This window comes from Streptomyces sp. M41 (assembly GCF_043673425.1).
Lineage (GTDB): Bacteria > Actinomycetota > Actinomycetes > Streptomycetales > Streptomycetaceae > Streptomyces.
This window is the reverse complement of record NZ_JBIMKE010000008.1, coordinates 173015-228813: the sequence shown is the minus strand read 5'-3', so window position 1 is coordinate 228813 and position 55799 is coordinate 173015. Positions and strand designations below refer to the sequence as shown.

The window sequence follows — 55799 nt, the reverse complement described above, 5'->3', positions numbered from 1 at the left end:
CGCGCCGGGCTATGTCGACGTACATGGCGGCGTCCCAGGCGAGCGGGGCGACACCGGTGAGCTGATGCGCCCGCGCCCGGTAACCGCTGCCGGCCAGCGCGTCCAGGCGGCCGACCAGCTGCTCGCGGGAGGTGATGTCCCACTGGTCGGCCAGCCGGTGCCGGGCGCCGTCGTCGTCGATCCGGACATACGGGTACAGCGTGGTCCGTGAGGCGCCCTTGTGCCGGTTCACCGGCGCGCTCAGCGACACCATCCACAGCTGGTGCGCGGTGAGCGGCACGGGGTAGCGGCGGGCCGCCTTCACACCCCGCTTTCTCCATCTCCACAAAGCCATGCCGCCGCACCCTATGCGCCCGCCCCTACGTCAAGGAACCTCACCCCTGCTACGTGCGTTGGCGTAGGCCGTCGCCGCGCGCAGCCGCTCGGCCGGCGTCGCGTTGCGTACGGCCGACGGGTCCGCGTCCCACTCCTTGCCGCCCCCGTACGGCCGCAGCTGCACATACGGTCCCTCGTGGCCCATCACGACACCGATCCGACCCGAACGAGTGTCGACGACATAGGCCCCGATCGGTGGCCTCATCGCAGCACCGCCGCGAGGCGCTGCGCGGTGGCGACGGAACAACGGCCCAATTCGACGAGCGGGCACGGGGCTTCACGCGCAAGACTCCCCGGGTCGATCCGGAGTGTCGGAAGCGTAATTCCTGCCTTCTCGAGCGCCGCCCGCAATTCCTTCACCGCATCCTCCGCTTCTTCGACGCACTGCGCCGAGTGTCGTGCCGACACGTCACTCCCCTCCCATTTGGGTTTCACTCATTCCATCTCCATCCTGACCTGCGACGCCTACACTCGGCAGGAGTCTGTGCCACGAACGGGCGCTACAAGTGCAGGGCAGGACAAGGGGGTTGGCCATGGCCAATGGTTCGCGTCAGGCGGCGTGGGAGTTCTTCGGGGCGGAGTTGAAGAGGCGCCGGGAGGATGCGGGGATCAGCCAGGTGGAACTGGGGGCGCGGGTCTTCGTTTCCGGCGCTTATATCGGTCAGTTCGAGCAGGCAATTCGAAAGCCGCAGCTGGATATCGCCCAGAGGATTGACGAGGCGCTACAGACCGACGGTATTTTCGAGCGCCTGTGGAGGCGGCTCATCAACGACCGCCGGTACGCCGACTATTTTGCGCACGCTGCGGATCTGGAGCGGCTGGCAACGAAGATCTGTGACTGGGAGCCCTCGGTCATCCCAGGGCTTCTCCAAACGCCCTCCTACACAACGGCGCTCGTGGTCGCGACGCACCCGTTCGCTCCTGACGAGCTGGTCCAGGAGCGGGTCACGGCTCGCACCGAGCGGTCCCAGATCCTCAGGGACGCAACAAGGCCGGAGTATTGGGCGATCGTCCATGAGACGGTGCTCCGCGTGCCGGTCGGCGGGCCGAAGGCGGCGGCCGAGGCGCTGGAGCACGTTGCGACCATGGCCCGCGAGCGCAAGGTGCTGTTGCAGGTGTTGCCGTTCTCGGCAGGGGCGCCTGCGAACAACGGCTCGCTCCGACTCATGGAGTTCGATGACGCGCCACCAGCGGCCTATACAGAGACGTCGTTTTCGGGAAGCCTTCTGGACGACCCGGCGGTGGTGAAGCGAGCGAGCCGAGCCTACGATCTGCTCAGGGGTGCCGCGTTGTCGCCGGAGGCGTCCCTCGCCCTGATCCAGTCGGCGGCTGAGGACTTCAGACGATGCACGAGTACGACGTGAGCAACGCACGCTGGCGCAAGAGCACATACAGCAACGGCGATGGCGGCAACTGCGTCGAGGTGGCCGACGGAGTCCCCGGCGCGGTCCCTGTCCGAGACACCAAGCTCGCCTCGGACAGCCCCGTACTCCTCGTCTCCGCGCCCGCCTGGGACAGGTTCCTCACGTCTCTGAGGTGACCCGCGGAGTCGTCTGGCGTTCCGCCTCTGCCCACAGTTCGGTGAACTGGGTGATGTGGTCCTCGATGTGGTCCGGATCGGTGCTCAGCAGCGTGCTGTCCGGGTTGTTCTCCTGGTCCGGCTTGGTCTCGTGGCAGAGTTCGCCGTCGAAGACGATGAAGTCGCTGACCCGGGGGTTGGACTCCATCAGCGCCCGCACCGCGATACGCGCGTCGATACCCCGCCTGCGATGGTCGTCGCACAGCGCCCTGAGCTCCGGTGTGACCTCGTCCTCGGTCCGTACGATGAACAGGCGCCGGATCTCCACGCCCCGCCGCTTGATCGCCTTCTCCTGCGCGGCGAGGTACCGGTCGGCGGGCCCGCTGGTCCAGAACTCCCGGTCCACCGAGGTGCTGGTGGCGTCGAGGGTCATCTTGACGCAGTCGGTGATGTCGATCAGCCACTCGTGGTTCTCGCCGGGGCAGTCCGCGCTGCCGCTGCCGAGCCCTTCCATCATCTTGGCGAGGCGGCCGAGCTCCTTCTCCGCGAAGGACTGCACGATGTCGCCGCCCTGCTCACGGACCTTGGTGTAGCCGAGGACCAGCCGGGTCACCTCCTCGGACCGCAGCACCGAACCGTCGACCTGGCTGAAGAGCTCCGTCGCGGAGAGGATCTCGGCGAAGCCCTGGTCGACCTTCTCGAACCGCTCCCCGAAGTCGACCAGGTACTGCACGATCAGCACCGCGCACCCGAGGACGATGGACATCGTCCACTCCCACAGGTTGTCGTCCTCCTGGTTCAGAAGACCGCTCAGGAGGAAGGTCACGGCGCCGGCCACGCCCGCGACCAGCACTCTGAGCAACACCTTCGACCTGCGCGGTTGCTGAACCTGCGGGGCCGCCCTCCCGTTGTTGCCTAATGACGCTCCGCTCATGTCTCATCCCCCGTCGGGTGTCTTGTCCCGGTGCCTCTCCTCAGCGCGGGCTGAGCGCCTGATGCGGCGTCGCCACGGCCTGGAGGGCCAGTCGGTCTCTGATGCGCCGGCTCAGGTTCGCCCATTGGCGGGAGAACCCCGGCTTCTCTTCCAGCACGTCCCACAGGTGGCCCAGCGCGGGGTCCACGTGCGCGCGTGGCATCCACAGATGCAGCAGGTGCACCACGACCGGATGGAGCGCCTCGACGACCGTGGGCCCGTCGGTGGCACCGAGACGGCTGTTGTCCAGCATGTGCTGAACAGTCGTCAAAAGCCAGTCGTGCAGGGCGAGATCCTCGCACAGACCGGCCGTCGCCGCAGCCGGAACGTCCATGGGGAGCCGTAGCTCCATCGTCCGCAGCCCGCCCTCGGCCACGGTGAAGTTCACCAGCGCGGCCCGCGCCGAGGCCGGATCCCGCCGGGCCACCCAACGCAGCCGGGTGGGGCTGGACTTGAAGGGCACCCGGCGATCGAGGAAGGCGTGCCGGCGCAGTTGGGCCAGCAGGCCCTCGGCGATCATTCCGAGGTGGAGCTCGCCCTTGTCCGCGCCGCGCAGGACACCCTCCGCCGCCGCCTGCTGGGGCAGCTTGCCGAACGGTTCGACCAGGCCCGGCCGTACCAGATACTGACCCCAGGGGCGCCGGGTGTCGGGGCCGGACGCGGGGGCGCTGAAGTACGCGGTCGACTGCAACAGACGGCCCTCGGTCAGCGCGGCGCGGCCGGTGACCGTGCCGACGGCCCGGACCTTGCTGCCGTTGGAGGTCGGCAGCCGGCAGTCCACGCCGGTCAGCACCTCGGGTGACAGGGCGTACATGACGGGCCGTTCGGAGACCCGGACGGGTTCGTCGGCGCGCAGCCTGAGCAACTGGGCGGCGGCCCGGCGGTCCAGCGCCTGGGACGACGGCAGCAGGCAGGTGCGCACCTCGCCGCAGGCGAGGACCGAAGCGCCGGGCTGTCCCGGGGCCGCCGTCATCTCAGGACCCCTCGGTCGCGCAGGAGTCGGCGGGCTCCTCGTAGAAGACGTAGGTGGCGCGCTGCGCTACGGCCGCCGGTACGGGCATCCCCTCGTCGCGGGAGCGCTTGTCGACCTGTTTCAGCGCGCCGGCGTCGACGTCCGTCTGGTCGAGGATGAGCCGTACGGCGTCCTCGACGGCGAGGAAGCGGTTCGGCATGAGGGTGCAGGTGCGGTAGGCGCTGAAGGGCGCCTTGGTGTCGGTGAGCCGGATCAGCGGGGGCAGCCGGTCCCAGTCGTGCGGGAAGTCCTCGCCGTCCCACTGCTGCGGCACCAGCACGGGCTCCCCGAGGTGCCGTAACAGCCCCAGCCGGGCCAGTTGCCAGACGGCGGCCAGGAACGGGCAGGACCACAGGCGCCTGCCCTCCTTCTCCGACCACAGCTCGACGTCCATGAACACCGAGTGGTTGCGGGCGGCGGTCTCCTGCGGCGGCTCCCAGCCCTTGACCGCGCCCAGGGCGCTGCGGGACGTCGAGGGGGTGCGCTGGCCGTTGGCGAGCCAGCCGGTCCGGCTGACGGGCGGGCGGGAGCCGTAGCTGCCGGGCGGCGGTGACTCCACGAGGCGCTGCATGACGGATTCCGCGAGGTCGATCTGGCCGGCGACCGCGCAGCCCGACTCGCGGGCGAGGTAGTCGATGACCAGCCCGGCCTTCTCGGCCTCCTTCTGCACCATCGGGATCAGCTCGGCCGGGGTGGAGAAGCGGGTGAAGTAGTCGTCGACGAGGAAGCAGGTGCTGATGCGCGGACGCTTGCTGCGACGGCCCAGCGACGCGTGCACGGCGTCCACCCAGACCCGCACCTCGGCGAAGTGCTCGGCGAGGCGCTTGGGTCCCGCCTGGAAGTCCTCCATGTAGAGGTGGCCCAGCTCCAGGGAGAGATGGGACAGCGGCAGGGACTGGGTGCGCACCTCGGCGGTGGTCTCCTGGAACACGGCTTCGCTCACGCCTGCTCCCAGTACTTGTCGTCGGTGAGCCGGGCGGCGAGCCGGCTGAGCGCCTGCCAGGTCTCCTGGTTGGCGATCTGGCTGTCCAGCACGTCCTCGTCGGTGATGAGCTGCTCACGCCACTGCAGGACCGGTTCGAGGGGCACGGAGCCGAGGACCTGGCTGTAGCCGATGCCATGGGTGGAGGCGAGCTGCTTGAGGTCGCCGTCGGTCTTGCGCATCCACGCCGACTGGGTGGGCGAGACCTGCGACCACAGCGGCGACTCGGGATCGGGTACGGCGGCCCGGACGAAGCGGATGGCGGAGCGCAGCGTCTCCTCGTCGTGCCCGCGGTCGACGCCGCCGGCGACGATGCCGCGCTTGCCGAAGACCAGGCTCGCGGCGGCCCCCACGTGCTGGCGGGTCCAGCGGTGGAAGACCAGCCAGCGGGCGGTGACCTCGCTCATCTCGGCCTGTGCGGTGGCCTCCAGGACCATGTCGACGGCGTAGGAGCGGCCGGCGCTGAGGTCGACGATGACCAGGTCGAACTCGTAGTAGAGGTTCATCAGCAGGTCGACGCAGCGGCGCAGGTTGTCGTCGCTGGTGGCGAACTCGCCGCCGCTGACGTCACCCGGCATCAGCACCAGCCGTCCGCTGCCGGGCGGCGGGAACCGCAGCACCTGGTGCTCCGTCTCGGCCCACACGTCGATCCGGGCCGGTTCGCTGACCTCCCCTATGAGGTAGGCGTGCAGTCCGCGGTCCTCGGTGGCCTGGCGGGCGTCGCCCACGTCGAAGACGGCCGCCGCGGTGGGCGAGCCGAAGTCGAAGTCCAGGTAGCAGACGTCGTCCCCGGCCATCGCACGGTGGTAGGCGAGGTTGGCGCTGGTGACGGAGCGGCCCGTGCCTCCTTTGTCGGAGGCGGCGAAGATCAGCACGGTTCACACTCCCCGGTCCGCGGCTTCGCGGGCCCGGGCGAGCGAGTCGAGCTGTCCCAGCACGTCCAGCGTCAACGCGTAGGCCGTGCCCGGCTGTTCGTCCACGAGGCTGCGGGCGCGGCGCAACTTGACCTCGATGTTGCGCAGTTGCATGCCGTGCCGGCCGTCGTCCTTGGGCGCGGGTTCCATCTGTTCGTTGCCCAGGAGGTGGGCGGACTCGCTGAGCAACGCCCGGGCCAGCTCGGTGAGTTCGAGGCTGCGGATCGGGGGCTGCCGGTACATGTCGTGGGCCTGCACCATGACCTCGGTGACCCGCTCGGTGATGGACCACGACACCGGCACGCGCCGCTTGCGGATCTCGGCCTCGGGGTAGGCCGCGTGGACGTTGTCCCACAGGCCCACGCCCTCGCCGTCGCGGATGCGGCGCTGCCACATGTGGTCGAAGATGTCCTCGGCCAGTCTGAGCAGCCGGTCGTGCGAGGCGAGGCTGCGCGAGAGGGTGCACAGCTGGACGGTCCGCTTCAGCAGCTGTGCCGAGAAGTCGGTCATGGCCCAGGTCATGGGCGGTCCGATGCGCTCACTGCCCTGGAGCGGCAGGGCGACACCGATGTTGTGCAGCGCCTGCACCATGGGGTCGTCGCGGGTCATGCGGCTGGTGATGCGACCGCGCTCGGCGAGCCGCTCCATGACGCCGACGGTGCGGGTCAGGTCGTCGTCCGTGGCCCGGCGGCGCATCAGGTCGTGCACGAGGATGGCGGCGACGGAGAGGGAGAAGTACTCGGACTCCAGCTTCTGTCCCGTCGTACGCCAGGGGATGTCCTCCAGGGGCCAGCGGTCGTCGTCGAAGCGGGCGATGCGCGACCAGTACTGCTGGGTCAGCTCCCAGCGCAGCCGGAGCGCCTCGGCGAGCTTCTGCTGCTCGGCGTTGAGCAGGCCGAGGGTGAGGGTGCGGTCGGAGAACAGGTCCTGGATACCGTCGAGGGCGACCACGGTGAAGTACAGGTACGGCACCGCGTTGGCGACGCCCTTGGGCTGCGGCCCGATGGGTTCGCTGGTCTCGATCTCGGGGGCGTCCTGCACCATGGTCCAGGCCCAGCCGCATTCGAACAGCTGGTTCTCGTCCTTGAGGCCCTCCTCGACGTCGATACCGAGGGACACGCTCTCGACGATCGCCGCGCGCAGGGGGCGGAAACGGTTCTGGAACTTGTTCAGGACCTGCCGCTGCGACAGCCGTCCCTGGCCCAGGAGTTCACACAGGGTACGGCCCTGGGAGGCGTCGGTGTCGAAGACGTTGACGGTGAAGGAGCGCAGCAGGCTGACCATGGCCGCGGTGAGCCGGTTGCTGGTGGCCTGGCGCAGCTCGGCGATGGTGTCCCGGATGTCACCGCGCCGGGTTCTGGTCTCGTAGACCTTGAGGAAGCCGAGCGTGGCCAGGCACAGGGTGATCGACATGGAGAAGGAGTCGACCACGCCGGTCCGGCGCTGTTCCTCGGTGAGTTCCTTGCTCTTGTCCGCGGCCCCGAAGTAGTAACCCCCGGCGAACGTGGGCCTCTTGTCCTCGGTGTGCGTCCGCATGAACTCGGCCGCGGCCGTGACGAGGTTGGCCGGGATCTCCAGCCGCCCGCCGGCCTTCTTCAGGACCTGCTGGACGTCGTCCTGTGTGGTGTCCGGGTCGTCCAGCCGGAACGCGGGGATCTCGGTGGCGGGGTAGAGCAGACAGAGCAGCCGCTCGGCGTCCGCGACGCTGCTCTCCTTGCCCCATTCGCCCCACTCCCACTGTCCCCCGTCGAATGAGTGGCGGGCGACCGCCTGCCAGATGTCCAGCAGATGCTGGCGTGGCTTGATCTGCATCCCATGCCCCTCACACAGGCCGCACTGCCATCAATTGAGGAAAAGCTGTCTTCTGTTGTGAAGATTCACCGGCCAGCCGTTCAGTTGAGCGGAATGACCTCGTCCGAATTCCTTCGCCAGCCGTGGGCGACGATCATTCCCGAATATCCGTCGCGCACCTCGGCCTTGGCCGCGAGACGCTGGACCTTGAAGTCCATGGCGAATGCATCGAGGCTCGCACGCACCTCGGATTCTCCCACGTCACATGCCGGGAAGAAATGCTCGCCCGCGTGATATCCCGTCGAATGTTCCATGAAGGCGGCGGCGAACGGGGCACCGGGGGCGAGCGCGCGCATGAAGCGCTCGACACCGAGGGCGAACTCGCTGCGGGAGGTGGTCATCGATTCGGCGACGAAGAACATCGTCCCCACCGACCACCGGCCCTCGTGCCTGCGGAGGTCGAAGATGTCGCCCTGCTCGACCCGGACGACCTTGCGGAAGCGCTCACGCGGGTCCATGTCGAGGGAGCCGTAGGCCCTCTTGCGGCACAGGGCCGCCCAGAACTTGTCCCAGTTCTCCTCGTAGGAGTCGACCTGGCTCGCCAGGTACTCCACGTTCGACGACGAACGCTCGAAGAGGGTGATCTCGTCGCACCACGGCAGCATGGCCAGTGCGGGATACAGGTTCACACCCGCGCCCACATCGATCCCGGAAACCGGTCCGACGCCCTGCTTCCGGAAATGGTCACCGAAATGATCCCGGATGATGTGCAGGATCTCCGCGTCCTCCGCCTGTAAGTCGCGGTAGTTGTGATCAAGGTAGGCGATCGAGTCGAATGCCGCGTCCCATGGCACATCGGCATTCCTCACCTGGACGCCCCCCGACGATCTCTGGGTCATTCCACCAACGGTACCAAAAGGAGGCGCATCGGGAGCGCGTTGGGGCATAGGCAGGAGGCGGGCTTGAACAGCCGGAACCCCGCTGCTCAAGATGGGCGGACCTCACTTGAGCACCTGAAACGGCGGGCAATGGGTGCTCACCCGCACGAGTGACTCCATTCCATCACACAGGGGGCGGCTGATGGCGCTACCGGAGGAACGTTTCCCTTTCCCGGGTCACCACACCGACCAGGCGCTGTTCGCGGACCGCGCCGACCGGCCGCTGACCATGCGAGGAGTCACCGAGACCGACCTGAACGAACTGCTGCGGGTGGACCGGGAGGTGTTCCCCGACGACCCCTACCCCTACTTCGTCCTGCGCCAGCACCTCGATGCGCACGGCGACCGCATCCTCGTCCTCGACGACGGGGAGTGCCTGCACGGCTACGTCCTCTTCGTGACCACCTCGGACGGCTATGTGTGCTGGGTCCTCAGCCTGGCGGTGAGCGCCGACCAGCGGGGCCGCGGGCTCGGCAGGCGGCTGATGCTGGAGGTGCTGCGCCAGTTGCGCCGCGAGCGGGTCCATGAGGTGCGGCTGACCGTGGAGCCCACCAACGCGGCGGCGATCATGCTGTACCGGTCCCTGGGGTTCGCGGCGGAGGGCGGGGTGCGCCGGGACTATCTGGGGCCCGGGGAGGACCGGCTCATCATGGTGCTGGGGCTGACCTAATGGTTCGTGTGGGGGTAATCCCCAACGCACATCCGGGAGTTGCCCGGATATGACGCCCCGTCATGGTCCGTCAGGCTGCTGTGCATGAAGCAGATCACGAAGAACGCCACCCTGATCGCCGCCGCCTGCGGAGTCGTCTTCGGGGTCGTCACCCCGCTGACCGCGTCCGCCACCTCCTCCTCTGACACCTCCTCCTCCGCCAGCTCCTCCTCTGCCGCCGCCACGCAGTCGCCGCTGAAGTGGACCGAGTGCGAGGGCGAGGGGCTCGATCCGCGCCAGCAATGCGCGACCCTCGCCGTCCCGATGGACTACGCCGACCCCGGCGGCCGGAAGATCGACATCGCCGTCTCCCGGATCCCCAGCGAGAAGCCGTCCGCCCGTCGGGGCGCGCTGCTGATGATCCCCGGCGGGCCGGGCGGAGACAGCCTGGGCGACCCCTCGGACAAGGGGCAGCGGCTGCCGCAGAAGGTGCGCGACACCTACGACCTGATCGGGTTCGCCCCGCGCGGCAACGCCCCCTCGACGCCGGTGAGCTGCGAGGTCGAGCATCGTGACCTCGCGCGCACGGCGCTGCGCCCCTGGCCGGCCCCGGACGGGTCCGTCACCGAGAACATGGCCACCGCACGGCGCATCTCGGACGCCTGCGCCCGCAACGGCGGCGAGCTGATGAGGCACATCAGCACCAAGAACAACGCCCGCGACGTCGACAGCATCCGAGCCGCGTTCGGCGAACGCAAGCTGTCCGCCTGGGGCGACTCGTACGGCACCTACATCGGCGCCACCTTCGCCACGCTGTTCCCGCACCGCACCGACCGCATCGTGCTGGACAGCAACGACAACCCCGACCCCGTGCGGGCGGAGCGCGCCTTTCTCGAGGCGTTCGAGGCGGGCGTCGAGGACAACTTCCCCGTGTTCGCCAAGTGGGCGTCCCGGCCGGGCAACCCCGACCGCGTCGCCCGCACACCGGCCGAGGTGCGCTCGCGCTTCCTCGCCCTCGCCGCCCGCCTGGACCGCGAGCCCCTCCCCTGGCCCGGCGCAAACCCGGCCGAGCTGGACGGCAACGGCCTGCGCCAGACGATGCTGGACAGCCTGTACGACCCGGACGACTACCCGGTGCTCGCGAAGCTGATGCGGGCCGCCGGGAAGGGCACGCTGCCGCCCGCGCCACCGAACCCGCCTCAGGCGCTGCTGCAGAACTACACCGCCGTCGGCGCCGCGACCATCTGCAACGACGCCGCCTGGCCGCGGTCGGCCGCGGTGTACGAGAAGGGTGTCGCCGAGAGCCGCGCGAAGTATCCGCTCACCGCCGGTATGCCGAGGAACGCGATGGTCTGCGCCGCGTGGTCGTGGCTGCCGAAGGAGGCGCCGCCGCGGGTGACCGACCGCGGGCCGTCCAACGTCCTGCTGGTCCAGAACGAGCGGGACGTGGCCACACCGCTGAGCGGCGCCCGGAAGATGCGCGAGGCTCTCGGCCGGCGGGCCGTCATGGTCACCGTGAACTCCACCGGCCACGGCGCCTACCTGGACAACGGCAACGCCTGCGGCGACGCGACCGTCTCCCGGTTCCTGGCGACGGGCGAGCGCCCAGCCCGGGACACGTACTGCGAGTAGGTCAGCGTTCGGTCAGGGGCGCCGGGGCCTCCTGGACGACCCAGCCGTTGCCGTCGGGGTCGTTGAAGAAGAGGAAAGAGTTCCAGTCGTCCTCGCCCCGGCCCTCCTCCCAGCCGGCCGCCCCCACATGCAGCACCGGGGTCACCTCGACCCCCCGTCCCACCAGCTCCGCCCTGGCCGCCTCGATGTCCGTGACACAGAGCTGGAGGCCCTGCAGCGAACCGGGGGCCATCCGGGACTGGCCCGGCGACTCGGGCATGCCCGACTCCAGCACGACGGAACAGCGGGAGCCGGGCGGGGTGAGCTGGACGAAGCGGCCGACGCCCTCGAAGAACGACGCGTCGATCTCGGCGCGGAAACCGCACTGGTCCTCGTAGAAGGCCTTGGCCCGGTCCAGGTCGGTGACCGGTACGACGATCACCTCCAGGGTCCAATCCATACACGCACCTCCTCAGCGCTCCTCAGCCATGGTCCCCCCGCGGGGCGGGCCGTGCCCGTCGGCCGTACTGGCGGGCCACCGCGTGGAAGGCTTCCTTCGGCTCCCAGTGCCAGTCGGAGGCCGGGTCGTCGGGGTGGTCCTTGATCGCCTTGGTGATGCTGTAACTCGCCAGGTCGAGGTCGTGGCGGGGACTGTCGGGGCGATGAGGGGCGTCGGCGGTGACGAACTCGAAGGCCATCGCCGCGTACAGGTCCATCGACTCGAAGACCTCCAGCAGATCGACCAGGTAGGCGGCCTGAGTGCGCTCGCTGCGCACCGGGTCGCCCTTGATCTCTTCCGGTTCCTTGTCGTGGTCCACGATGTTCCAGCCCATGCCGCCCGACTCCGGGGCGCCGAGGTACGTGCACGTGCCGAACTCGGTGATCGCCAGTGGCTTGCCCCAACGCAGGTAGCGGCGCAACTCTCTTACATAGTCGGCCGGTTGACGGAAGTACGAGTAGTAGTCGATCCCCACCACGTCGAAGAGGTTCCAGTCGACCGGTTCGAACTCCTCGTCCTGGGCTGCGGCGTAGCTGAGGCGGCCGTGGAAGACGGAGCGCCCCACGGCGGCGGCCTTCCTGGTGAAGCGGGCCAGGCGGCGCTGCATCTGCGCCATGTCGACATTGCCCTTCTGGAGGTTGCCGACGCGCTCCAAGACCGTCGCTCCGGGCACGATCCCCGGCACGAACAGCCAGAACTCGCAGCCCACACTGAAGTCGACGCTCGCGCCCTGCCGGCGCAGCCGCTCGGCGAACCGCCCGCACTCGGCGATGCTGTCCAGGATCTCCCGCTCGGGCACGTCCCCGAGGGTCGGCTGGAGCCAGACGTGCAGCCCGCGCTCGGCGGCCTCGGCGGCGGTGGCGGTGAGGCGGTCGACGCCGTCGCCGGTGACGTCGAGGGTGTCGGCGTGCAGTTCGTCGCGGATGACCCGGACGTCCTCGCGCATCCGGGCGGCACTCCAGGCGGTCCCCGGCGTCTCACCCGCCCCGACGGTGTAGACGACGCCCCGGTGCTGGAGCCCGCCGCGCCCCCGCTCTCCTCCGGTCGCCGAGGCCTGCCCCGCGGGCAGCATCGCCCCCGCCAGTCCGACGGCCGCCGATCCGGCCAGGAACTGTGCCCTGCTGATCCCCTTGGTCTTGTCCATACGGCCACTGTGCCGAGCGGGCGCCCGGAGCACCGTCGGCCGATGGTCTACGGCGTCGCAACCATGGAATGACACCTGACGTCGGTCAATGCAGAGATCGTCGACGACCCCACGAGCGAAGGAGAGCGAGATCTTGGTTCCCGCCCGTCCCCCGATCGCCCGACGCACCCTGCTCACGGCCGGCACCGCCGGCACCGCGGCCACCCTGCTGTCCGGCACCCCGGCCCACGCCCGTCCCGGCGGTGACGTCACCGCCCGCCTGCGCGCGCTGGAGCGACGGCACGGCGCCCGCCTGGGTGTCTTCGCGCACAACCTCGCCACGAAACGCACGGTCGGCCATCGCGCCGACGAACGGTTCCCGGTCTGCTCCCTGTTCAAGACCCTGGCCGCCGCGGCCGTACTGCGCGACCTGGACCGGGACGGCGAGGTGCTCGGCAAGCGGATCCACTACACGCGTGCCGACCTGGTGGACGGCTCCGACCAGACCAGGAAGCACCTGGCGACCGGCATGACCGTCGCCGAACTCGCCGACGTGGCCGTCCGGTTCAGCGACAACACGGCCGGCAACCTGCTGCTGCGCGAGCTCGGCGGACCCACCGCCGTCACCCGTTTCGCCCGCTCGCTGGGCGATCCGGTGACCCGCCTGGACCGCTGGGAGACGGACCTGAACTCGGCGGAGCCGTGGCGCGTCACGGACACCACGAGCCCGCGCGCGATCGGCCGGACATACGCCCGGCTGGTCCTCGGCGACGCCCTGAACCTCCCCGACCGCGAACTGCTCACCCATTGGCTGCTGAACAACACCACCAGCTTCAACCGCCTGCGCGCCGGGCTGCCCCAGACATGGACGATCGCCGACAAGACCGGTGGTGGTTCCTACGGCGCCAACAACAATGTGGGGATCGCCTGGACCGAGGACGGCACCCCGCTGGTCCTGGCGGTCCAGACGACGCGGCCCGAGCAGGACGCGGCCTGGGACCACGAACTGATCGTCGAGGCAGCCGAGTTGCTGGCGCGGACGCTCATCTGAAGCGCCGCACGTACCTGCGCTGCCACGGCGTCTCCACGGCGTGCCGGTCGTAGCCGCGCCGTACGAAGGCCACGGCCTGATCGGCCGGTACGCCGTCCAGCACGGCCAGACACGCGAGGGCCGTACCCGTACGGCCCTTGCCCCCGCCGCAGGCGAGCTCGACGCGCTCGTCCGCGGCCCGCTCCCATGCTTCGGCGAAGGCGGCGCGGGCGGTGGCGGGGTCGGCCGGGAGACGGAAGTCGGGCCAGCGCAGCCAGCGGGACTCCCAGGGCGTCTCGGGCGGCTGTTTGCCCAGGAGGTAGAGGGCGTAGGTGGGGGCCGGGGCCGCCGGGTCCAGAGGGTGGCGCAGGCCCCGGCCACGCACCAGGCGGCCGGACGGCAGCCTGAGCACCCCGGGGTCGCTCTCGTTCCACTGCTGCTTCTCGCTCTCCACGGGTCCCATTCGAACGGAGGCGGCCCCCGCGGGCAACCGAATCCGTTACATCCGTGGCCCGTGGGGCGGGGGAGGTCGATCCAGGCCGAACACGTGGCCCGGTTGCAGGAGTTGGTCAGGGCCACGGTGCCGGGCCGGGGGCGCCGCACAGGGGAGGCGCCCCGGCCCGTCACGACCGCTGTGCTGCGTCCGGCCGGTTGCGGAGCGGCCGGGTGACCTGCTTCTCCAGGCAGGACGGGATACCGCCGGTGCCGTCCAGCTCCCGCGCCTGACGCCGGTAGGCGCTCGGCGACATGCCGACAAGCTCGGTGAAGCGGGTGCTGAAGGTGCCCAGCGACGAACACCCGACCTCGAAGCACACCTCGGTCACGCCGAGATCGCCCCGGCGCAGCAGTGCCATCGCGCGCTCGATGCGCCGCGTCATGAGATAGCCGTACGGCGACTCGCCGTAGGCGGCCCGGAACTCGCGGCTGAGGTGCCCGGCCGACATGTGCACGCCACGGGCGAGCGCCTCGACATCCAGCGGCTGCGCGTACTCCCGGTCCATCCGGTCACGGACGCGGCGCAGCGCGGCCAGGGTCCGCAGGCGCTGCTCCTCGGGCGTCGAACGGCTGGAACTCACCCTCGCATCTTCCCGGGCGGCCTCCCCCCTCGTCCACTCCCGGGTGGCTCGGGAGCGGGACGAGAGGAAGGACCTCACCGGTGAGGAGGTGAAGCACATCGGGGTCAGCCGCCGACGTAGGCCGCGAGGTGCTCGCCGGTGAGGGTCGAGCGCTGGGCGACCAGGTCGGCCGGGGTGCCCTCGAAGACGATCCGGCCGCCGTCGTGGCCGGCGCCGGGGCCGAGGTCGATGATCCAGTCGGCGTGCGCCATGACCGCCTGGTGGTGCTCGATCACGATGACCGACTTGCCGGAGTCCACGAGCCGGTCCAGCAGACCGAGCAGCTGCTCGACGTCGGCGAGGTGCAGGCCGGTGGTGGGCTCGTCGAGGACGTAGACACCGCCCTTGTCCCCCATGTGCGTGGCCAGTTTCAGCCGCTGCCGCTCGCCGCCGGAGAGCGTGGTGAGCGGCTGGCCGAGGGTGAGGTAGCCGAGTCCGACGTCGGCCATCCGCTCGACGATCTTGTGCGCGGCCGGGATGCGTGCCTCGCCCTCGCGGAAGAACTCCTCGGCCTCGGTCACCGACATCGCGAGGACCTCGCTGATGTCCCGGCCGCCGAGGTGGTACTCCAGCACGGAGGGCTGGAACCGCTTGCCCTCGCAGTCCTCGCAGGGGGTGTCGATCCCGGCCATCATGCCGAGGTCGACATAGATGACACCGGCTCCGTTGCAGGTGGGGCAGGCGCCCTCGGAGTTGGCGCTGAACAGGGCCGGCTTGACCCCGTTGGCCTTGGCGAACGCCTTGCGGATCGGGTCGGCCAGCCCGGTGTACGTCGCCGGGTTGCTGCGGCGCGAGCCGCGGATCGGCGTCTGGTCGACCGAGATCACCCCTTCCGGCGCCGGGATCGAGCCGTGGATCAGCGAGCTCTTGCCGGAGCCGGCGACGCCGGTGACGACGCAGAGCACGCCGAGCGGGATGTCGACGTCGACGCCCTGGAGGTTGTTGGCCGTCGCGCCGCGGATCTCCAGCGCTCCGGTGGGCTCGCGGACCGTCTCCCGGAGCTTGGCGCGGTCGTCGAGGTGGCGGCCGGTGACGGTGTCGCTCGCCCGCAGCCCCTCGACGGTGCCCTCGAAGCAGACGGTGCCGCCGGCGGTGCCGGCGCCGGGGCCGAGGTCCACGACATGGTCGGCGACCGCGATGGTCTCCGGCTTGTGCTCCACCACGAGCACGGTGTTGCCCTTGTCCCGCAGCCGCAGCAGCAGGTCGTTCATGCGCTGGATGTCGTGCGGGTGCAGTCCGATGGTGGGCTCGTCGAAGACGTAGGTGACGTCGGTGAGGGAGGAGCCGAGGTGGCGGATCATCTTGACGCGCTGCGCCTCGCCGCCGGACAGGGTGCCCGCGGACCGGTCGAGCGAGAGATAGCCGAGGCCGATCTCGGTGAACGAGTCGAGGGTGTGCTGGAGCGCGGTGAGCAGCGGCGCGACGGAGGGCTCGTCGAGCCCGCGGACCCATTCGGCGAGGTCGCGGATCTCCATGGCACAGGCGTCGGCGATGGAGATCTTGCCGATCTTCGAGGCCCGGGCGCCCTCGCTGAGCCGGGTGCCGTCGCACTCGGGGCAGGTGGTGAAGGTGACCGCCCGCTCCACGAAGGCCCGGATGTGGGGCTGCATCGCTTCCTTGTCCTTGGACAGGAACGACTTCTGGATCTTGGGGATCAGGCCCTCGTAGGTGAGGTTGACGCCGTTGACCTTGACCTTGGTCGGCTCCCGGTAGAGGAAGTCGTGCATCTCCTTCTTGGTGAACCGGCGGATCGGCTTGTTCGGGTCGAGGAAGCCGGACTCGGCGTAGAGCCCGACCGTCCAGACGTTGTCCGACTTCCAGCCGGGGATGGTGAACGCGCCCTCGGCGATCGACTTGGAGTCGTCGTAGAGCTGGGTCAGGTCGATGTCGGAGACCTTGCCGCGGCCCTCGCAGCGGGTGCACATGCCGCCGGTGCGCTCGAACGTCGCCTTCTGCGCCTTGGTCTTGTCGCCGCGCTGCACGGTGATCGCGCCGCTCGCCTTCACCGACGCGGTGTTGAAGGAGTACGCGCTGGGCGGGCCGATGTGCGGCTCGCCGAGTCTGCTGAAGAGGATGCGCAGCATCGCGTTGGCGTCGGTGGCGGTGCCGACCGTGGAGCGGGGGTCGCCGCCCATGCGCTGCTGGTCGACGGTGATCGCGGTGGTCAGGCCGTCGAGTACGTCGACCTCGGGCCGGGCGAGGTTGGGCATGAACCCTTGCAGGAAGGCGCTGTAGGTCTCGTTGATCAGCCGCTGCGACTCGGCGGCGATGGTGTCGAACACCAGGGAGCTCTTGCCCGAGCCGGAGACACCGGTGAACACGGTCAGCCGGCGCTTGGGGATCTCGATGCTGACGTCCTTGAGGTTGTTCTCGCGTGCGCCGTGCACACGGATCAGCTCATGGCTGTCGGCGGCGTGCGGTGCGGGCGCCTGCGTGTCCGTCCTCGTGGCCCTGCTCATCTCGTGCTCTCCCTCTGCGGCTCTGGGTGGTTCGGGTCGGTTCCGGGGGGACTGCGGTGGGTCTGCGGGGGGGGCTGCCGTGGGTCTGCGGGGGGCTGCCGTGGGGGGCTGCTGGAGTTGCGGTGGCTCGGGCGGGGCCGATGCCTCAGCTCCGCTGCTGGATGCGGATGAGGTTGCCGGCGGGGTCGCGGAAGGCGCAGTCGCGGATGCCGTACGGCTGGTCGATAGGTTCCTGGACGACCTCGGCGCCGCTCGCCTGCACCTTCTCGAAGGTGTCGTCGACGTCCGGGGTGGCCAGCAGGATCCAGCCGTAGGTGCCCTTGGCCATCATCTCGGCGATGGTACGGCGCTCGTCGTCGGTGATCCCGGGGTCGGCGGCGGGCGGCGCCAGCAGGATGGAGGTGCTGGGCTGCCCGGCCGGGCCGACCGTGATCCAGCGCATCTTGCCCTGCCCGACGTCGGTACGGACCTCGAAGCCGAGGGCGTCGCGGTAGAAGGCCAGGGAGGCGTCCGGGTCGTCGTGCGGAAGGAAACTGGCGTGAATCGAGATGTCCATGCCCGTCACGCTAGCGGCGGGCGGAGGGCGGCGCTTCTCGATTCCTGATCGGGTCAGCCGACCCCCTGCGCGGCCCGCCCCGCCCGCTCCTCGATCCCCCGGAAATGCACGGCCATCGCCCGCTGCGCGCCCTCGGCGTCGCGGGCCCGCAGAGCGGTGAGGATGTCACGGTGCCATCGGGCCGTGAGGCCGGGCGACGGGTCGTCCGGCCGGCCGCGGGCGCCGGAGACCCGGTGGAACACCGTCCAGAAGGCGGCGAGCAGCTGCGGAACGAGGTCGTTGCCGAGGGACACATAGAGGAGTTCGTGGAACTCGCGGTCCAGTTCGGCGAACGCCCGCCCGGCCCGGCCCGCCGCCTCCATCCCCACCACCACCCCCTCCAGCCGGTCCAGCTCCGCCTCCGTGACCGTCGCCGCCACCCGCCGGATCAGCCCCTCCTCCAGCACCTCCCGCACCTGGAGGATCTCGGCGAGGGCACCGCAGTCGTCGTGGTCGGGCCGGGCGAGGGTGCGGAAGGTCAGCCCGGCGACGAGCGGGGTGAGGGACGCCTGGCCGACGTAGGTGCCGTAGCCGTGCCGGATCTCCACGATGTCCAGGGCCTGGAGCGCCTTGAGCGCCTCGCGGACGCTGTTGCGGCTGACGCCGAGGTCCTCCATGAGCTCGGCCTCGGTGGGCAGCAGGGCGCCGGCGCCGAGCCCGCGGTCGATGATCAGCTCCATGACCTGGCGCTGGATCCGGCTGGTCCTGGACTCCTCGGCCGTACGGCTGTTCCTGGTCTGCCCGGGCATGCGGCGCATCGTACGCCCACCGGAGGTCCCACATCCCATGTCCGCCGCATACCAGGCTGACGAGGGGTCAACTCACGCCATTTCACTGTGCCATTGGTCCGACCTGTGGCAGATGCGCCATTCGTGTGAGATCCCTTGACCGTCCCCTTCGTCCCACCTATGGTCGCGCTGACCGGGAGGACGTAGGACGTCGGATGTCCAGGAGCCCGGGGCACGCATCCATCGCCGGAGCACCCACCCATCCGCTGGAGGAACCGTGCGCGACGTGACCCACGACGTGCCGGCACTGCACCGCCGGTCGTTCCTGAAGCACACCGGCGCGCTGGGCGCGGCCGCCGCCGTCTCCGCGTCGCTGTCGGCCTGTTCGTCGGGCCCCGAGTCCACGAACGAGACCGGCGGGGGCGCCGGCCGCGACCGCACGCTGACGGCGGTCATCGGCTACGGCAACGACGGCAGCTGGGACCCCACCCAGACGGCGTCCGCCTTCTGCATGGCCGCCAACAACCACATCTACGAGGGGCTCCTGGACACCGACCCGATCTCCCGGGAGCCGTACGCCGCGCTCGCGACGCAGGTGCCGGCCGACCCGAACGCCACGTCCTGGAAGTTCACGCTGCGCGCGGGCGCCAGGTTCCACGACGGCGAGCCGGTCACGGCCGACGACGTGGTCTTCGTCTTCGACCGGATCCTCGACCCGAAGACCCAGACCCTCGCCAAGGGCTTCTTCGCGAGCTGGCTGAAGGACGTCCGCAAGATCGACGCGCAGAACGTCGAACTGGTCCTCAAGTTCCCCTTTCCGGACGGGCTTTCCCGGCTCACCCTGGCCAAGATCATGCCGAAGCACGTCTTCTCCCGGCCGGGCGCGTGGGAGGAGGCCATCAAGGGCAAGGCGATCGGCTCGGGCCCGTACCGGCAGACCGCGCACCACCCGAAGTCCAACACCACGTTCGAGGCGTATCCCGACTACAACGGCCCGCGCAAGGCCGCCTTCAAGAAGATGAACTGGCTGACCATCGTGGACGCGGCGCCGCGCGTGGCCAGGATCTCGGGCGCCGGAGCGGGTGCGCAGATCGCCGACAACATCCCGTACGCCAACATCGGGCAGTTGGAGAGCGGCGGGCTGACGGTGGCGGGCGGCGCCGGGATGAACAACCTCTTCCTGATGTTCAACACCGAGCGCAAGCCCTTCGACGACGTACGCGTCCGCCAGGCGCTGCACTACGCCATCGACACCGGGAAGATGATCGAGGTCGCCCTCAAGGGGCACGGGAAGCCGGCGTCCTCGTTCCTCAACGAGGCCAACCCCAGCCACCGGCGCGCGAAGACGGTCTACGACCACGACCCCGACAAGGCGAAGGCGCTGCTGAAGGAGGCCGGGGTCAGCGGACTGAGGATCGAGATCCTGGCTGTCAACGTGAGCTGGATCGTCGACTGTCTGCCGACCGTCAAGGCGTCCTGGGACGCGATCGGCGTCAAGACCACCCTCGCCCCTCAGGAGACCACGGCCGTCTTCACCAAGATGGACCAGAAACAGGACTACCAAGTGGTCGCCGCCGCCTCCAACCCCAACCAGTTCGGCCTCGACGCCGACCTGATCATGCGCTACAACTACGGCCCCGAGAACCTGTGGATGCAGTACACGCGATGGGCCGACGCCTCCGTGGCCAAGGCGCTCTTCCGGGACATGGACCGGGCCACCCGGGAGCCGGATCCCGCGAAGAAGAAGACGATGATCCAGGACTACATCGACGTCGTCGCCGAGCAGGCCGTGCTCTACCCGGTCGTGCACAACGAGCTGATGACGGCCTGGAACGCCGAGCAGCTCACCGGGATAAGGGCACAGCCCTACCCCGGCATCAACCTCCTCCAGGCCAAGTGGGCCTAGGAGCCCTTGAGTGATCACCGTCGTGAGGATCCTGGCCCGCCGCGTCGCGCTGCTCGTGCCGCTGATGCTGGGCATCGTGCTGTTCGTGTTCCTGGTCATGCGCTTCTCGGACGTCGACCCGGCGTCCGCGTTCTTCCAGGGCGCGAACCCCACCGCCCAGCAGCTGCACGACTTCCGCGAGGAGAACGGCCTGCTGGACCCCCTCCCCGTCCGCTACGTCGCCTTCATCGGCGACCTGCTCCACGGCGACATGGGCATCAGCGCCCTGACCCGGGCGCCGGTCGTCGACCAGGTCATGACCGCGCTGCCGCTGACCCTCCAGCTCACCTTCCTCGGCCTCGGCATCGCGGTCGTCCTGTCCCTGGTCGGCGGCGTGACGGCCGCCATCTACCGCGACCGGCTGCCCGACCAGATCATCCGGGTCGTCTCCCTCACCGGTGTGGCCGCCCCCGGCTTCTGGCTGGCGCTGCTGATGATCCAGTACCTGGCCGTGGACCTCGGCTGGTTCCCGACCGGCGGCTACATCAACCCGGCGGACTCCTTCACGGGCTGGCTCGAGACCATGACCCTCCCGGCGCTCGCCCTCTCGCTGCCGGTGGCGGCGCAGCTGACGCGGATCGTGCGGACGTCGGTGGTGGAGGAGCTGGACAAGGACTACGTCCGCACGGCGATCGGCAGCGGGCTGCCGCCGCGGGTGGTCGTGGGCCGGAACGTGCTCCGCAACGCGCTCATCAACCCGCTGACCGTCCTCGGTCTGCGCGTCGGCTATCTACTCGGGGGCGCGGTGGTCATCGAGACCATCTTCTCCCTCCCCGGCATGGGGAAGCTGATGATCGACGCGGTGAAGAACGGTGACCCGGCGGTCGTCCAGGGCGTCGTCCTGACCACGGCGACCGGTTTCGTGGTCGTCAACCTCGTCATCGACATCCTGTATCTGCTGGTCAACCCCCGCCTGCGGGAGGCGACATGACGTTCGACCGGGGGCGTCTGGCCGAGGCGCTGTCCCGGCCCGGCATCCGGCTGCGCGGCGGGCGCAGGCTGCCGCCGCTGTCGAAGGTCGCCGTCTGCTTCCTGGCGGTCGTGGTCCTGACGGCGCTGCTCGCCCCGGTGCTCGCCCCGCACGACCCGCTCGACCAGCAGCCGCCGGTCGACGGCACCGGGCATCCGTCCACCGAGCACTGGATGGGCCAGGACAGCCTCGGCCGGGACATCCTCAGCCGGCTGATGTACGGCGCCCGCTGGTCCCTCGCGATCGGGCTCGGCGCGACCGGGCTTGCGCTCGTCGTGGGTGCCCTGATCGGCGCGATCGCGGCGACCTCCCGCAAGGCGGTCGACGAGACGCTGATGCGCTGCCTGGACGTGGTGATGGCGTTCCCGGGCATCGCGCTGGCCGCCGTGCTCGTCGCGGTCTTCGGCGGCGGGATCACCGTCCTGATCTGCGCGATCGCGTTCCTGTTCACGCCGCCGGTGGCCCGGGTGGTCCGGGCGAACGTCCTCGACCAGTACGGCGAGGACTATGTGACGGCGGAACGCGTCATCGGCGCCCGCACCCCGCACATCGTCATCAAGCACGTGGCGATCAACTGCGCCGCCCCGGTGCTGGTGTTCTGCACGGTCCAGGTCGCGGAGGCGATCGTCTTCGAGGCGTCGCTGTCCTTCATCGGCGCCGGCGTCCGCCCTCCCGACCCCTCCTGGGGCAGCGTCATCGCCGACGGCAAGAACATGGTGCTGACCGGCGGCTGGTGGGCGACCGTCTTCCCGGGCCTGCTGATGCTGGTGACGGTGCTGTCCCTGAACATCCTCTCCGAGGGTGTCTCGGACGCGTGGGCTGCGCCCTCGGCCCGCGAGGTCGACGTACGCACCCACGACGACCGCCTGGAGGCGCCGGAGCCGGGCAGCGGTGAGGTGCTGCGGCTGCCGGGGCTGACCCAGGCGGCGGCGCGGCTGCGGGCACGGGCGCGGCCGTTGCCCCAGGGGCAGCTGCCGGTGCTCGCGGTGGAGCATCTGGCGATCGGGTTCGAGGGTCGGCACGGCGGCGTGGACATCGTCGACGGCATCAGCTTCGAGGTGCAGCCGGGTGAGGTGCTGGGGCTGGTCGGCGAGTCGGGCTGCGGGAAGTCGCTGACCGCCCTCGCGGTGATGGGCCTGGAGCCGAAGGGCGCCCGGGTGCGCGGGCATGTCCGGTTCAACCAGCGGCAGTTGGTGGGCGAGCCGATGCGGGTGCGCCGCAAGCTGCTGGGCCACGAGATGGCGATGATCTACCAGGACGCCCTGTCCTCCCTGAACCCGGCGATGACGATCCGCGCCCAGCTGGGGCAGGTCGTACGCCGCGGAGGCCGCCGTACCCCGCACGAACTGCTGACGATGGTCGGCCTCGACCCGGAACGCACCCTGCGCAGCTACCCGCACGAGCTCTCCGGCGGCCAGCGTCAGCGCGTGCTGATCGCCATGGCCCTGTCCCGGGACCCCAAACTGATCGTCGCCGACGAGCCGACGACCGCGCTGGACGTCACCGTGCAGGCGCAGATCATGGAGTTGCTGCTGAGGCTGCGGGCGGAGCTGGGCTTCGCCCTGATCCTGGTCTCGCACGACCTCGCGCTGATCGCGGACGTCACCGACCGGGTGGTGGTGATGTACGGCGGGCAGATCGTGGAGACCGGCGTGACCGCCGACCTGGTGGAGGCACCGGCCCATCACTACACGCGCGGCCTGCTGGGCAGTGTGCTGTCGCTGGAGTCGGCGCAGGAGCGGATGACGCAGATCAAGGGCGTGGTCCCGTCCCCCGCGGACTTCCCGGCGGGCTGCCGTTTCGCGGACCGCTGCCCGCTGGCGAGCGAGGTGTGCCGGACGACACCGCCCGACCTGGTGGGAACACCGGCTCATGCGGCGGCCTGCCATCACCCGGCGATCGCGCCGGCGCAGACGGACCCTTCCGAGAGCGGGGTCGTGCAGTGAACGCGCTGGTGGAGGTCTCGGACGCGCACGTCGTGCACAAGGCGCGCAGCGGTGGGCTGTTCACCCGGGACAGGGTGTACGCCCTGACCGGCGCCGATCTCGTCATCGCTCCCGGCGAGACGGTGGGCGTGGTCGGTGAGTCCGGGTGCGGCAAGTCGACGCTGGCGAAGGTGCTGGTCGGGGTCGAGCGGCCGACGTCCGGGACGGTGACTCTGCGGGGGCGGGACCTGTGGACCATGAGCCCGGCCGAGCGCAGGACCGCGGTGGGGGCCGGTACCGGGATGATCTTCCAGGATCCGTCGACGGCCCTGAACCGGCGGCTGACGGTCCGACAGATCCTGCGGGACCCGCTGGATGTGCACGAGCGCGGGACCAGACGTGAACGCGAGGACCGGGTCCGGGAGTTGATGTCCCTCGTAGGGCTCCCCCGCGCGCTCGCCGACGCCCTGCCCGGCCGGCTCTCCGGTGGCCAGCGCCAACGCGTCGCCATCGCCCGGGCGTTGGCCCTCGACCCCGGCCTGGTGGTGGCCGACGAGCCGACCAGCGCGCTGGACGTGTCGGTGCGCGCCCAGATCCTGAACCTCCTCCTCGATCTGAAGGAGCGGCTGGGCCTCGCCCTGGTCTTCGTCTCGCACGACATCCAGACGGTGCGCCGGATGAGCGACCGTGTGATCACGATGTACCTGGGCCGGATCGTCGAGGAGGCCCCGGCCGGCGGCGTCAGCGACGGCTCCCGGCACCCGTACACCCGCGCCCTGTTCTCCGCGACCCCCGGGCTGCTGGACCCCATCGACCCGATCCCGCTGACCGGTCCGGTCCCCTCGGCGACCCGGCCGCCCAGCGGCTGTCCCTTCCGGACCCGCTGCTGGAAGGCGGACGCGGTGTGCGCGCAGGCGATGCCGGACTTCTCGGCCGCGTCGGAGCCCGGGCATCGTTACAGGTGTCACCATCCGGTGCGGGAGGACGAGGCCACCCGGGACCTCGTACGCCGCAGCCGGCCGTCGAAGGAGCCTTGATGACGTTTCCCGCCCCGCTCACCGGTGTCGTCCCGCCCGTCTGCACGCCCCTGACACCCGACCGCGAGGTGGACGTCCCCGCACTGCTCAGGCTGGTCGACCATCTGGTGGACGGCGGGGTGCACGGTCTGTTCGTGCTGGGCTCGACGTCGGAGGCGGCCTTTCTGACGGACCGGCAGCGCCGGGTGGTGGTGGAGGCGGTGGCGGGGCACGTGGGCGGGCGGCTCCCCGTCCTCGCGGGCGTGATCGACATGACGACGCCCAGGGTCCTGGACCGGGTGCGGGAGGTCACGGCGGCGGGCGCGGACGCGGTGGTGGCGACGGCGCCCTTCTACGCCCGGACCCACCCCGCCGAGATCGCCCGCCACTACCGACTGATCGCGGCGGCCTCCCCGGTCCCGGTCATCGCCTACGACATCCCGGCCGCCGTGCACAGCAAGCTGCCGGCCGACGTGGTCCTGGACCTCGCCGCCGAGGGCGCGCTGGCGGGCCTGAAGGACTCCAGCGGCGACCTGGCGGGCTTCCGCGAGGTCGTGGTCGGCGCCCGCACCCGTCCCGACGTCCACGGCTTCAGCGTGCTGACCGGCTCGGAGCTCTTCGTCGACGCCGCCCTCGAGATCGGGGCGGACGGGGCGGTGCCGGGTCTGGCCAACGTCGATCCGCACGGCTACGTCCGCCTCGACCGCCTGCACCGCGCCGGCGACCGTGCCGCCGCCCGTGCCGAACAGGAACGCCTGTGCGCCCTGTTCGGCATGGTGAGGGTCGGCGACCCAGGCCGGATGGGCGGGAGTTCGTCGGCCCTGGGCGCGTTCAAGGCGGCGCTGCGGCTGAGGGGCGTCATCGACTGCGCGGCCACGGCGGAGCCCCAGGTGCCGCTGTCGCCGCGGGAGGTGGAGCGCGTGGGGAAGTTTCTGGCGGAGGCGGGGTTGCTGTAGGCCGGTTCCTGCCGGTTTCTTCGTTCGCGCCACCCCTACCCGTCCCATCCTTCTGGGGCTCCGCCCCAGACCCCGCTCCTCGGACGCCGGAGGGGCTGAATTTCCTGACGCCGCTACGACGGCGTCCGGGCGGCGGCGGCCAGCAGCCGGGTCACGTCCTCGGTCGCGATGGTGAGCGCGGCGCCGACCGTCGCCAGCACATCCCGCTCGGCGGGTGTGTACGGGCCGTCGGCCAGGGCGATCCGGGCGCCCTGGAGCAGGATGGACTCCCGGCCGGCCGGTGCGAGGTGGGGGGCGAGCGGGTCTAGGGCCTCATGGAGCTCTATGGCCAGCCCGGCCCCGCAGGGCTCGGAGAAGACCCGCCCGGTGTCCGCGGCCAGGGCCTCGACCAGGGCGTTGAGCTGGTCCTCCGTGCAGTCCTCGAAGCCGGCGGCCCGCACGGTGGCCGCCGCGGACTCCAGGGACGGCCGGGCACAGGTCCCGCCCGCGGCGAGCACCGCGAGCGCGACCGTGTGGACGGCGTCGCGGAGCATCGCGGAGAACCGGGTGGTCGTCGGATGGTCGAGGACATCGGTGCCGAAGTGACGCCGGCAGGCCGCGCACTCCACCACCGGGGCGGTCTCGCCGCGCGGCAGGAGGGGCACGCCGAGGAGGGTGAAGCGGCGGTGCCCGCTCAGCCGCTGGTAGTTGCGGTCGCCCCCGCATCCGGGGCAGAAGAACTCGCCGTCGCCGATGGGCGACCACGCGGTGCGCGTGCCCAGGATGCGCACAGCCCTGGCGGCACGGCCGTCTCGTCCCCGTCCTGGCAGCACGTCGCACCTCCATAACCACGCGGCCACATCGTCGCGCTTGCGTGATGTTAGCCACATCCAGGAGGTCCAGTCATTACCCCGGACGAGACCTTTCCGTGACCTGCACAGGCCAATGGCCGAAAACGGCCGGCCCCCGCCCACCGAGAACGGCGGACGGGGCCTCATGAACACCGGTTGCGACAGCACCGGCAGGGGCGCGGGGAACTGCGCGACCAGCCACGACGGCCCCGCGCTCCCCCACTCACCGACGGACCCACGGCGAACGGAAACACCCCATCCCGCGGAGCGAACCGTCAACGAGCCGTTCAACGAGGCACACGCCGTGCCACGTCGATACCGGGTGCGACAACGCCCCCGAGGGGCGCGGGGAACTGCGCGACCAGCCACGACGGCCCCGCACTCACCCACTCACCGACGGACCCACGGCGAACAGAGCCGATCCACCCGCGGAGCGAACCGTCAACGAGCAGACCGGTTGACCGCGGACACGACCGCCTTCAGCGAGGCACGCGTCGTGTTCGCGTCGATGCCGATGCCCCACAGCACCTTGCCGTCGATCGCGCACTCGATGTACGAGGCGGCCTGCGCGGAGGCGCCCTCGCTCATCGTGTGCTCCTGGTAGTCCAGCAGCCGGGCGTCGATGCCGATCTTCGTCAGCGCGTCGAAGAAGGCCGAGATCGGACCGTTGCCGGTGCCCTCCAGGACGGTGTCGACGCCGTCGACGGTGGCCTCCACCTTCAGGGTGTCCACGCCGTCGGTGTCGGTGGTCGACTGACCGTTCTTCACCTGGACCCGCCCCCAGGGGTTCTCCGGGTTCGGCAGGTACTCGTCCTGGAACGTCGCCCAGATGTCGCCGCCGGTGACCTCGCCGCCCTCGGCGTCCGTCTTGGCCTGGATGAGCTTGGAGAACTCGATCTGCATCCGGCGCGGCAGGTCCAGCTTGTGGTCGTTCTTCAGGACGTACGCGATACCGCCCTTGCCGGACTGCGAGTTGACCCGGATGACCGCCTCGTAGGAGCGGCCGACGTCCTTCGGGTCGATCGGCAGGTACGGCACGGCCCACTCGATGTCGTCGACCGTGACCCCCTTCGCCGCGGCGTCGGCCTCCATCGCGTCGAAGCCCTTCTTGATGGCGTCCTGGTGGGAGCCGGAGAAGGACGTGTAGACCAGGTCGCCCACGTACGGGTGGCGCGGGTGGACCTCCATCTGGTTGCAGTACTCCCACGTACGACGGATCTCGTCGATGTCGGAGAAGTCGATCTGCGGGTCGACGCCCTGGGAGAAGAGGTTCATGCCCAGCGTGACCAGGTCGACGTTGCCGGTGCGCTCGCCCTGCCCGAACAGACAGCCTTCGACCCGGTCGGCACCCGCCATCAGCGCCAGCTCGGCCGCCGCGACGGCCGTACCGCGGTCGTTGTGCGGGTGGACGGAGACGCAGACGTACTCACGGCGGGAGAGGTTGCGGCTCATCCACTCGAAGCGGTCCGCGTGCGTCGACGGCGTCGAACGCTCCACCGTGGCGGGCAGGTTGAGGATGATCTCGCGGCCCGGACCCGGCTGGTAGACGTCCATCACCGCCTCGCAGACCTCCAGCGCGAAGTCCAGCTCGGTGTCGGTGAAGATCTCGGGGCTGTACTGGTAGCCGAACTCGGTCTCGGGCCCCAGCAGCTTCTCGGCGTACTCCATGACCAGCCGTGTGCCGTCGACGGCGATCTGCTTGATGTCGTCCTTGGAGCCGCGGAACACCACCCGGCGGAAGACCGGCGCGGTGGCGTTGTACAGGTGGACGGTGGCCCGCTTGGCGCCCTTCAGGGACTCCACGGTCCGCTCGATCAGGTCCTCGCGGGCCTGGGTCAGTACGGAGATGGTGACGTCGTCGGGGATGGCCCCGGGCTCTTCGATGATCGACCGTACGAAGTCGAAGTCCGTCTGTCCCGACGCCGGGAAGCCGACCTCGATCTCCTTGTAGCCCATCTTGACCAGCTGGTCGAACATCCGCCGCTTGCGCTCGGGCGACATCGGGTCGATCAGGGCCTGGTTGCCGTCACGCAGGTCGGTGGAGAGCCAGCGGGGAGCGACGGTGATCCGGTTGTCCGGCCAGGTGCGGTCCGGGATGTCGACCTGCTCGTAGCGGCCGTACTTGTGGATCGGCATGGGGCTGGGCTGCTGGCGGTTCGCCATGATGCTTCGGGCTCCTCAGGGTGTCCGGAAAGGACGGCCGACGACGCAACGCCAAGCTCCGCGGGGAGGGAGTCGACCTGGACTACAGGCCCTCGCCGCGGCAGCTAAGAAGAAGCAGCCCGAAACGCATGATGCGAAGCATGCTAGCCGAGCCGCTCCCCGTGCGGGGCGTCGTATCAGTATGCGGGACCCGAAGGACGAATAGGACAAAAAGTGCGCCATACCACTTCGTCACGGAGCGTGCGGCTCACTGTCGGCATATTTCACCAATCATGGTTGCGACTAGTGACACACCCATGACTCAGTGCAATGGTGCCGGACATGACGACCAACGGGGGCTTCGAGCCCGTCTTCTGCACCGTCGTACCGCCGCACGTCCTGGACAAACTGGCCCGCAACGACGACCCCGCACTCTCCGGCCCGGCCCGCCGGACCCTGATGCGCGACAGCGAGCTGCGCGGCAAACGCCGGGTGACCACGGAGTTCGCCCTCGCCCAGGCGCCGCAGGCGAAGGCACCGTCGGACCAGCCGCTGCGCACCATCCACGACGCCGAGCACGGCACCGCCCTGCCCGGCACCAAGGTCCGCGGCGAGGGCGACGAGCCCGGCCAGGACGCCACGGTCAACCGCGCCTACGCCGGCCTCGGCGCCACCTTCGACCTCTTCCTCAAGGCGTACGCCCGCCACTCGATCGACGGCGACGGCCTGCCCCTGGACGCCACCGTCCACTACGACGAGAACTACAACAACGCCTTCTGGAACGGCGAGCAGATGGTGTTCGGCGACGGTGACGGCGAGATCTTCCTCGACTTCACCATCCCGATCGACGTGATCGGCCACGAGCTCGCCCACGGCGTCACCCAGTACACGGCCAACCTCACCTACTACGGCCAGCCGGGCGCCCTGAACGAGTCCATGTCCGACGTCTTCGGCGCGCTGATCAAGCAGTACACGCTCGGCCAGACCGCCACCGAGGCCGACTGGCTCATCGGCGCCGGTCTCCTCGCCCCCGGCGTCTCCGGCAAGGCCCTGCGCTCCATGAAGGAGCCGGGTACCGCGTACGACGACGACGTCCTCGGCAAGGACCCGCAGCCCGCGACCATGGACGACTATGTCCGCACCGGCCGCGACAACGGCGGTGTCCACATCAACTCCGGCATCCCCAACCACGCCTTCTATCTGGCCGCCACCGCCCTCGGCGGCCACGCCTGGGAGAAGGCGGGACAGGTCTGGTACGACGTCCTGACCGGCGGCGAGCTGTCCGACCGCGCCATGTTCACCGACTTCGCCGCCCTGACGGTGAAGGCCGCACGCGAGCGCTTCGGCGACGGCGGTGACGAGTTCCAGGCGGTGTCCAAGGCTTGGGAGCAGGTCGGGGTGCGGATCTCGTAAGTCCGTACTAGACAAGGACCCATGCGTATTCAGGTACGGCGCACGGGCGGATTCGCGGGCATCGAGCGGCACGCGGAGGTGGACACCTCGGGGCGCCCCGACGCGGCGGAGTGGCACGCCCTGGCCGAGAGCGCGGTCGCGTCCGGCCGGGGCACGCCCCCCGTCGGGGTTCCGGACGGCTTCAGCTACCAGATCACCGTGGACGGCAGGACGGTGTACTGCTCCGATCCCCGGCTCACCGACGAGCAGCGCAAGCTCATCTCCCGGGTGCTGAAGGAAGGGGCGTAACACAGCGGTAACGGGCAGTTGACGCCTGGGCGTTGACTTCCGTTACCGCCGGTACGGATGATCCGGCGCATGGCGATCGATGAGCGCGGTGCGACCAATCCGATACCCCGGTTCCCGGCGGACTTCCTGTGGGGCGTCTCGACCTCGGCCCACCAGATCGAGGGAGCCGCACACGAGCGCGAGACGTCCGTGTGGGACGCCTTCACGGCCGAGCCGGGGAACGTGAAGGACGGCTCCACGGCCGAGGTGGCCTGCGACCACTACCACCGCTACCCCGAGGACGTGGCCCTGCTGGCCGACCTGGGCGTGGACGCGTACCGCTTCTCGATCTCCTGGCCGCGGGTGAACTCCCCCGGCGGCCTCGACTTCTACGACCGTCTGGTCGACGAGCTGTGCGCGGCGGGCGTGCGCCCGGTCCCGACCCTCTTCCACTGGGACCTGCCCGTCGCGCTGGACTGGCTGGAGCGGGACACGGCCACCCGTTTCGCCGAGTACGTGTCCGTGGTCGCCGAGCGCCTGGGCGACCGCGTCAGGAAGTGGATCACCCTCAACGAACCCGCCGAACACACCCTTCTGGGCCACGCCCTCGGCACCCACGCCCCGGGCCGCCGGCTGCTCTTCGACGCCCTCCCGGTCGCCCACCACCAGCTGCTGGCCCACGGTCTGGCCGTACGGGCCCTGCGCGCGGCCGGCGCCACGGACATCGGGATCGCCAACTCGCACGGCCCGGCCTGGCCGGCGTCACAGGAACAGGCCGATGTGGAGGCGGCGGACTTCTACGACGTACTCCTCAACCGGCTCTTCGCCGACCCGGTGCTGCTGGGCCGGTACCCCGAGGGCATCGGCGAGTTGATGCCGGGCGATGCCGCGGCGGACCTGGAGATCATCGCGGAGCCGCTCGACTTCTACGGCATCAACTACTACGCGCCGACCCGCGTGGGCGCCCCGCAGGGCACCGAGATCGAGTTCGGCGGGGTGCGCATGCCCGCCGAACTACCCTTCTCGATACGGGAGATCGAGGGCGTACCGACGACCGACTTCGGCTGGCCGGTGGTACCCGAGGCCCTCACGGAACTGCTCACCGGCTTCCACAAGCGCTACGGCGACCGGCTCCCGCCCATCGTCATCACCGAGAACGGCTGCTCCTACGAGGGCATCGACGACCAGGAGCGGATCGCCTACCTGGACGGCCACATCCGCGCGCTGCACCTGGCGGCGGAGGCGGGCGTGGACGTACGCGGGTACTTCGTCTGGTCGCTGCTGGACAACTTCGAATGGGCCGAGGGCTACGCGCGCCGGTTCGGGCTGGTCCATGTGGACTACGAGACCCTCGCCCGGACCCCGAAGGCGTCGTACGGCTGGCTGCGGGACGTGCTCAGGGCCCAGGGATGACAGCCGACGCCCTGGCCGAACCCACCGAGCGGGTCGGCCGGGGCTGGACGGCGGCCCTGGGCCTTGCCAACGTGGCGATCTGGGTGGGCTGGTACGGCCCGCTGCAGATCCTGCTGGCCCGGCAGGCGGAGGACTTCGCCCCGGGCACGGGGATGTCGAAGGAGACGCTGCTGGCCTGGGTGACCGGCGTCGGCGCGGTGGTGTCCCTGGCGGCGAACCCGTTCTTCGGCGCCCTGTCGGACCGGACGACGGCGCGCCGGGGCCGCCGTACGCCGTACATCGTGGCCGGGGCCGCGGGCGGCGCGCTGTCACTGCTGCTGCTCGCGGGCACGGACGGGCTGTGGCTGATGATGCTCGGCTGGTGCCTGGTCCAGCTGACCCTCAACGCCGCCTTCGCGGCGGTCACGGCCGCCGTGCCGGACCGGGTGCCCCGGCTCCAGCGGGGCACGGTGGGCGGCTGGCTGGGCGCGGCGCAGATCCTCGGGGCGGTCGCCGGCACGGGGCTGGCGACGGCGGGGGGCGGGATCGCGGCGGGGTACGCGGCGTGCGCGGTGTTCACGCTGGCGGGGGTGCTGCCGTACGTACTGCGGCACCGCGATCTCCGGCTTGCGGCCACGGACCGGCCGGCGTGGTCCTGGCGCTCGTTCGCGCGCGGCTTCTGGCTGAGCCCGCGCCGCCATCCCGACTTCGGCTGGGCCTGGCTGACCCGCTTCCTGATCAACCTCAGCAACGCGCTGGTGATCCTCTACCTGCTCTACTACCTCCGGGACGGCCTCCGCCACGAGGATCCCGAGCAGGGGGTGCTGATCCTGACCGCGGTGAACGCGGTGTCCCTGCTGGCCACGGTCGTGGTGGGCGGCGCCTGGTCGGACCGGGTGGGCCGCCGCAAGCCGTTCGTGCACTGGTCCGGGGTGCTGATGGCGGCGGCCACCGCCCTGCTCGCGCTCTGGCAGACCTGGCCGGGCGCGATCGTCGTGGCGGCGCTGCTGGGCGTCGCCCTCGGCGTCTTCATGTCGGTCGACTTCGCCCTGATGACCGACGTCCTGCCCGCGGCCTCGGACCGCGGCAAGGACCTCGGCGTCATCAACGTCGCCAACGCCCTCCCCCAGGTGGCGGCCCCGGCCCTCGCCGCACCGATCGTGACCCACCTGGGCGGCTACCGGACGCTGTACGCGGTGGCGGCGGCGACCGGGCTGGCGGGGGCGGTGCTGGTGGGTCGGATCAAGAGCGTGGACTGACCGGCAGGGCGATGTGGGGTTCCGTGGCGGCCCTGCTGACCCTGGTGGCCCTGGTGACCCATCGGTAGTTGAGGCCGGAAATCACCCTTGCCGACCCTCGCCCCACGCGCATCAATGGGAACGACGGATCCGACGGACCGTCAGATACAGCTCCCCGCAGCGTGCCCGCATCCACCTGCCGAGCTGTCAGCCGTCCCCACACGGAAATCCCCCACCCCCCGAAAGGGAGCGATTCCCATGAGACGAACGCGTATCGGAGCAGGTGCGGCGCTGATGACCGGGGCCCTCGCGGTCACCGGACTGGCCTTGGCGCCCGCCGCTCTCGCCGTCGCCCCCGGCAGCGCCACGATCACCGCGGAGTGCGGCAGTTTCGGCGGCGGCGAGGCCACGCTCACCGCCACCCAGAACGGCACCGCCGCCACCCTCTCCGTCAACTCCTCCGCGATCACCGCGCCGATCGCGCTCGGAGAGGACTCGATCTCCTCGACACTCACCCTGGTGAAGGCGGGCGGCGGCACCGTCGACTTCACCGGCACGGAGAACCCGGCGATGGCCGCCGGCGACCCCGTGCAGGTCGGCCCGCTCAGCGGGACCGTCGCCTCCGGGGACAGCCTCCAGGCTTTCGGCGGCTCGCTCCGGATGACCGTCTTCGGCATCACCATCACCTGCACCGCGACCGGGCCGCAGTCACCGGGCCCGTTCGTGTTCGACTGATCCACACGTGAGGTACTGGGTCGCGTGACGTGACCGAGGCGCGGTCCCGGCGCCGCCGAGGCGCTACAGCGCGTCGGGGCCGCGCTCGCCCGTCCGTACCCTTACGACGGTCTCGACGGGCAGCGCCCAGACCTTGCCGTCGCCGATCTTGCCCGTGTGGGCGGCCTTCACGACGGCGTCGATGACGTCGTCCGCCGCCGCGTCCTCGACGACGACCTCGATCCGCACCTTCGGCACCAGATCGACCCGGTACTCCGCGCCGCGGTACACCTCGGTGTGGCCGCGCTGGCGGCCGTAGCCGCTCGCCTCGGTCACGGTCAGACCGTGCACACCGATCTCCTGGAGGGCGGCCTTGACCTCGTCGAGCCGGTAGGGCTTGACGATCGCGGTGATCAGCTTCATGCCTGCTTCTGACCTTCTGACCTTCTGGGCGGCGGGACGGGCGAGGTGAGGGACGCGGGGAGGGACGAGGTGCCCGGGGCGCCGTGGCCCGGGACCACGCGATCGTAGGCGCTCTCGGCACGCACCGGAAGGTCCGGGCCGGTGGCCGCCAGGGGCAGGGCCGGGTGCGGTCGGGCGCGTGTGCGGCCGGGCTCTGTGGATCAGGGAGAATGGGCGCCATGAGCGTTCGCAGCAAGTCATCCGAGCCGTCCGAGGCCCTCCACCGCGCCGGCTTCGCCTGCTTCGTGGGCCGCCCCAACGCGGGCAAGTCCACCCTCACGAACGCTCTGGTCGGCAAGAAGGTGGCGATCACCGCGAACCAGCCGCAGACGACGCGGCACACGGTACGGGGCATCGTGCACCGGCCCGACGCCCAGCTGATCCTGGTCGACACCCCCGGTCTGCACAAGCCGCGCACGCTGCTCGGTGAGCGGCTCAACGACGTGGTCCGCACCACCTGGGCCGAGGTCGACGTGATCGGCTTCTGTCTGCCGGCGAACGAGAAGCTCGGCCCCGGTGACCGCTTCATCGCGAAGGAACTCGCGTCGATCAAGAAGACGCCGAAGATCGCGATCGTCACGAAGACCGACCTCGTGGACGGCAAGACGCTCGCCGAACAGCTCATCGCGATCGACCAGCTCGGCAAGGAGCTGGGGTTCGAGTGGGCGGAGATCGTGCCGGTGTCGGCGGTCGGCGGCAAGCAGGTGGACCTGCTGGCCGATCTGCTCGTCCCGCTGCTGCCGGAGGGCCCCGCCCTCTACCCCGACGGCGAGCTGACCGACGAGCCCGAGCAGGTCATGATCGCCGAGCTCATCCGTGAGGCCGCCCTCGAAGGCGTCCGTGACGAGCTCCCCCACTCGATCGCCGTCGTGGTCGAGGAGATGCTCCCCCGCGAGGACCGCCCCGCCGACAAGCCCCTCCTCGACATCCACGCCTTCGTCTACATCGAGCGCCCCAGCCAGAAGGGCATCATCATCGGCCCCAAGGGCAAGCGCCTGAAGGACGTCGGCATCAAGTCCCGCAAGCAGATCGAGGCCCTGCTGGGGACGCCGGTCTTCCTGGACCTGCACGTCAAGGTCGCCAAGGACTGGCAGCGCGATCCCCGGCAGCTGCGGAAGCTGGGCTTCTGAGCTCGTCGGCTCCACTGCACACGGGTGCCTGACGAACCCGGCGTAGTGGAGCCCTCACCTGCCGTGCGGGCCACCGCTCGGCCGTGCGCACCTCCCCGTGGAAAAGCCCTACGGCACTGTCGGTCCCCCGGCGTACTCTGGAATCGCCAGGCCGCCCCTGGGGCGGAGGAGTCGTTTCGAGGAGGACGAGCAAGGCCTACGAGCCGGCCCATGACTCAGACACCCACAGCTCACACACCCGCGCAGGGGCAGGCGAGAGCACAGTTCACCGTCCCCGCCCAGCACCCCATGGTGACCGTGCTGGGGTCCGGCGACTCCCTGCTGCGCGTGATCGAGACGGCCTTCCCGGCGGCCGACATCCACGTCCGGGGCAATGAGATCAGCGCGGTCGGCGACGCCGCTGAAGTCGCTCTCATCCAGCGCCTGTTCGACGAGATGATGCTGGTGCTCCGCACCGGACAGCCGATGACGGAGGACGCAGTGGAACGCTCGATCGCCATGCTCAGAGCGAGTGAGAACGGGGAGGGACCGGAAGAGACCCCGGCCGAGGTTCTCACCCAGAACATCCTCTCCTCCCGCGGCCGTACGATCCGCCCGAAGACGCTCAACCAGAAGCGCTACGTCGACGCGATCGACAAGCACACGATCGTCTTCGGCATCGGCCCCGCCGGCACGGGCAAGACCTACCTCGCCATGGCCAAGGCGGTCCAGGCCCTGCAGTCCAAGCAGGTCAACCGCATCATCCTGACCCGGCCCGCGGTCGAGGCCGGCGAGCGGCTCGGCTTCCTGCCGGGGACGCTGTACGAGAAGATCGACCCGTACCTGCGGCCCCTGTACGACGCGCTGCACGACATGCTCGACCCGGACTCGATCCCGCGTCTGATGGCGGCGGGGACCATCGAGGTGGCCCCCCTGGCATACATGCGTGGCCGCACCCTGAACGACGCCTTCATCATTCTCGACGAGGCCCAGAACACCAGCCCCGAGCAGATGAAGATGTTCCTCACCCGCCTCGGCTTCGACTCGAAGATAGTCATCACCGGTGACGTGACCCAGGTCGACCTCCCGGACGGCACCAAGTCCGGTCTGCGGCAGGTGCAGGACATCCTGGAGGGCGTCCAGGACGTCCACTTCTCGCGGCTGTCGTCGCAGGATGTCGTCCGGCACAAGCTGGTCGGCCGTATCGTCGACGCGTACGAGAAGTTCGACAACAAGCACGGCACCCAGAACGGCACGCACAAGGGCCGTGGCGGCAGGGCCGGGCACAAGGGGAAGTAGAGACCACGCACGACCATGTCGATCGACGTCAACAACGAGTCCGGAACCGAGGTCGACGAGCAGGCGATCCTCGACATCGCCCGCTACGCGCTCGCGCGGATGCGCATCCACCCGCTCTCCGAGCTCTCGGTGATCGTCGTGGACGCCGACGCCATGGAGCAGCTCCATGTGCAGTGGATGGACCTGCCCGGCCCCACCGATGTCATGTCCTTCCCGATGGACGAGCTGCGTCCGCCGTCCAAGGACGACGAGGAGCCTCCGCAGGGGCTCCTCGGTGACATCGTGCTGTGCCCCGAAGTCGCCACCCGGCAGGGCGCGGAAGCGCCCACACAGCACTCCATGGACGAGGAGCTCCAGCTGCTCACCGTCCATGGCGTGCTGCATCTGCTCGGGTACGACCATGAGGAGCCGGACGAGAAGGCCGAGATGTTCGGTCTCCAGGCCGCGATCGTGGACGGCTGGCGTACGGAGAAGGGCCTGACCGGTCCCTCCCCGGCCCCGACCGTGTCATGAGCCTCCCCCTCGTCGCCGGCGCGATCGCCCTGGTGGTCGTCGCCTGGCTGGCCGCCTGCGCGGAGGCGGGTCTGGCGCGTGTCTCCAGCTTCCGGGCCGAGGAGGCCGTGCGCGGCGGGCGGCGCGGCAGTGAGAAGCTCGCGCTGGTCGCCGCGGATCCGACGCGCTATCTGAACGTGGCGCTGCTGGTGCGCGTGGCCTGCGAGATGGCCGCCGCCGCGCTCGTCACCTACGCGTGCCTGCGGGAGTTCGACAGCACGACCGAGGCGCTGCTGGTGGCCATAGCGGTCATGGTGCTGGTGTCGTACGTCGCCGTGGGGGTCTCGCCGCGCACCATCGGCCGGCAGCATCCGCTGAACACGGCGACGGCGGCGGCGTACGTGCTGCTGCCGCTCGCGCGGATCATGGGTCCGATCCCGCCGCTGCTGATCCTCATCGGCAACGCCCTCACCCCCGGCAAGGGCTTCCGCCGCGGCCCGTTCGCCTCCGAGGCCGAGCTGCGCGCGCTGGTCGACCTGGCCGAGAAGGAGTCACTGATCGAGGACGAGGAGCGCCGGATGGTGCACTCGGTCTTCGAGTTGGGCGACACGCTGGTGCGCGAGGTGATGGTCCCGCGCACCGACCTCGTCGTCATCGAGCGCTACAAGACCATCCGTCAGGCCCTCACGCTCGCCCTGCGCTCCGGGTTCTCGCGCATCCCGGTGGTCGGGGAGAGCGAGGACGACGTGGTCGGGATGGTGTATCTGAAGGATCTGGCCCGCAAGACGCACATCTCGCGGGACGCGGAGAGCGAGCTGGTCTCGACGGCGATGCGGCCGGCGTACTTCGTGCCGGACACCAAGAACGCCGGTGATCTGCTGCGCGAGATGCAGAAGGAACGCAACCACGTCGCCGTCGTCATCGACGAGTACGGCGGCACCGCGGGCATCGTCACCATCGAGGACATCCTCGAGGAGATCGTCGGCGAGATCACCGACGAGTACGACCGCGAGCTGCCGCCGGTCGAGGAGCTCGGCGAGGACCGCTACCGCGTCACCGCCCGCCTGGACATCACCGACCTCGGCGAGCTGTACGGCCTGGACGAGTACGACGACGAGGACGTGGAGACCGTCGGTGGTCTGCTGGCCAAGGCCCTCGGCCGGGTGCCGATCGCCGGGGCTTCGTCGGCGGTCGAACTGCCCGACGGCCGCAAGCTGCGGCTGACCGCGGAGGCGGCGGCCGGCCGCCGGAACAAGATCGTGACGGTGCTGGTCGAGCCGGTGGCCCCGGCGCCCCCGGCGGAGGGGCAGGAGGCGAAGCCGGAGTGAGCCCCGAGGAGCTGCGCGACCTCTGCCTGTCGTTCACGGCGGCCGTCGAGGACTTTCCCTTCAACCCGGACACCTCCGTCTTCAAGGTCGGGGGCAAGCTGTTCGCGCTGACCGACCTCGGAGCACGGCCCCTCACCGTCAACCTCAAGTGCGACCCCGAGGACGCGGTGCGGCTGCGCGGTGAGTACGAGGGGTTGATCGTGCCGGGCTATCACATGAACAAGCGGCACTGGAACACCGTCACGGTGGACGGGGAGCTCCCGGACGGGATGGTCCGGGAGCTCGTCGAGGACTCGTACGACCTTGTCGTGGCCGGGCTACCGAGAGCCGAGCGGCTGCGCCTCGACCGCCCCTGAGGCGGTGGTCCGCCGGGTGCGCAGGCCCAGGGCGATCAGGGCCGCGGCGGCCAGGACGATGGCCGCGTTCAGGGCGAGCACCGTGCGGGTGCCGGACAGCAGGTCGTCGGAGGTCGTCGCGAGGACGCCGAGCAGCGGGATGCCGACGGTGATGCCGACCTGCTGGGTGGAGGTGACCAGGCCGGTGGCCAGGCCCTGTTCCTCGTCGGGGACGCCGGAGGTGACGGTCAGGCCGTAGGAGATGATCGCGCCCAGGTGGAACATGCTCGCCAGCGAGACGGCGGCCGTGGCGAGCCAGACGGACCAGGTGTGCGCGTTCAGCAGGACCAGGGCCGCCACGAAGACGCCCTGTCCCGCGAGGGAGACGACCAGGGTGCGGCGGGCGCCGAGACGGCTGAGGACCCTCGGGGTGAGCGAACCGGCGACCACCGACAGGACGCCCTGGACGCCGAAGACCAGGCCCGTCTGCCAGGCCGACAGGTGCAGGATCTCCTGGAGGTAGAGGGTCAGGACGAAGACCACCGTCGACATCATCGAGAAGGTGACCAGACCGCCCAGGTTGCCCCAGGCCACCGTGCGGCGGCGCAGCATGGGCAGGGAGACCAGAGGTGCCGAGGTGCGGGACTCGACGATCGCGAAGGCCGTGAGGAGCGCGAGGCCCGCGATCAGGGTCACGATGACATCGGTGCGGCCGAAGCCGTGGTCGGCGGCCGTGGTCAGGGCGTAGATCAGGGAGAGCAGACCGCCGGTGACGGTGATCGCGCCGGGTATGTCGAGGTGCGGACGGTCGGGGGTTCGGGACTCGGGCAGCAGGCTGGGGGCGAGCGGCAGGACGACCAGCGCGAAGACCGCGAGCAGCCCCATGGTGGAGCGCCAGCCGAGCGCGTCGGTCAGGACGCCGCCCGCGACCACGCCGATGGTGAAGCCGAGGGACATCAGCGTCCCGGAGATGCCGAGGGCGCGGTCCCGGGCGGGGCCTTCGGCGAAGGTCGTCGTCAGCAGGGACATGCCCGTCGGGACGATGAGCGCGGCGCCGAGGCCCTGGAGGGCGCGTCCGGCGAGGAAGGACGCCGGGTCCCAGGCGAAGGTCGCGAGCACGGAGGCCGCGGCGAACAGGGCGAGGCCGGTGAGGAACAGCTTGCGACGGCCGTAGAGGTCGCCGATGCGGCCGAAGAGGAGCAGGAAGCCGCCGGACGGCAGCGCGAACGCCGTGACCGCCCATTGCAGCGCCGACTTGCTCATGCCGAGGTCGGTGCCGAGGACGGGGAGGGCGACGTTCAGGACGGAGAAGTCGAGCGCGACCATGAACTGGGCGGCGCACAGGACGAACAGGACGAGCTTGTCGCGTGTCGACATCCGGGGGGACCGGGGAGTGCCGAGCGGTGGGGTGGGTGCGGGAGTGGGAGTGGGAGTGGTGGAGTCGATCGCCATGGGCAAGAGCCTGCGGGCGCCGGAATAGCCGTGGGGAGCGGGAAGTTGTCCTGGTGGTGGCACCACCAGCCACCGGGATGAGGGGGATCCGTACGTGTCCGACGTGTCCGGGAGCACGCTGAAGAGTCATCGGCGGCGCGAGCTGCGCGAGTTTCTGATGAGCAGGCGGGCCCGGGTGACACCGGGCGAGGCGGGCCTGCCGGACGGCGGGGCGCGGCGCCGTACGCCGGGGTTGCGGCGCGAGGAGGTCGCGGTGCTGGCCGGGGTGGGCGCCTCCTGGTACCAGTGGCTGGAGCAGGGGCGGGACATCTCCGTGTCGCCGCAGGTGCTGGACTCGGTGGGCCGGGTGCTGCGGCTGAGCAACGCCGAGCGCCGGCATCTGTATCTGCTGGCCGGGTTGAATCCGCCGGCCCGTGAAGTGGCGCCCGAGAAGCGGGACATGTGCGACGGGCTGCGGCGGCTGATCGACGCGTGGATGCCGTATCCGGCGCACATCATGGACCGGTACTACAACGGGGTGCTGTACAACGACGCGGCGGCGACCGTGCTCGGTATCCGCCCCGACAGGCGGTGGAACTGCCTGATCGACTTCTTCACGGACCCGATGTACCGGTCGCGTTCGATGAGTTGGGAGCAGAACGCCCGTACGGTCGTGGCGCAGTTCCGCGCGCTGTGCTCGGCCTCCCCCGACGACGAGGGGTTCCAGGCCGTGCTGGCCGAGGCGAAGGCGTCGAGCCCGGAGTTCACCGAGCTGTGGGAGCGGCGGGACATCGAGGACGCCGGGCAGATCCGCAAGGAGCTGGACCATCCGCTGGTCGGGCTGCTGTGCCTGGAGTCGAGCGTGATGCAGATGCCGGTGCGGCCCGACCTGTCGATCGTGCTGCACACGCCGCTGGACGAGGCGAACACCGCGGCGAAGCTTCAGTGGCTGGCCTCGCCCGAGGGGCGGCGCGGGGCGATGTACCCCGTGGCCGGGTAGGCGGGGCGGCGCTACGTATGCTCGAGGTCATGACCGACAACAGCGCGCTGGACCCCGAGGACCGCAAGATCGTCACCCTGGCCCGTTCCGCGCGGGCCCGCAACGGCGTGCCCGAGGGTGCGGCCGTACGGGACGAGACCGGCCGTACGTATGTCGCCGGGACGGTCGCCCTGGACTCCTTGCAGCTGAGCGCGCTGCGCACCGCCGTGGCGATGGCGGTGGCGTCGGGGGCGAAGTCGCTGGAGGCGGCGGCGGTGGTGACGGAGGCCGAGGGCGCGTCGGCCGAGGACCGCGCGGCGGTACGGGACCTCGGCGGACCCGGGACGCCGGTGCTGGTGGCGGGGCCGGACGGCACGGTGCGTGCCACGGTGACGGCGGGCTGAGGCGGAGTCCGAGGCCACGGGCCGGGGCGGGCGGCCGAGGCCACGGGCCGAGGCGGACGGCTGAGGCTGGGGGCTGAGGTGAGGCGCCGGCGGCCCGCGTGGCCGTCGGGTTCAGGCCGGGGCCGCCGCCGTGATGTGGCTGAGCACGCACAGCCAGCGGCCCTCCCGGCGTACGAACACGTCGGTCGTCCACTCGTCGGCGTCGAAGCGCTCGCCCTTGTAGTGGGCGGTGTTCGTCACGCGTGCCGTGACCACGGCTGAGTCGCCGTGCAGCCGGATCCTGGGCTCGCCGGCCAGTTGGAAGGCCGAGTGGGTCAGGTCGCCGGACTCGACGAACTCGAGGAACTGCGCCCTGGTGGTGATGCCCGTCTCGGAGACGATGACCCATTCGTCGGCCATGAACTCGGCGATCCGGGCGGGGTCGTCGGAGACCATCGCCGCCGCCCAGTCGTGTGCGGTGTCGGCGAGCCGGGTCGCGTCAGCACTCGCATCGTCGCTCATGGCCGGATGGTAACCAGCCCGGGCCGAGGCTGCCCCCGGGGCGCGTCCGGGGTGCTTCCGGGCGCGTCCGGGGTGCTTCCGGGGGCGTCCGACGGGCGAGTGTCGGTGCCGGGTGTCACGCTGAGGTGACACCGGTCTGCGAAAGGGCATCGTCATGATCACCACAGCGCCCACCCCCGGCGCCCCCTGCTGGCTCGACCTCGGTGCCCCCGACGTCCCGGCCGCCGCGTCCTTCTACGGCGCGGTGCTCGGCTGGAGTTACGAGTCCATGGGCGAGGCGGAGGGCTTCGAGGGCGGGATGTTCAAGAAGGACGGCAAGACCGTCGCCGGACTGGGCAAGCTCACCGAGGAGGGCGCGCGCTCGGCGTGGATGATCTACTACCGGGTCACCGACGCGGACGCCACGACCCAGGCCGTGGAGCGTGCGGGCGGCACCGTGCGGGTGGCGCCGATGGACCTGGAGGACTGGGGCCGGATGGCGCAGTACAGCGACCCGCTGGGCGGGCAGTTCGCCGTCTGGCAGCCGGGCAAGGACACGGGCATCGAGCTGGCGGACGAGACGGGCTCGCTGTCCTGGACCGAGCTGTACACGAGCGACGCCGGGGCGGCGAAGGAGTTCTACGGCACGGTGTTCGGCTGGCAGTACGGCGACATGGAACTGCCGGGCGGCGGAGGCGCGTACACCCTCATCACGCCCGCCGGGCAGCCCGAGGAGCGTATGCAGGGCGGCCTGATGGAGCTGCCGAAGGAGAACCTCGCGCTGGCGAACGGACGGCCCTACTGGCATCCGGTCTTCAATGTCGACGACTGCGACGCAGCGGTCGCCAAGGTCACCGAGAACGGCGGCAGTGTGCAGATGGGTCCGGAGGACGCGCAAGGAGTGGGCCGGCTCGCCGTGTGCCTGGACCCGGCGAACGCGGACTTCGTCGTACTGACGCCGGAAACGTCAGGCTGACCGCGAGGGACTCCCGCCCCGGAGGGCCCCGGAAGGACGTCGCCCCGGCCGACCCGCAGGGCCGTCACGCCGACCGTCGGAACCCGATGGTCGGCACCGCCCGCCGCAGCGGCCAGGGTCTCCCCGCCTCCTGGGGCACCACGTCCGCGAGGAACGCGTACCGGCGCAGCGCCTCGGGGTGCTGCCGCTCCAGGGACTGCACCTTGCGCCACCAGGCGCCGATCTCGGCCCAGCCGGGGGCCGACAGCGAGCCGCCGAACTCCTGGACGGAGAGGGCCGCAGTGAGGCCGGCGAAGGCGAGGCGGTCGGCCAGGGGCCAGTCGGCGAGGGTGCCGGCGACGAACCCGGCCACGAAGACGTCCCCGGCGCCGGTCGGGTCCAGGGCCTCCACGGCGATCGCGGGGACCACGGCCGTCTCCCCGGTCCGCCCGTCCACCGCGTACGCGCCCTCCGCGCCGAGGGTGACCACCGCGACCGGGACGTGGGCGGTCAGGGCGTGGGCCGCCTCGCGGGGGTTCTCGGCACCGGTGTAGCGCATCGCCTCCTGCGCGTTCGGCAGGAAGGCCTCGCAGTGCTCCAGGTCCGCGAGGCCGGCCAGGTCCCAGGCGCCGGTGTCGTCCCAGCCGACGTCGGCGAAGATGCGGGTGCCCCTGCTCGCGGCCTGCGCGATCCAGGGTGCGCGGATGCCCGGCTCCAGGGAGGCCACGGCTGCGCGCGCGGTGGGCGGGCAGTCGGGGGCCGGTTCCTCGGGGGGCGGCTCATGGCCGTGGGAGACCATGGTGCGCTCGCCCTCGTAGGCCATGGAGACCGTGACCGGGGAGTGCCAGCCGGGCACGGTGCGCGACGGGGAGAGGTCGATGCCCTCGCCGTGCTCCAGGGCGTCCCAGCAGTACTCGCCGTAGTGGTCGTCGCCGAAGGCCGCCGCGAGCGAGGTCCGCAGGCCGAGGCGGGCCAGGGCCGTCGCCATGTTCGCCACGCCGCCGGGGCTCGACCCCATTCCGCGCGCCCAGGACTCGGTGCCGCGGACCGGGGCGGAGTCGAGGCCGGTGAAGATGATGTCGAGGAAGACCGTGCCCGTGAGATACACGTCCCAGGGCGGGTCGGCGGGTGTGCGCAGCGCGGCGAGCGGGTCGACCTGGGCCCGGCGATGGGGTCCGGGTGTCCTGGACGGCCCCTGGGGCGTGGGTCCCTTTCCGGTGGGCGCGGTGGGCGTGGTCACGGTGCGCTCCCTGACGTGGTGCTGATCTGGCCAGTGTGCACCAAGCCACCGACAACGCCACCGCACACCTACGACACCGTCGCCCTCCCGCCCGTGCCCCGTGTCGCGGGGGTCGCGGGCCGCTACCGGCGGGGCATGGGGGGCGTCACCCGGCCGGACTCACGGCTGCGCCCCCATGAGGTCGAGGCCGGTGGCGAGCAGGGTGCGCAGGTCGGCCAGGTCGGCTGCCGACCGATCGGTGAGCGGGGCGCGTACCGGGCCGACGAGGCGGCCACGCAGCCGGGCCGCCGCCCTCACCAGGAGCACGGCGTGTCCGGTGCTCGGTCGCGGATCTCGACGAGCGGTACGAAGAAGTCACGCAGCAGCTTGTCCGTGGTGCCGTGGTCGTCGTCGCGCAGGGCGGCGAAGAAGGCGTTCGCGATCTCGGGGGCGAAGGCGTGCACAGGAAGCCGCCACCGTTCCGATTACGATCGGCCCATGTCGCAGACAGGCGGCGTGCGTGAGGTGAAGTCCGCGGCGCGCACGGTCGAGTTGCTGGAAGTCCTCGCCGCGCGCGGCGACCGCCCGGCCCGCCTCCAGGAGCTGGCCGACGAGCTCCAGGTCCCGCGCAGCTCCATGTACGCACTGCTCCAGACCCTGATCTCCCGGGGCTGGGTCCGCACCGACGTCACCGGCTCGCTCTACGGCATCGGCATCCACGCCCTGCTCACCGGCACCACCTACCTGGACTCCGACCCACGCGTCCGCGTCGTACGCCCGTATCTCGACGAGGCGTCGCAGGCGCTGGGCGAGACGATCCACATGGGGCGCCTGGACGGCCGTGACGTGGCGTATCTGGCGACGCGCGAGTCCCACGAATACCTCAGGACGATCAGCCGCGTCGGCCGGCGCCTCCCGGCGCACGCGGGCGCCCTCGGCAAGGCACTGCTGGCCGAACGCCCCGACGACGACCTCCCCGAGGGTCCCTACCGCGCCCTGACCCCCAACTCCCGCACCACCCGGGACTCACTGACGGCGGACCTCGCCGAGGTGCGGGCGCGCGGCTACTCGATCGACCGCGAGGAGGCCGTCCTCGGCATCGTGGGCTTCGGTTTCGCCCTGCGCTACGACCATCCCGCCCAGGACGCGATCAGCTGCTCGGTGCCGGTCGCGCGGCTGTCGGCGCGGCACGAGGAGCGGATCGTCGCGGTGCTGCGGGAGATCAGGGCGAAGATCGAATCGACGGCTCCCGGCGGGGGCGGCTCGGTGCATTGGCGCAGGTGAGGGCGACTCTCCTACCCCTCTTCCCACACCCCAAACAGAACGTGCCGTAGATCACACCATCCCCACTTTTTCGCGCGTCCCCTCGCTTGATACAAATTGCCCGCGCGTTCCTGTCCGTCGACGGCCTGCGCCTCTCCCCCTTCTTGTGCCGCTCCTTTCGCATGCCCTGGGAACGCCCGTGTTCGCCCCCCGCACCACCCCCTGGCCCCTCGTCGCCCTTTTCACGGCCGGGTACCTCGCCCCGTATCTGCTGCCGACCATCGTCGGCCGGCTCGACTCCGGGCTTCCGCTCTCCCCCACCCAGGCGGGCGCCGTCGGCAGCGCGCTGCTGCTGAGCTCGGCGTCGGCCGGCTTTCTGCTGGCCTCGCGCGTCGAGCGGATCGGGGCGCGCGGACTGGCCCGGACCGGTCTCGCCCTCGCCCTGTTCGGCTACGGCGCGGCAGCCGTCACGCACCCCGTACCGGCCGTCGTCCTCGGCGTGCTCGTCGGCGGCTTCGGCTCCGGTACGGCCACCGCGGTCGCCGCCACCCGTATCGCCGGCCGCCCCGACCCGCACCGGACCACCACACTCGGTCTGCTCTGTGTCTCCGCGCTCGCGGGCGCCGTCTATCTGACGGTCCCCCACCTCGGCCCGGGCCACGGCCTGCCGCTCGCGGCGATCGCCCTGACCGCGCTCGCCGTATGGCCGGCGACGGCCCGACTGCCCGCGGCGACGCCCCTCGCCGGGCCCGGCCGGGACGGCAACCCCCGCCTCCCGCACCGCCGGCACGGCCTGACCCTCGCCGCCTGCATGCTGTTGTGGTCCCTCGCCCAGAACTCGCTGTGGGGAGTCAGCGGCCGGATCGGCCTGACGCAGGCGCATCTGACGGAGGCCACGGTCGGCGCGGTGTTCGCCGTGGCACTCGGCGCCGGGCTGCTCGGTGTCACCGGGGCGGGCGCGCTCGGCCCCCGCCTCGGGGTGGCCCTGCCCATCGGCGCCGGCACGGCCGTCATAGCGGCCTGCATCGTGCTCAGCGCCTCCGCCACCGACCTCGCGACCTTCGCGACCGGCGAGATCGCCTGGAACACGCTCTACCCGATCGTCCTGTCCTATGTCATCGGCCTCGCCGCCTCCCTCGACCCGCGCGGACGTTGGGCGGTACTCGTCGGCTCGGCGTCGTCGCTGGGCACTGCGGCGGGCCCGCTGACGGGGAGCCTGCTGTCGGCACAGGCCGGGTTCCCCGTCATGGGCGTGGTCCTGGCCGTCGGGCTGCTGGCCCTGGCCCTGCCGATGACGGCGGTGGCGCTGGGCCGCCGGCACGGGGCGAGCGTCGAGACCGGCGAGGGGGCGGAGACCGTCGAGGTCATGGAGGTCGTCGAGATCCCCCTGGACACCGCCGAAGCCACTCCGGCAGCCCCCGACCGGCTCGCCCCCGCCACCTGAACGGCCGACCGGGCGGCTACTCGAACTCGTAGGCCGCCACCTCGGCCAAGTACTGCGCCCGCAGCTCCTCGTCGTCCTCCAGGAAGGAGGCGAGGAAGGAGTTGCGGGCCAGCTCCCGCAGCCGTTCGTCGGTCAGCCCGAGGGCGCGGCGCACGGCGTCGAAGTTGTCGCCGGCGTACCCGCCGAAGTAGGCCGGGTCGTCGGAGTTGACCGTGCACATCAGCCCGGCGTCGAGCATCGCGGGCAGCGGGTGCCCGGCGAGGGTGTCGACGGTGCGCAGCCGGACGTTCGACAGCGGACACAGTGTCAGCGGCACCCGCTCCCGCACGAGTCGCTCGACCAGCGCCGGATCCTCCACGCACCTGAGCCCGTGGTCGACCCGCTCGACACCGAGGACGTCGAGAGCCTCGGTGATGTAGGCGGGCGGCCCCTCCTCGCCCGCGTGGGCGACGCGGCGCAGGCCGAGGGCGGCGGCGGCCTCGTAGACCTCGCGGAACTTCACCGGCGGGTGGCCGACCTCGGCCGAGTCGAGGCCTACGCCGGTGATCCGGTCGAGGTAGGGCTCGGCGGCCCGCAGGGTGTCCATGGCGGACTCGGCGGAGTCGTCCCGCAAGAAGCACATGATGAGCCGCGTGGAGACACCGTGCTCCGCCGCGCTGTTCCCCAGCGCCCACCACAGCCCCTCGACGACCGTGCCCAGCTCCAGCCCACGCTTGGTGTGCGCCTGCGGGTCGAAGAAGATCTCCGCGTGCCGCACCCCCTGGGCGGCGGCATGGGCGAGATAGGCGTTCGCGAGGTCCGCGAAATCCTGCTCGGTGCGCAGCACGGCCATGAGCTCGTAGTACAGGTTCAGGAAGGACTGGAGATCCTCGAACTGGTAGGCCGTGCGCAGCTCGTCGGTGTCGGCGTACGGCAGCTCGACACCGTTGCGCGCGGCCAGTTCGAAAGCAAGCTCGGGCTCAAGGGTGCCTTCGATATGGAGGTGCAGCTCTGCTTTGGGGAGGGACATCAAAGCATCGTACGGCGGTGTCACCGACGTTTCGGTAGCGGCACCCGCAGCAGATCATGTGCGACCGTCAGCTCTCCGTCGAACCCGGCGTCCCGCGCCTGCCGCTCGAAGTCGTCCGGTTCGGTGTAGCGCTGGCTGAAGTGCGTGAGCACGAGATGCCGTACGCCGCAGTCGAGCGCGACCCGGGCGGCCTGACCGGCGGTCAGATGGCCGTGCTCGGTGGCGAGGGCGGCGTCCTCGTCCAGGAACGTCGACTCGATGACGAGCATGTCGCAGCCGTCGGCGAGGGTGAACACCCCGTCGCACAGCCGGGTGTCCATCACGAACGCGAACCGCTGTCCGCGCCGGACCTCGCTCACCTCGTCCAGCGAGACCCCGCCGAGCACCCCTTCGCGCTGGATCCGGCCGACGTCCGGCCCCTGGATTCCGTGCGCGACGAGCCGTTCGGGCAGCATGCGGCGCCCGTCGGGCTCGACGAGGCGGTAGCCGTACGACTCGACGGGGTGGGACAGTCGGGCTGCTTCGAGCGTGTAGCCACCGGTGTCGACGAGCACGCCGTCGGCGTCGACCGGCTCCTCGGTGAGGGCGACCGTCTCCCGGTAGGCGGTGGCGTGGCGCAGCCGGTCGAAGAAGCGCTTCCCGGAGAGCGGGTAGTGGGCGACGACGGGATGCGGGACCTTGTCGAGGTTGATCCGCTGGATGACTCCGGCGAGTCCCAGCGAGTGGTCGCCATGGAAATGCGTGACACAGATCCGGTTCAGGTCGTGCGCGGCGACGCCGGCACGCAGCATCTGGCGCTGGGTGCCCTCGCCGGGATCGAAGAGGATGCCCTCGCCGTCCCACCGCAGCAGATACCCGTTGTGGTTGCGATGCCGGGTCGGGACCTGGCTCGCGGTCCCGAGGACGACCAGTTCACGTACGGACACGGCGACTTCGGCCTAGCCGGGGGGCCACTGGAGGCCACGGCCGCCGAGGACGTGGGCGTGCGTGTGGAAGACGGTCTGGCCGGCTCCGGCACCGGTGTTGAAGACGATGCGGTAGCTCTCCAGCTTGTCCTCGTCGGCGACGGCCCGGGCCTCGCACAGGACGTCCGCGGCGAGCGCCGGGTCGGCGGCGGCGAGCGCGGCGGCGTCGGCGTAGTGCGCCTTGGGGATGACCAGGACGTGAGTGGGTGCCTGGGGGTTGATGTCCCGGAACGCGACGGTCGTCTCCGTCTCCCGCACGATCGTCGCCGGGACATGGCCCTCGACGATTTTGCAGAACAGGCAGTCGTCCTGCGGCTCCCCTGCCATTTTCCCTCCGAGGGTCGGGCGGCGTGCTTACGTGGGCATCGTATCGTCGTCCGCTGCCGGTGCCCGGGGGTGATCGCGCCCACGCGGCGAGGCCGCACATCCATACCGCCCCGCCCCTTCGTCAGGTGGGCAGCCCCGGCGGTGTTTTGGCGGGCCGTTCCTCCAGTGCGGCCAGCGCGAGGCGGATCGCCTCGTCCAGTTGGGCGTCCCTGCCCGCCGCCCAGTCCTGCGGGCGTTGCGGCACTTCCACGTCCGGGTCGACTCCGTAGTTCTCCACGTCCCAGCCCTGACCCTCCAGCCAGATGGCGTACTTCGGCTGGGTGATCAGGGTGCCGTCGACCAGGCGGTAGCGGCTGTCGATGCCGATGACGCCGCCCCAGGTGCGGGTGCCGACGACCGGACCCAGCCCCAGCGCCTTGATCGCGGCGTTGACGATGTCCCCGTCGGAACCGGAGAACTCGTTGGCCACCGCCACCACGGGCCCGCGGGGCGCGTCCACCGGATAGCTGTACGGCCGCATGCCGCGCGGCAGTTCCCAGCCGACGATGCGTCGGGCGAGTTTCTCCACGACCAGCTGCGAGGTGTGGCCGCCGCCGTTCTCCCGGACGTCGACGACGAGGCCCTCCCGGGCCACCTCGACCCGCAGGTCACGGTGGATCTGGGCCCAGCCGGGCGCCTGCATGTCGGGGACGTGCAGATAGCCGAGCCGGCCCGCGGACCTGTCGTGGACGTACGCCCGGCGGTCCGCGACCCACGCGTGGTAGCGCAGGGGCTGTTCGTCGGCGATCGGCACGACGACCGCGTGCCGCACGTCCCCGCCGCCCGCCGGTGAGATGGTCAGCTCCACCGCCTTGCCCGCCGTGCCGACGAGCAGCGGACCGGGCCCGGTCACCGGGTCCACCGGCACCCCGGCCACCGCCACGATCGCGTCCCCGGCCCGCACGGCGACGCCGGGCGCGGCGAGCGGCGCCCGGGCGTCCGGGTCGGAGGTCTCCGAGGGCAGGATGCGGTCGATCCGCCAACTGCCGTCCTGGTGGCGGGAGATGTCGGCGCCGAGCAGGCCCTGCCGGGGGCCGCCCCCGTATCCGCCGCGCGGGGCGACGTAGGCGTGCGAGGTGCCCAGCTCGCCCTGGACCTCCCAGAGCAGGTCCATCAGGTCGTCGTGGGTGGCGACCCGGTCGAGGAGGGGGCGGTAGCGGTCCAGTACGCCGGTCCAGTCGACGCCGTTCAGGTCGGGACGCCAGAAGTGGTCCCGCATGATGCGGCCGGTCTCCTCGAACATCTGCCGCCACTCCGCCGACGGGTCGACCGTCTGCCGTACGCGCGTGAGGTCCACGGTGATGTTGGAGTCGCTGTCCTCGTCGCCGGATGCCCGCCGGTCGCTGGGGACGACCTTGAGCCGGCCGTCGGTCCACAGCAGCACTCGCTTGCCGTCGCCGCTGACCTCGAAGTGGTCGGCGTCGTCGGCGAGATGCTCGACGCGCCGCTGGACGAGGTCGTAGCGCTCCAGCTCGGTCTTCGGCTCGGGGTCGTCGGGGGTGGCCCGGGAGGCGCCGAGGGCGCCGCGCACGGGGTGCCGCAGCCACAGCACACCGTCCTTCGCGGCCCGCAGTCCGGTGTAGCGGGCCGCCTCCACCGGGAACGGCACGATCCGGTCGGCGAGCCCTTCGAGGTCGATGCGGGTGGTCGGGGTGCCCTCGCTGTCGGGAGTCTCGTCCTTGTCCGGCGCGTCGAAGGGGCGGCCGTGCCGCTGCGGGCCGAAGGGGGACGGGGTGGTCGCCGCGAGCGTGATCAGGTGGGGGCGGGAGCCGACCACGAAGGCGAGGTCGAAGACATGCTCGTCGTAGACGGGGTCGAACGCGCGCGTCGAGAGGAAGACGAGGTGCTTGCCGTCCTGGGTGAACGCGGGCGCGTAGTCCTGGAAGCGCAGCGGTGTCGCCTCGGACACCGACAGGTCGGTGGTGTTGGCGAGCTTGAGCTGGGCCAGCGGGCGCGGGCCGGGGTGCGACCAGGCGAGCCAGGCCGAGTCGGGCGAGAAGACCAGCCCTGAGACGTCGCCGTCCTCGCTGCGGTCGACCTCGCGCACCTCGCCGGTCTCCCGCTCGACGAGCAGCAGCCGTCCGTCGTGCGCGGCGACCGCGGCCCGGCTTCCGTCGGGCGCCACGGCGAGCTCCAGCACCCGCCCGAGCTGCCCGGCGGCCAGCCTGCGCGGGCTGGCGCCGGGGGCCGGCCCGGTCGCCGGGGCGAACTCCAGCGCGTCGTCGCCCTCCGCGTCCGTCACCCACACCACCCAGTCCTCGCCGTCCGCCCGGAAGGTGCGCGGCCGGCGGGCCCGTACGCCGGGCCGGGCGGCGAGTGCGCGGGCGGGCCCGGACCGGTGGGTGATCCAGTGCACGGCACCGCGGACGACGACCGCGCTGCCGCGCGCGGTGTGGTCGGGGGCGGCCGAACCGAACCAGCGGGCGGCGCTCACCTGGTACGGCTGCCGGTCGGTGCGCTGACCGCCGAGCCGGATGTCGAGCCGGCGCGGCTCGGCCCCGTCGAGGTCGTCGAGCAGCCACAGCTCACCGGCCCGGGCGTGCACGACCCGGGTGCCGTCGCTCGCGGCGTGCCGGGCGTAGAAGGTGTCGAGGGGGGTGTGCCGTCGCAGGTCGGAGCCGTCGGCGAGGGAGGAGTACACCGCCCCGACGCCTTCGTGGTCGCAGAGGAAGGCGATCCGCTCCCCCGCCCACACGGGGTACTCGATGTTCCCGTCGAGGTCCTCGTGCAGCCGTACGAAGTCGCCCTCGCCCTGACGGTCGATCCACAACTTGCCCGCCGTACCGCCCCGGTAGCGTTTCCAGCGTGCCGCCTCCAGTCCCATGGGCGCGGAGGCGAGGACCAGGTGCGGGCCGTGCACGACATCGGCGACGGGCCCGTACGGCAGGACGGTCGCCGGACCGCCGTCCAGCGGCACCGTGTGCGCCCAGGTGCGGCGGCTGCCGGCCTGGCCGTGGCTGCTGATCGCGAGGACCCGGCCGTCGGGGGTCCAGCCCCGCACCCGGGTCTGTCCGCTGCCCCAGTGGGTGAGACGGGTGGAGGGCCCGCCGTCGACCGGCGCGATGTGCACCTCGGGGGCGCCGTCCCGGGTGGAGGTCCAGGCGACCGTCGTCCCGTCGGGCGAGATGCGCGGCAGGCTGACCGGCACGTTGTCGGCGCTGACCCGCCAGGCACGGCCGCCGTCGAGCGGGGCGAGCCACACGTCGTCCTCGGCGGTGAAGGCGACCAGGTCGCCGTGCAGATGCGGATACCGGAGGTACGAAGACGATCCGGACGTCGCGGACTGAGTCACCCGATCACCATAAGCAGGGGCGGCGTCCGGGAACAGGGCTTTGGATCACTTGCCCAACTCACGCCGGGATGCGCTCACTTGCCCTCCGGCCAGCAGTTCGGATGCTGCTTGCAGTAGACGGTCTTGGTCACCGTCACCGTGACGGTGGGGCCGGGCTGCTGTCCGCCTCCCGGGTTGACCGGCGAGGGCGTGGCGTCGCAGTCGCCCAGCCCGTTCACGTCGAACCATTTCTTGCCGTCGATCTTGGCGACGAGATGCCCGCGCACACAGGAACCGCTGACGGCCCGGGTGATCCGGCCGGTGACGGTGATGTCCTTGCCGTCCTTGGTCTCGCCTTCGCAGTCGACCTCGACCACCGTCTTCTCGCTCGCCGTCGGCGCGGCGGACCTGCCGTCACCGCCCGCGTACGAGCCCGTGCAGTTGAGCCACTGCACGTCGGCCTTCTGCCGCTCCAGCTCCTCGGTCACCGTCTGGTCGGTCGTGAACGCCACGGTCGCGCTGCTCAGCCCGCCCGGATCACAGGCCACCGCCCCGCCGACGGCAAGCGCCGCGAGCCCGGCCATGCCTGCCATGCGCGTCCCCCGCACACGGCGAACCGTGCGACCCGTGTGACCCGCGCGACCCCAACTCCTCCTGAACGCCCCCATGGAGGGCAGCCTGCCACTGTCCCGCCCGACGCGGTAGAGCGCATACGGCCACCGAGGGCTCCGGCCCGGGGGAGCGCCCGACGCACCCGCCCCCGCGGGGTCAGGACCAGCGTCCGGTGCGACCGAGGAGCAACGCGGTGGCCGCGGTTCCGGCGGTGGAGGTGCGCAGGACGGTGCGGCCCAGACGGTACGCCCGCGCCCCCGCCTCCTCGAAGAGGGCCAACTCCTCGGGGCTCACGCCGCCTTCGGGCCCGACGACGAGGACGATCTCGCCCTCGGCGGGCAGTTCGGCCGAAGCGAGCGGCTCGCTGCCGTAGTCGCGGTCCTCGTGCAGTACGGCGGCGAAGTCGGCGCCCGCGAGCAGCGCCGCGACCTGCTTGGTCGTCGCCGCGTCCGCGACCTCGGGGAAACGGACCCGGCGCGACTGCTTGCCGGCCTCGCGGGCCGTGGCCCGCCACTTGCCGAGCGCCTTCGTGCCCCGCTCGCCCCGCCACTGGGTGATGCAACGGGCGGCGGCCCAGGGCACGATGGCGTCGACGCCGGTCTCGGTCATCGTCTCGACGGCCAGCTCACCGCGGTCCCCCTTGGGCAGGGCCTGCACGACGGTGATACGGGGCGTCTGCGCCGGTTCCTCGGCCACCGCGCCCAGCTGGACGACCAGCCGGTCCTTGCCCTCGGTGTCGACGACCTCGCCCTCGGCCCAGCGTCCGGCGCCGTCGGTGAGGACGACCGGCTCGCCCGCCCGCAGCCGCTTGACGGAGACGGCGTGGCGTCCCTCGGGCCCGTCGAGGACGTACCGCTGTGCGCCTGCGGCCGGGAAGTGCTCGACCACGAACACGGGCGCGGTCATCGGCCGGCACCACCCTTCGGACGGGAGGACAACGCTGTCGTGGCGGCGTCCAGTTCGGCGGCCAGCACCTCCACCAGCTGCGCCGCGGGCATCTCACGCGCCATCCGGTGCCCCTGTCCGGCCCACAGCGCCATGCCCTGCGGGTCACCGGAGGCGGCGGCCTTCTTGCGCAGCGGCGAGGTGAGGTGATGGACCTCGGGGTAGGCGGCGGGGGCGTAGGGTCCGTGCTCGCGCATGAACCGGTTGACGAGGCCACGGGCGGGGCGCCCGGAGAACGCCCGCGTCAACTCGGTCCGTACGAACAGGGGGTTGGTCAGCGCCCGCTTGTGCAGGGCGTGGGCGCCGGACTCGGGGGTGGCGAGGAACGCGGTGCCGAGCTGGGCGGCGCTCGCCCCGGCGGCGAGGACGGCGGCGATCTGGCTGCCGCGCATGATGCCGCCGGCGGCGACGACGGGCAGGCTCACGGTCTCCCTGATCTGCGCGACCAGCGAGAGCAGCCCGATGCCGGTGCCGTCCGTGTCGGGGTGGTCGCGATGGGTGCCCTGGTGTCCGCCGGCCTCGACGCCCTGCGCGATCACGGCGTCCGCCCCGGCCTGCTGTACGGCGAGGGCCTCGTCGGGGGTGGTGGCGGTGACGAGGGTGAAGGTGCCGGCGCGGCGCAGCGACTCCAGTACGTCGGCGCCGGGCACGCCGAAGTGGAAGGAGACGACGGGCACCGGGTTGTCGAGCAGTACGGCGAGCTTGGCGTCGTACCCGTCGTCCCGGCCGCTGTCCGGGTCACCCAATTCGGTCTCGTACCAGGCGGCCTCGCCGGCCAGCTGATGGGTGTAGACGGCCACGGCCGCGGGGTCGGCGTACTCCGGGTGCGGCATGAACAGGTTGACCCCGAAGGGCTTGGTCGTCAGCCCGCGCAGCTGCTTGATCTCCTGGTACATCCCGTCGGCGGTCTTGTACCCGGCGGCGAGAAACCCCAGCCCACCGGCCTCGGACACGGCCTGGGCGAGATGCGGCACGGAGACGCCGCCCGCCATGGGGGCCTGCACGATCGGGAGGGGGAGGAGATCGGTCAGCGCGGAGGACATGACGGCATGTTGTCACGTCCCCCGGGCAAGTCCGAATCGGCCCTTCCTCGGACCGCGGGCCGGTACTTCCCGACCCGCGAGCCCTCGGCTCAGCGACCGTTGAACGCGTCCTTCAACCGCGAGAACAACCCCTGCTGCCCGGGTTGACCGTGCCCACCCGGGGGCCGACCCCCGGACCCCCAGCAGCCCACCCGCGCCCAGCGTCACCGACCGTTGAACGCGTCCTTCAACCGCGAGAACAACCCCTGCTGCCCGGGCTGGAACTGCCCCTGAGGGCGTTCCTCGCCGCGTAGCTTGGACAGTTCGCGGAGCAGGCGTTCCTGTTCGGGGTCGAGCTTGGTCGGGGTCTGGACCTCGACGTGGACGATGAGGTCGCCCCGGCCGCCGCCGCGCAGATGTGTCACGCCGCGGCCGTGCAGCGGGATCGACTGGCCGGACTGGGTGCCGGGCCGGATGTCGACCTCCTCCATGCCGTCCAGCGTCTCCAGCGGCACCTTCGTGCCGAGGGCCGCCGCGGTCATCGGGATCGTCACCGTGCAGTGCAGGTCGTCGCCGCGCCGCTGGAAGGTCGGGTGCGGGAGTTCGTGGATCTCGACGTACAGGTCACCGGCGGGACCGCCGCCCGGCCCGACCTCGCCCTCGCCGGCCAGCTGGATCCGGGTGCCGTTGTCGACGCCCGCCGGGATCTTGACCGTCAGGGTGCGGCGGGAGCGGACCCGGCCGTCGCCCGCGCACTCGGGGCACGGCGTGGGGACGACGGTGCCGAAGCCCTGGCACTGCGGGCAGGGCCGGGACGTCATGACCTGGCCCAGGAAGGACCGGGTGACCTGGGAGACCTCACCTCGGCCGCGGCACATGTCACACGTCTGGGCGGAGGTGCCGGGGGCGGCCCCCTCGCCGCTGCAGGTGTTGCAGACGACGGCCGTGTCGACCTGGAGGTCCTTCGTCGTACCGAAGGCCGCCTCGTCGAGCTCGACCTCCAGCCGGATCATCGCGTCCTGGCCGCGCCGGGTGCGCGAGCGCGGACCGCGCTGGGACGCCGTACCGAAGAACGCGTCCATGATGTCCGAGAAGTTGCCGAAGCCGCCCGCGCCGAAGCCGCCGGCGCCCGCGCCGCCCGCCTGGGAGAGCGGGTCGCCGCCGAGGTCGTAGACCTGCTTCTTCTGCGGGTCCGACAGCACCTCGTAAGCGGCGTTGATCTCCTTGAACCGCTCCTGGGTCTTCGGGTCCGGATTGACGTCCGGGTGCAGCTCGCGTGCGAGCCGCC

General features: G+C 71.1%; 55 protein-coding genes and 1 pseudogene (2 of these 56 running past the window's edge). 25 read left to right on the top strand and 31 right to left on the bottom strand.

From position 1 onward, the window contains the following. The 3 genes in view from ACHBTE_RS14165 to ACHBTE_RS14155 are tightly spaced (at most 30 nt apart) and all read right to left on the bottom strand, a layout consistent with a single transcriptional unit that may run on beyond the window. A protein-coding gene (locus ACHBTE_RS14165; RefSeq protein ID WP_394724120.1) for a DUF1266 domain-containing protein crosses the window boundary here: on the bottom strand, positions 1 to 334 show its 5' portion. The gene continues 308 nt to the left of window position 1, outside the view; only the first 334 of its 642 coding nucleotides appear in the window; it begins with the start codon at positions 332 to 334; its stop codon lies off the left edge, out of view. A gap of 30 nt (positions 335 to 364) precedes the next feature. After that, positions 365 to 580 (bottom strand): hypothetical protein, encoded by a 216-nt coding sequence (locus ACHBTE_RS14160; RefSeq protein WP_394724119.1) that lies wholly within the window; start codon positions 578 to 580, stop codon positions 365 to 367. After that, positions 577 to 783: a hypothetical protein gene (locus ACHBTE_RS14155; protein ID WP_394724178.1), complete on the bottom strand. Its 207-nt coding sequence runs from the start codon at positions 781 to 783 to the stop codon at positions 577 to 579. Before ACHBTE_RS14155 ends, ACHBTE_RS14160 begins: the two co-directional genes overlap by 4 nt. Positions 784 to 908: 125 nt before the next feature. On the opposite strand from ACHBTE_RS14155, the gene ACHBTE_RS14150 reads away from it, so the two are divergent. Continuing rightward, a complete protein-coding gene (locus ACHBTE_RS14150) occupies positions 909 to 1739 on the top strand; it encodes a Scr1 family TA system antitoxin-like transcriptional regulator (protein ID WP_394724118.1) in 831 nt (276 codons plus the stop codon). Next, on the top strand, positions 1721 to 1915 hold the full coding sequence (locus ACHBTE_RS14145; RefSeq protein WP_394724117.1) for a DUF397 domain-containing protein: 195 nt from the start codon (positions 1721 to 1723) through the stop codon (positions 1913 to 1915). Before ACHBTE_RS14150 ends, ACHBTE_RS14145 begins: the two co-directional genes overlap by 19 nt. Here the strand turns inward: ACHBTE_RS14145 and ACHBTE_RS14140 are convergent. The 6 genes from ACHBTE_RS14140 to ACHBTE_RS14115 form a co-directional block, all read right to left on the bottom strand. Beyond that, positions 1899 to 2747 carry a DUF6879 family protein gene (locus tag ACHBTE_RS14140; RefSeq protein WP_394724116.1) on the bottom strand — a complete coding sequence of 283 codons (849 nt, stop codon included), beginning with the start codon at positions 2745 to 2747 and terminating at the stop codon, positions 1899 to 1901. The two genes, ACHBTE_RS14145 and ACHBTE_RS14140, sit on opposite strands and share 17 nt — an antisense overlap. 121 nt (positions 2748 to 2868) lie before the next feature. Beyond that, positions 2869 to 3840 carry an SCO2521 family protein gene (locus ACHBTE_RS14135; RefSeq protein WP_394724114.1) on the bottom strand — a complete coding sequence of 324 codons (972 nt, stop codon included), beginning with the start codon at positions 3838 to 3840 and terminating at the stop codon, positions 2869 to 2871. A 1-nt stretch (position 3841) separates the two neighbouring features. After that, complete coding sequence (locus tag ACHBTE_RS14130) at positions 3842 to 4822, bottom strand: SCO2522 family protein (protein WP_394724113.1); 981 nt, start codon at positions 4820 to 4822, stop codon at positions 3842 to 3844. Then, a complete protein-coding gene (locus ACHBTE_RS14125) occupies positions 4819 to 5736 on the bottom strand; it encodes an SCO2523 family variant P-loop protein (protein ID WP_394724112.1) in 918 nt (305 codons plus the stop codon). Before ACHBTE_RS14125 ends, ACHBTE_RS14130 begins: the two co-directional genes overlap by 4 nt. A 3-nt stretch (positions 5737 to 5739) precedes the next feature. Then, positions 5740 to 7587, bottom strand: coding sequence for an SCO2524 family protein (locus ACHBTE_RS14120; RefSeq protein ID WP_394724111.1), 1848 nt, complete (start codon positions 7585 to 7587; stop codon positions 5740 to 5742). 80 nt (positions 7588 to 7667) lie between these two features. Further along, complete coding sequence (locus ACHBTE_RS14115) at positions 7668 to 8465, bottom strand: SCO2525 family SAM-dependent methyltransferase (protein WP_394724109.1); 798 nt, start codon at positions 8463 to 8465, stop codon at positions 7668 to 7670. 181 nt (positions 8466 to 8646) lie between these two features. Between ACHBTE_RS14115 and ACHBTE_RS14110 the strand changes: the two genes are divergently transcribed. Both ACHBTE_RS14110 and ACHBTE_RS14105 read left to right on the top strand, forming a co-directional pair. Continuing rightward, positions 8647 to 9174 carry a GNAT family N-acetyltransferase gene (locus tag ACHBTE_RS14110; protein WP_394724108.1) on the top strand — a complete coding sequence of 176 codons (528 nt, stop codon included), beginning with the start codon at positions 8647 to 8649 and terminating at the stop codon, positions 9172 to 9174. A gap of 84 nt (positions 9175 to 9258) precedes the next feature. Next, positions 9259 to 10785, top strand: a complete 1527-nt coding sequence (locus ACHBTE_RS14105) for an alpha/beta hydrolase (RefSeq protein ID WP_394724107.1) — start codon at positions 9259 to 9261, stop codon at positions 10783 to 10785. A 1-nt stretch (position 10786) separates the two neighbouring features. Here the strand turns inward: ACHBTE_RS14105 and ACHBTE_RS14100 are convergent, their stop codons facing one another. Beyond that, on the bottom strand, positions 10787 to 11224 hold the full coding sequence (locus tag ACHBTE_RS14100) for a VOC family protein (protein ID WP_394724105.1): 438 nt from the start codon (positions 11222 to 11224) through the stop codon (positions 10787 to 10789). A 22-nt stretch (positions 11225 to 11246) separates the two neighbouring features. After that, positions 11247 to 12407, bottom strand: coding sequence for an abortive phage infection protein (locus ACHBTE_RS14095; RefSeq protein ID WP_394724104.1), 1161 nt, complete (start codon positions 12405 to 12407; stop codon positions 11247 to 11249). Between the two features lie 88 nt (positions 12408 to 12495). On the opposite strand from ACHBTE_RS14095, the gene bla reads away from it, so the two are divergent. Further along, positions 12496 to 13437 (top strand): class A beta-lactamase, encoded by a 942-nt coding sequence (bla, locus tag ACHBTE_RS14090; RefSeq protein WP_394724102.1) that lies wholly within the window; start codon positions 12496 to 12498, stop codon positions 13435 to 13437. On the opposite strand, the gene ACHBTE_RS14085 is transcribed toward bla, so the two are convergent. The 5 genes from ACHBTE_RS14085 to ACHBTE_RS14065 form a co-directional block, all read right to left on the bottom strand. Then, positions 13430 to 13870: a protein phosphatase gene (locus ACHBTE_RS14085; RefSeq protein ID WP_394724101.1), complete on the bottom strand. Its 441-nt coding sequence runs from the start codon at positions 13868 to 13870 to the stop codon at positions 13430 to 13432. The two genes, bla and ACHBTE_RS14085, sit on opposite strands and share 8 nt — an antisense overlap. A gap of 169 nt (positions 13871 to 14039) precedes the next feature. After that, on the bottom strand, positions 14040 to 14417 hold the full coding sequence (locus ACHBTE_RS14080) for a helix-turn-helix transcriptional regulator (protein WP_394724177.1): 378 nt from the start codon (positions 14415 to 14417) through the stop codon (positions 14040 to 14042). Positions 14418 to 14596: 179 nt separating this feature from the next. Further along, positions 14597 to 16990: an ATP-binding cassette domain-containing protein gene (locus ACHBTE_RS14075; RefSeq protein WP_394724099.1), complete on the bottom strand. Its 2394-nt coding sequence runs from the start codon at positions 16988 to 16990 to the stop codon at positions 14597 to 14599. A gap of 145 nt (positions 16991 to 17135) precedes the next feature. Beyond that, positions 17136 to 17546: a VOC family protein gene (locus ACHBTE_RS14070; RefSeq protein ID WP_394724098.1), complete on the bottom strand. Its 411-nt coding sequence runs from the start codon at positions 17544 to 17546 to the stop codon at positions 17136 to 17138. 53 nt (positions 17547 to 17599) lie between these two features. Continuing rightward, positions 17600 to 18334 (bottom strand): FadR/GntR family transcriptional regulator, encoded by a 735-nt coding sequence (locus tag ACHBTE_RS14065; RefSeq protein WP_394724097.1) that lies wholly within the window; start codon positions 18332 to 18334, stop codon positions 17600 to 17602. A 256-nt stretch (positions 18335 to 18590) separates the two neighbouring features. Here ACHBTE_RS14065 and ACHBTE_RS14060 point away from each other — a divergent pair, with 256 nt between their 5' ends. The 5 genes from ACHBTE_RS14060 to ACHBTE_RS14040 are packed head-to-tail and all read left to right on the top strand — an operon-like array spanning position 18591 to position 25125. Beyond that, a complete protein-coding gene (locus ACHBTE_RS14060; protein ID WP_394724096.1) occupies positions 18591 to 20219 on the top strand; it encodes an ABC transporter substrate-binding protein in 1629 nt (542 codons plus the stop codon). 10 nt (positions 20220 to 20229) lie between these two features. Continuing rightward, entirely contained in the window at positions 20230 to 21189 is a 960-nt protein-coding gene (locus tag ACHBTE_RS14055; protein WP_394724095.1) for an ABC transporter permease, read from the top strand. After that, the gene (locus ACHBTE_RS14050) at positions 21186 to 23174 is read left to right on the top strand and encodes a dipeptide/oligopeptide/nickel ABC transporter permease/ATP-binding protein (RefSeq protein WP_394724094.1); all 1989 of its coding nucleotides are present in this window, start codon (positions 21186 to 21188) and stop codon (positions 23172 to 23174) included. The genes ACHBTE_RS14055 and ACHBTE_RS14050 overlap by 4 nt, the downstream gene beginning before the upstream one ends. After that, positions 23171 to 24190, top strand: coding sequence for an oligopeptide/dipeptide ABC transporter ATP-binding protein (locus ACHBTE_RS14045; RefSeq protein WP_394724093.1), 1020 nt, complete (start codon positions 23171 to 23173; stop codon positions 24188 to 24190). The genes ACHBTE_RS14050 and ACHBTE_RS14045 overlap by 4 nt, the downstream gene beginning before the upstream one ends. Further along, complete coding sequence (locus ACHBTE_RS14040) at positions 24190 to 25125, top strand: dihydrodipicolinate synthase family protein (RefSeq protein ID WP_394724092.1); 936 nt, start codon at positions 24190 to 24192, stop codon at positions 25123 to 25125. The genes ACHBTE_RS14045 and ACHBTE_RS14040 overlap by 1 nt, the downstream gene beginning before the upstream one ends. Positions 25126 to 25238: 113 nt before the next feature. Here ACHBTE_RS14040 and ACHBTE_RS14035 read toward each other — a convergent pair whose 3' ends face one another. Both ACHBTE_RS14035 and leuA read right to left on the bottom strand, forming a co-directional pair. Further along, a complete protein-coding gene (locus ACHBTE_RS14035) occupies positions 25239 to 25937 on the bottom strand; it encodes a TerB family tellurite resistance protein (RefSeq protein WP_394724091.1) in 699 nt (232 codons plus the stop codon). 459 nt (positions 25938 to 26396) lie between these two features. Then, a complete protein-coding gene (leuA, locus tag ACHBTE_RS14030) occupies positions 26397 to 28118 on the bottom strand; it encodes a 2-isopropylmalate synthase (protein WP_394724090.1) in 1722 nt (573 codons plus the stop codon). Positions 28119 to 28439: 321 nt separating this feature from the next. Between leuA and ACHBTE_RS14025 the strand changes: the two genes are divergently transcribed. From ACHBTE_RS14025 to ACHBTE_RS14005, 5 genes are all read left to right on the top strand, one after another. Then, on the top strand, positions 28440 to 29510 hold the full coding sequence (locus tag ACHBTE_RS14025; protein WP_394724089.1) for a M4 family metallopeptidase: 1071 nt from the start codon (positions 28440 to 28442) through the stop codon (positions 29508 to 29510). A gap of 21 nt (positions 29511 to 29531) precedes the next feature. Further along, a complete protein-coding gene (locus ACHBTE_RS14020) occupies positions 29532 to 29798 on the top strand; it encodes a protealysin inhibitor emfourin (RefSeq protein ID WP_394724088.1) in 267 nt (88 codons plus the stop codon). 57 nt (positions 29799 to 29855) lie between these two features. Next, positions 29856 to 31190 (top strand): GH1 family beta-glucosidase, encoded by a 1335-nt coding sequence (locus tag ACHBTE_RS14015; protein WP_394724087.1) that lies wholly within the window; start codon positions 29856 to 29858, stop codon positions 31188 to 31190. After that, positions 31187 to 32428, top strand: coding sequence for an MFS transporter (locus tag ACHBTE_RS14010; RefSeq protein WP_394724086.1), 1242 nt, complete (start codon positions 31187 to 31189; stop codon positions 32426 to 32428). Before ACHBTE_RS14015 ends, ACHBTE_RS14010 begins: the two co-directional genes overlap by 4 nt. 237 nt (positions 32429 to 32665) lie before the next feature. Then, positions 32666 to 33142, top strand: a complete 477-nt coding sequence (locus ACHBTE_RS14005; protein WP_394724085.1) for a hypothetical protein — start codon at positions 32666 to 32668, stop codon at positions 33140 to 33142. 63 nt (positions 33143 to 33205) lie between these two features. Here ACHBTE_RS14005 and ACHBTE_RS14000 read toward each other — a convergent pair whose 3' ends face one another. Next, positions 33206 to 33544 (bottom strand): P-II family nitrogen regulator, encoded by a 339-nt coding sequence (locus ACHBTE_RS14000; protein ID WP_394724084.1) that lies wholly within the window; start codon positions 33542 to 33544, stop codon positions 33206 to 33208. 209 nt (positions 33545 to 33753) lie between these two features. Between ACHBTE_RS14000 and era the strand changes: the two genes are divergently transcribed. The 5 genes from era (at position 33754) to ACHBTE_RS13975 (ending at position 38167) form a co-directional block, all read left to right on the top strand. Beyond that, the gene (gene era / locus ACHBTE_RS13995) at positions 33754 to 34713 is read left to right on the top strand and encodes a GTPase Era (protein ID WP_394724083.1); all 960 of its coding nucleotides are present in this window, start codon (positions 33754 to 33756) and stop codon (positions 34711 to 34713) included. A gap of 210 nt (positions 34714 to 34923) precedes the next feature. Continuing rightward, positions 34924 to 35991: a PhoH family protein gene (locus ACHBTE_RS13990; RefSeq protein WP_394724082.1), complete on the top strand. Its 1068-nt coding sequence runs from the start codon at positions 34924 to 34926 to the stop codon at positions 35989 to 35991. A gap of 15 nt (positions 35992 to 36006) precedes the next feature. Beyond that, entirely contained in the window at positions 36007 to 36504 is a 498-nt protein-coding gene (gene ybeY / locus ACHBTE_RS13985; protein WP_394724081.1) for an rRNA maturation RNase YbeY, read from the top strand. Next, complete coding sequence (locus ACHBTE_RS13980) at positions 36501 to 37811, top strand: hemolysin family protein (protein ID WP_394724080.1); 1311 nt, start codon at positions 36501 to 36503, stop codon at positions 37809 to 37811. The genes ybeY and ACHBTE_RS13980 overlap by 4 nt, the downstream gene beginning before the upstream one ends. Then, positions 37808 to 38167 (top strand): MmcQ/YjbR family DNA-binding protein, encoded by a 360-nt coding sequence (locus ACHBTE_RS13975; protein WP_394724079.1) that lies wholly within the window; start codon positions 37808 to 37810, stop codon positions 38165 to 38167. Before ACHBTE_RS13980 ends, ACHBTE_RS13975 begins: the two co-directional genes overlap by 4 nt. Here ACHBTE_RS13975 and ACHBTE_RS13970 read toward each other — a convergent pair. Further along, entirely contained in the window at positions 38129 to 39598 is a 1470-nt protein-coding gene (locus ACHBTE_RS13970) for an MFS transporter (protein WP_394724078.1), read from the bottom strand. The two genes, ACHBTE_RS13975 and ACHBTE_RS13970, sit on opposite strands and share 39 nt — an antisense overlap. A 157-nt stretch (positions 39599 to 39755) precedes the next feature. On the opposite strand from ACHBTE_RS13970, the gene ACHBTE_RS13965 reads away from it, so the two are divergent. Both ACHBTE_RS13965 and ACHBTE_RS13960 read left to right on the top strand, forming a co-directional pair. After that, the gene (locus ACHBTE_RS13965) at positions 39756 to 40577 is read left to right on the top strand and encodes a helix-turn-helix transcriptional regulator (RefSeq protein ID WP_394724176.1); all 822 of its coding nucleotides are present in this window, start codon (positions 39756 to 39758) and stop codon (positions 40575 to 40577) included. Positions 40578 to 40606: 29 nt separating this feature from the next. Next, the gene (locus tag ACHBTE_RS13960) at positions 40607 to 40960 is read left to right on the top strand and encodes a cytidine deaminase (RefSeq protein ID WP_394724077.1); all 354 of its coding nucleotides are present in this window, start codon (positions 40607 to 40609) and stop codon (positions 40958 to 40960) included. Positions 40961 to 41071: 111 nt separating this feature from the next. On the opposite strand, the gene ACHBTE_RS13955 is transcribed toward ACHBTE_RS13960, so the two are convergent. Continuing rightward, a complete protein-coding gene (locus tag ACHBTE_RS13955) occupies positions 41072 to 41461 on the bottom strand; it encodes a nuclear transport factor 2 family protein (protein WP_394724076.1) in 390 nt (129 codons plus the stop codon). 154 nt (positions 41462 to 41615) lie between these two features. Between ACHBTE_RS13955 and ACHBTE_RS13950 the strand changes: the two genes are divergently transcribed. Beyond that, positions 41616 to 42416, top strand: coding sequence for a VOC family protein (locus ACHBTE_RS13950; RefSeq protein WP_394724075.1), 801 nt, complete (start codon positions 41616 to 41618; stop codon positions 42414 to 42416). Between the two features lie 64 nt (positions 42417 to 42480). Here the strand turns inward: ACHBTE_RS13950 and ACHBTE_RS13945 are convergent, their stop codons facing one another. Next, on the bottom strand, positions 42481 to 43635 hold the full coding sequence (locus ACHBTE_RS13945; RefSeq protein WP_394724074.1) for a carbohydrate kinase family protein: 1155 nt from the start codon (positions 43633 to 43635) through the stop codon (positions 42481 to 42483). A gap of 159 nt (positions 43636 to 43794) precedes the next feature. Further along, positions 43795 to 44078 (bottom strand): annotated as a pseudogene (locus ACHBTE_RS13940) (5-dehydro-4-deoxyglucarate dehydratase); the annotation flags it as partial. 34 nt (positions 44079 to 44112) lie between these two features. On the opposite strand from ACHBTE_RS13940, the gene ACHBTE_RS13935 reads away from it, so the two are divergent. Then, positions 44113 to 44898: an IclR family transcriptional regulator gene (locus tag ACHBTE_RS13935; protein ID WP_394724073.1), complete on the top strand. Its 786-nt coding sequence runs from the start codon at positions 44113 to 44115 to the stop codon at positions 44896 to 44898. Positions 44899 to 45076: 178 nt separating this feature from the next. Next, positions 45077 to 46321: an MFS transporter gene (locus tag ACHBTE_RS13930; protein WP_394724072.1), complete on the top strand. Its 1245-nt coding sequence runs from the start codon at positions 45077 to 45079 to the stop codon at positions 46319 to 46321. Positions 46322 to 46337: 16 nt separating this feature from the next. Here ACHBTE_RS13930 and ACHBTE_RS13925 read toward each other — a convergent pair whose 3' ends face one another. The 8 genes from ACHBTE_RS13925 to dnaJ all read right to left on the bottom strand — a co-directional run. Further along, complete coding sequence (locus tag ACHBTE_RS13925; protein ID WP_394724071.1) at positions 46338 to 47330, bottom strand: adenosine deaminase; 993 nt, start codon at positions 47328 to 47330, stop codon at positions 46338 to 46340. 20 nt (positions 47331 to 47350) lie between these two features. Further along, positions 47351 to 48256 (bottom strand): ribonuclease Z, encoded by a 906-nt coding sequence (locus ACHBTE_RS13920; protein WP_394724070.1) that lies wholly within the window; start codon positions 48254 to 48256, stop codon positions 47351 to 47353. 12 nt (positions 48257 to 48268) lie between these two features. After that, positions 48269 to 48622 carry an HIT domain-containing protein gene (locus ACHBTE_RS13915; protein ID WP_394724069.1) on the bottom strand — a complete coding sequence of 118 codons (354 nt, stop codon included), beginning with the start codon at positions 48620 to 48622 and terminating at the stop codon, positions 48269 to 48271. A 121-nt stretch (positions 48623 to 48743) separates the two neighbouring features. Next, positions 48744 to 51953 carry a S41 family peptidase gene (locus ACHBTE_RS13910; RefSeq protein WP_394724068.1) on the bottom strand — a complete coding sequence of 1070 codons (3210 nt, stop codon included), beginning with the start codon at positions 51951 to 51953 and terminating at the stop codon, positions 48744 to 48746. Between the two features lie 74 nt (positions 51954 to 52027). Further along, complete coding sequence (locus ACHBTE_RS13905) at positions 52028 to 52525, bottom strand: hypothetical protein (RefSeq protein ID WP_394724067.1); 498 nt, start codon at positions 52523 to 52525, stop codon at positions 52028 to 52030. A 175-nt stretch (positions 52526 to 52700) separates the two neighbouring features. Further along, on the bottom strand, positions 52701 to 53450 hold the full coding sequence (locus tag ACHBTE_RS13900) for a 16S rRNA (uracil(1498)-N(3))-methyltransferase (protein WP_394724066.1): 750 nt from the start codon (positions 53448 to 53450) through the stop codon (positions 52701 to 52703). Then, positions 53447 to 54532, bottom strand: coding sequence for a nitronate monooxygenase (locus tag ACHBTE_RS13895; protein WP_394724065.1), 1086 nt, complete (start codon positions 54530 to 54532; stop codon positions 53447 to 53449). Before ACHBTE_RS13895 ends, ACHBTE_RS13900 begins: the two co-directional genes overlap by 4 nt. A gap of 203 nt (positions 54533 to 54735) precedes the next feature. Then, positions 54736 to 55799: the 3' portion of a molecular chaperone DnaJ gene (gene dnaJ / locus ACHBTE_RS13890; RefSeq protein WP_394724064.1), read on the bottom strand. Its footprint extends 73 nt past the window's final position; the window shows 1064 of its 1137 coding nt (coding positions 74-1137); the start codon falls outside the window, past its right edge — the gene reads right to left on this strand; its stop codon occupies positions 54736 to 54738.

Coding starts and splice junctions, on each gene's coding strand:
- ACHBTE_RS14160 (WP_394724119.1), bottom strand. CDS start 580: ATGAGGCCACCGATCGGGGCCTATGTCGTCGACACTCGTTCGGGTCGG.
- ACHBTE_RS14150 (WP_394724118.1), top strand. CDS start 909: ATGGCCAATGGTTCGCGTCAGGCGGCGTGGGAGTTCTTCGGGGCGGAG.
- ACHBTE_RS14145 (WP_394724117.1), top strand. CDS start 1,721: ATGCACGAGTACGACGTGAGCAACGCACGCTGGCGCAAGAGCACATAC.
- ACHBTE_RS14135 (WP_394724114.1), bottom strand. CDS start 3,840: ATGACGGCGGCCCCGGGACAGCCCGGCGCTTCGGTCCTCGCCTGCGGC.
- ACHBTE_RS14120 (WP_394724111.1), bottom strand. CDS start 7,587: ATGCAGATCAAGCCACGCCAGCATCTGCTGGACATCTGGCAGGCGGTC.
- ACHBTE_RS14115 (WP_394724109.1), bottom strand. CDS start 8,465: ATGACCCAGAGATCGTCGGGGGGCGTCCAGGTGAGGAATGCCGATGTG.
- ACHBTE_RS14110 (WP_394724108.1), top strand. CDS start 8,647: ATGGCGCTACCGGAGGAACGTTTCCCTTTCCCGGGTCACCACACCGAC.
- ACHBTE_RS14105 (WP_394724107.1), top strand. CDS start 9,259: ATGAAGCAGATCACGAAGAACGCCACCCTGATCGCCGCCGCCTGCGGA.
- ACHBTE_RS14100 (WP_394724105.1), bottom strand. CDS start 11,224: ATGGATTGGACCCTGGAGGTGATCGTCGTACCGGTCACCGACCTGGAC.
- ACHBTE_RS14095 (WP_394724104.1), bottom strand. CDS start 12,407: ATGGACAAGACCAAGGGGATCAGCAGGGCACAGTTCCTGGCCGGATCG.
- bla (WP_394724102.1), top strand. CDS start 12,496: ATGCAGAGATCGTCGACGACCCCACGAGCGAAGGAGAGCGAGATCTTG.
- ACHBTE_RS14080 (WP_394724177.1), bottom strand. CDS start 14,417: ATGGACCGGGAGTACGCGCAGCCGCTGGATGTCGAGGCGCTCGCCCGT.
- ACHBTE_RS14075 (WP_394724099.1), bottom strand. CDS start 16,990: ATGAGCAGGGCCACGAGGACGGACACGCAGGCGCCCGCACCGCACGCC.
- ACHBTE_RS14070 (WP_394724098.1), bottom strand. CDS start 17,546: ATGGACATCTCGATTCACGCCAGTTTCCTTCCGCACGACGACCCGGAC.
- ACHBTE_RS14065 (WP_394724097.1), bottom strand. CDS start 18,334: ATGCCCGGGCAGACCAGGAACAGCCGTACGGCCGAGGAGTCCAGGACC.
- ACHBTE_RS14050 (WP_394724094.1), top strand. CDS start 21,186: ATGACGTTCGACCGGGGGCGTCTGGCCGAGGCGCTGTCCCGGCCCGGC.
- ACHBTE_RS14040 (WP_394724092.1), top strand. CDS start 24,190: ATGACGTTTCCCGCCCCGCTCACCGGTGTCGTCCCGCCCGTCTGCACG.
- leuA (WP_394724090.1), bottom strand. CDS start 28,118: ATGGCGAACCGCCAGCAGCCCAGCCCCATGCCGATCCACAAGTACGGC.
- ACHBTE_RS14025 (WP_394724089.1), top strand. CDS start 28,440: ATGACGACCAACGGGGGCTTCGAGCCCGTCTTCTGCACCGTCGTACCG.
- ACHBTE_RS14020 (WP_394724088.1), top strand. CDS start 29,532: ATGCGTATTCAGGTACGGCGCACGGGCGGATTCGCGGGCATCGAGCGG.
- ACHBTE_RS14015 (WP_394724087.1), top strand. CDS start 29,856: ATGATCCGGCGCATGGCGATCGATGAGCGCGGTGCGACCAATCCGATA.
- ACHBTE_RS14010 (WP_394724086.1), top strand. CDS start 31,187: ATGACAGCCGACGCCCTGGCCGAACCCACCGAGCGGGTCGGCCGGGGC.
- ACHBTE_RS14005 (WP_394724085.1), top strand. CDS start 32,666: ATGAGACGAACGCGTATCGGAGCAGGTGCGGCGCTGATGACCGGGGCC.
- ACHBTE_RS14000 (WP_394724084.1), bottom strand. CDS start 33,544: ATGAAGCTGATCACCGCGATCGTCAAGCCCTACCGGCTCGACGAGGTC.
- era (WP_394724083.1), top strand. CDS start 33,754: ATGGGCGCCATGAGCGTTCGCAGCAAGTCATCCGAGCCGTCCGAGGCC.
- ACHBTE_RS13990 (WP_394724082.1), top strand. CDS start 34,924: ATGACTCAGACACCCACAGCTCACACACCCGCGCAGGGGCAGGCGAGA.
- ybeY (WP_394724081.1), top strand. CDS start 36,007: ATGTCGATCGACGTCAACAACGAGTCCGGAACCGAGGTCGACGAGCAG.
- ACHBTE_RS13980 (WP_394724080.1), top strand. CDS start 36,501: ATGAGCCTCCCCCTCGTCGCCGGCGCGATCGCCCTGGTGGTCGTCGCC.
- ACHBTE_RS13970 (WP_394724078.1), bottom strand. CDS start 39,598: ATGGCGATCGACTCCACCACTCCCACTCCCACTCCCGCACCCACCCCA.
- ACHBTE_RS13965 (WP_394724176.1), top strand. CDS start 39,756: ATGAGCAGGCGGGCCCGGGTGACACCGGGCGAGGCGGGCCTGCCGGAC.
- ACHBTE_RS13960 (WP_394724077.1), top strand. CDS start 40,607: ATGACCGACAACAGCGCGCTGGACCCCGAGGACCGCAAGATCGTCACC.
- ACHBTE_RS13955 (WP_394724076.1), bottom strand. CDS start 41,461: ATGAGCGACGATGCGAGTGCTGACGCGACCCGGCTCGCCGACACCGCA.
- ACHBTE_RS13950 (WP_394724075.1), top strand. CDS start 41,616: ATGATCACCACAGCGCCCACCCCCGGCGCCCCCTGCTGGCTCGACCTC.
- ACHBTE_RS13935 (WP_394724073.1), top strand. CDS start 44,113: ATGTCGCAGACAGGCGGCGTGCGTGAGGTGAAGTCCGCGGCGCGCACG.
- ACHBTE_RS13925 (WP_394724071.1), bottom strand. CDS start 47,330: ATGTCCCTCCCCAAAGCAGAGCTGCACCTCCATATCGAAGGCACCCTT.
- ACHBTE_RS13915 (WP_394724069.1), bottom strand. CDS start 48,622: ATGGCAGGGGAGCCGCAGGACGACTGCCTGTTCTGCAAAATCGTCGAG.
- ACHBTE_RS13905 (WP_394724067.1), bottom strand. CDS start 52,525: ATGGCAGGCATGGCCGGGCTCGCGGCGCTTGCCGTCGGCGGGGCGGTG.
- ACHBTE_RS13900 (WP_394724066.1), bottom strand. CDS start 53,450: ATGACCGCGCCCGTGTTCGTGGTCGAGCACTTCCCGGCCGCAGGCGCA.
- ACHBTE_RS13895 (WP_394724065.1), bottom strand. CDS start 54,532: ATGTCCTCCGCGCTGACCGATCTCCTCCCCCTCCCGATCGTGCAGGCC.